Genomic DNA, 57,671 nt, shown 5'->3' on the forward strand with positions numbered 1-57,671 from the left:
CGTCAGCAAAGAAAGCAAGCTTTCTTTCTGTTACCGCTCGACTTGCATGTGTTAGGCCTGCCGCCAGCGTTCAATCTGAGCCATGATCAAACTCTTCAATTAAAGTTTTTTTGAAACATTCGAAAATGTTTCGGCTCAATGAATTCTGATTACATTATGCAGACTCGGAAGAATCTACATCCTGTTTGTTACATATTGCTATGAACACTCATCGTTACATTGATAATAATTTTGATTGCCACCTAAGTGACAATTTCGATTAACTCAACACCTGTGAGTGTCCACACAGATTTACTTGTTTGATTGTTAAAGAGCGTTGACCGTGTTGGTCAGGGATGCGTATTCTACGCTTTCCCTCGTTGGCGTCAAGTGTTTTTTCAAACTTCTTTTTGCCGTTAATTTGAAGCGGTTAAAACTGTTTCAAATCAACCTGACTCAGTGTTTCGCTATTGCGCTCTGCCGTGTCAGTGGATGCGCATTATAGGCAAATCAGATTTTCGCGCAAGGGCTTTTTTGCAGTTTTATTGCAAACCCAGTTCAACTGAACAATAGTTAGCCATTATGAAGTGTTTTTCTACTAAAATGCACCGTTTACTGGTTTAGAGAGGGATTTGACGTTTATCAAGTTCGCTTCAGATAGTGACTCTGTTGCTGTTGATTTCCATTTATAGCAGCAATAAGCATCAACAATATCTACTTAGCTATTGGTTTTATCGGCTATTTAGCCTATTTTATTTTTATTAGGGAAAATTACGCTTCACCATCTAGGAAAATCTATGTTCAATTTACGTCTATTTGCTTTATTACTTTGTTTGAGTGTTAGTCATGTTAGTTTTGCTACCGTTATTTATACTTGGGTAGATAAAGATGGTGTGTCTCATTACAGCCAACAACCCCCTGAAGATGTAGATTCTAAAAAAGTATACAGCGAAGACATCGAGCCTGCTCAAGTGGGTTATGTTCCCGTATTACCTAATACACCGACTTCAAATCAAGCTTCATCACAATCTGATTTGGCTCAAAAAGCAGCTCTTATTAAAGAAAAGGATGCCGAGCAAGCTGCCTCAATCTGTGAAAGTGCTAAGCATAGTTTGAATGTGTTAAATAGTTATCAAAATTTGCATCGCACTAATAAAGAGACTGGAGAGGAAATAGTCGTCACAGAAGAAGAACGTTTAGAGCAGATAGAAAAGAGTGAAGAACGCATTAAGCTATTTTGTCAGTAAGATTTCGCTGTGTAATTTAGATCATAATAGAAAAGGAGCCTCGGCTCCTTTTTGATATCTACTAATTACTCATTAAAAACTAACAATCTAACTCACTGTCATTATTCAAACACTAACCAGCATTACCAACAGTGTACATAGATTTGAATTCTCCATTGCTGCATGTTTCAGTACCTGATCGCCAGCCATCTTCAAATGGGTCAATGCCTTGTAGTGTTTTATCCTTCATTGATTCCAGTGATTCATTAGATGTGTTTTGCGCGATAGCGCTTGTACAGCCCCTGTTATAACCAAAATGATAAAGACTATTGTATTCAACATTGCCGACACCAATAACTTCTGTGTCATCGCTTCGTTCTGGTGAGCTACTGCAACCTGTTGCTGCAATCGAAACTAATGCGATACCTAACAAGACGGTTCTTTTCATGTTATATCCTTTTGATTTGAATTGAGGTGACTTTACCTAGTGCGCCTTTAATTAAATTAGTTCAATAATTAGCCACCATCAAGTTATGTCAACCTCGTATTTAATGCTCATTCACTTATTTACTGAGCAAAAAATACAAAAGGAACCATTCAGGTTCCTTTTTAAGTTTCATTTGCTGTTTGATTATTGCTTAAATGTCAGCAAGCCATCTTCAACATCAATTAAAATCGGTTTACCCGGAAGTAACTCCCCTTTTAATAAATAATGTGCCAATGGGTTTTCGATTTCCTGTTGTAAAGCCCTTTTAAGAGGACGAGCGCCATAGGTCGGATCAAAGCCAGCTTCAGCAATCAGTGCCAATGCGTTTTTAGAAATAGACATAGTGAAGTCTTTTTCTGCTAAACGATGCTTAAGGTTTTCTAACTGAATTTCAGCAATGTGAGCAATATGCTCTGCAGCCAAAGGATGGAACACGACGGTTTCATCTATTCGATTTAAAAATTCTGGCCTAAAGCTTTGGGTTACCACATTCATCACAGACGATTTCATTTGCGCATAATCTTGAGATGCAAAACCATCCTGAATAATGTCAGAGCCTAAATTCGAGGTCATAATGATCACGGTATTTCTAAAATCTACCGTGCGACCTTGACCGTCAGTTAAGCGGCCATCATCTAATACCTGAAGTAAAATATTAAACACATCAGGATGTGCTTTCTCCACTTCATCTAATAAAATGACCGAATAAGGTTTACGGCGAACGGCTTCAGTTAAATAGCCGCCTTCTTCATAACCTACGTAGCCAGGAGGCGCACCGACTAAACGAGATACTGTATGTTTTTCCATAAACTCTGACATATCGATGCGAACCATTGCAGACTCTGTATCAAATAAGAACGTCGCCAGCGATTTACACAACTCTGTTTTCCCCACACCAGTCGGACCTAAAAACAGGAAAGAACCAATAGGACGATTGGGATCTGCAAGTCCTGCTCGGCTTCTTCTTATCGCATTCGATACAGCTTCTACTGCTTCGTTTTGGCCAATAACTCTTTGATGCAATGCCTCTTCCATTTGCAATAATTTATCACGCTCACCTTCAAGCATTTTCGACACAGGTATACCTGTGGCTTTTGATAACACTTCGGCAATTTCGGCATCGGTGACTTTATTACGTAATAAGGTCATATCTTGCATCTCAGCTTGTGACGCTAAATCGAGTTGTTTCTCTAATTCAGGGATACGGCCATATTGTAGCTCTGACATGCGGGTTAAATCACCTGCACGCTTCGCTACTTCCATATCCATTCGAGACTGCTCTAAATCAGCTTTAATATGCTGAGTGCCCGCAAGGGCGGCTTTTTCTGTATGCCATATTTCATTTAGTTCACCGGCTTTCTCTTCAACTTGCTTAAGTTCTACCTGCAAGTGAGATAAACGTTTACGGCTCGCTTCATCTTCTTCTTTAATTAACGCTTGTTCTTCTAGTTTTAATTGAATAGCTCGACGATCCAGCCTGTCCAATGCTTCCGGTTTCGAGTCTATTTGCATCCGGATGCTTGAAGCGGCCTCATCAATAAGATCAATCGCTTTATCTGGCAGCTTTCTATCTGAGATATATCGATGCGACATACTTGCTGCAGCAACAATAGCAGGATCGGTAATCTCAACATGATGATGCAATTCATAACGCTCTTTTAAGCCTCGTAAAATAGCAATCGTGTCTTCTACATTTGGCTCTTCTACAAGCACTTTTTGGAAACGGCGTTCTAACGCTGCATCTTTTTCGATGTACTGACGATATTCATCTAATGTTGTCGCGCCAACACAATGTAAATCGCCACGGGCTAAAGCTGGCTTGAGCATGTTACCTGCATCCATCGCCCCTTCACCTTTACCTGCACCTACCATAGTGTGCAGTTCATCGATGAATAAGATGACTTGGCCTTCTTCTTGCGCCAATTCGTTTAATACAGCTTTTAATCTTTCTTCGAATTCACCACGGTATTTTGCGCCAGCGATCAATGCGCCCATATCCAGAGATAACACGCGCTTATTTTTAATGCCTTCTGGTACTTCGCCGTTAACGATGCGCTGAGCTAAACCTTCAACGATAGCGGTTTTACCCACACCAGGTTCCCCAATTAATACCGGGTTATTTTTACTACGGCGTTGCAATACTTGAATCGTTCTGCGAATCTCTTCATCACGGCCAATCACAGGATCGAGTTTGCCTTGCTCTGCACGCTCAGTGAGATCGACTGTAAATTTATTTAATGCTTGGCGCTGATCTTCAGCGTTGGGGTCATCTACTTTCTGGCCACCACGTATTTGTTCAATAGTCGTTTCCAGTAATGCCTTTGTGGCGCCAGCATCTTTTAGGCACTTACTTAAGGCATCATTACCTTCAAGAGCTGCCATAACAAAAAGCTCTGACGAGATATATTTGTCTTTGCGTTTTTGCGCTAGCTTGTCACACAAGTTCAGTAGTCGAATTAGGCCTTGGGATAATTGAATATCACCGCCTGTACCTTCCACTTGCGGCAGTCGCTCTAACTCCTGACTCAAAGATGAACGTAAACCGCTGACATTGATACCAGCTTGAGTGAGTAAAGGGTGAATTGAGCCTGAATCTTGATTTAATAACGCCATCATCAAATGAATAGGTTCAATAAACTGATGATCGCGCCCTAATGCCAATGATTGGGCATCTGAAATGGCGATTTGAAACTTATTGGTCATACGATCGAGTCTCATACGGCCTCCTACACAATTTAATAAAAACGGAATGTTTTGATAATTAAAATATGGGGATGTTTATCGATAATTCAATATAGACACTGAAATTCAATTAAATATGGGTAGATTAATTGATTCAGATCAAATCGACAAAACAGATTAAGACTTTAACCAGATAAGCGAAGCCATTCGACCTGTTTTTTGATCGCGGCGATACGAAAAGTAATCGTGACTTGAAAAAGTACAGACATCAGCGCTAAAGACTTGGTTGACCCCAAGTAATGTTAAGCGATGTTTTGCCAAGGAAGCTAAATCAGCGAGGTATTTATTCGAATCATTTTGGAGATTATTAGCCACAGACTTAAAAAACTGCGACGAGTCAGGATGTTGCTCTACAAACTGATGTTTTACTTCGGCGCCAACTTCAAACGCTTCAGGGCCAATAGCTGGACCAAGAAAAGCCATAATATCTGTGGTTTCGCAATTAAATTTATTAACTGCAACTTCAATCACGCCATCACATAAGCCACGCCAGCCTGCATGTACTGCAGCAATTTCAGTACCCTGTTTATTACACAGTAGTACAGGTAAACAATCAGCGGTCATGATTGCTAGAGAAATATGCGCTGAAGATGAATAACTGCCATCAGCTTTAGGCGGGAGTTTGTTTGCTAAAGATGCGACTGATAAATTTGAGCAGTCAATGATTTCAGTGCCATGAACCTGTTCGAGCCATAACAATGGAGAAGCAATCAATAACTGTTGTTGAATTAAAGCGCGGTTGGCCAATACATCTGAAGCAAGATCACCGACATGTAAGCCTAAATTAAGGCTGTCGAAGGGAGGCTTACTAACACCGCCATGACGATGGGTCATGGCGATGCCGACATTTTCAGGAATTGGCCAACTGGCTTTATACACGATTTAACCTTTAATCAATAAATTTACAGGTACTCGATCGGGTTTTCTTCAGTATCTTTACGCATTGCTTTAGCCAGCATCTGCATATCTTCTGGAATAGGCGCCTGCCACGACATGATTTCATGTGTGAAAGGGTGCGCTAACTCTAAACGTACTGCATGCAAAGCCTGACGATTGAAGTTTTTCAAGATATCAAAAAACTCAGTGCTGGCTTTCTTAGGCGGACGAGGACGACCACCGTAAACTGGATCGCCGACAAGTACATGGCCAATGTAGTCCATATGCACACGAATTTGGTGAGTACGACCTGTTTCAAGGCGTAGTCTTAAACGAGTATGTGCTCTGAATTTTTCAGCAACGCGGTAATGCGTCACTGAAGGACGGCCGCCCATGATCACTGCCATTTGTGTACGACGAGTTTCATGACGCTCAATCGGCTCATCAACAGTGCCACCAGCAGTCATAGTACCAATCACAATCGCTTCATATTCACGAACGATGTCACGGGCTTGCAAAGCTGTTACCAAATGGGTTTGCGCTTCAACCGTTTTAGCCACAACCATTAAACCAGTCGTGTCTTTATCTAAACGATGGACAATACCCGCACGTGGTACGTGCTCAATGTCAGGGCAATGATGTAATAACGCATTTAATAATGTGCCGTCAGCATTACCAGCACCAGGGTGAACCACCAGGCCAGCTTGCTTATTTACAACAATAATATGCTCATCTTCATAAACGATATTAAGCTCAATATTCTGTGCTTTATCTTTTACTTCTTCCTCAAGCGTTGCTTCTACCGCAATTAACTGCGACTCTAGTACCTTCTCACGAGGTATATCGACAACAACGCCATCGACAGAAACTGCACCAGATAGGATCCATTCTTTGATGCGTGTACGGGAATAATCAGGGAACAATTCAGCCAAAGCTTGGTCTAATCGAAGACCTGTTTGGATTGCTGTGATCTCGCTTTTTAGGTTAATCTCTTGTGTCATAGGAACCGTACCCCTTTTTTGGGGTCCAAAGTGAATGTGCTATCTGTTACAATCGGATTGTTTTCTATTTTACAGTGAAATGGAAAAATTCTTAACAACAACTTATAAAAGAATTGAATTTACATATGTCTAAATTTGCCAAAGGCGCCGCCCTAGTATTGTTTTCATTAGCTTTATCGGCTTGTAGTACCTCAAAAGGTTTTGAAGATGAAGACCTAAATGCTAGGTCTCCAGAAGGACTTTATGCCCAAGCAAGGACCTCAATGGAACTTGGTAACTATTCTAAAGCGGTAAGAACCCTTGAAGCTTTAGACTCTCGCTACCCATTTGGACCGCACAAAACTCAAGTACAACTTGATATGATTTTTGCGTATTACAAGATGGATGACGTAGCATCAGGCATTGCCAATATCGATCGTTTCTTACGATTAAATCCGACGCACCCTGATATTGATTACGTCTATTATATGCGTGGTTTAACAAATATGCAGGCTGATAATTATCTTTTCCACGATATGATGAATATTGACCGTACCGATCGTGACCCTAAAAATGCGCAAGATGCATTTAAAGATTTTGATCGTTTAATCAAAAGTTACCCTGATAGTAAGTATTCTGCAGATGCACAACAACGCATGCAGTATCTAAAAAACCGCCTAGCGCAATACTCAATTAAAGTGGCTGAGTATTATATCAAAATGGAAGCTTGGAGTGCTGCAGCAGTTCGTGCTCAGTCCGTTATGGAGCAATTCCCAGGTACGCCAGCAACTGAACGTGCACTTGAAATTATGTCAGAAGCTTACGGTGAGTTAGGCCAAGATCAGCTAAAACAAAATGTATTGACTGTTATTGCTGCTAACTTTCCTGATAGCGAACAACTCAAATAAGTCTGATTACAGGCTGTCATTGATTATTGATTATTGATTATTGATTATTGACTAAATAGCTAAACAAAAGCCCGTGGTGATTATCGCGGGCTTTTTAATGTCTAATGTTCAAATGTTAACTTTTTACTGATTATTGTGTTTCGCGATGCTGATACACAAAACCACCATAAAGGTATTTGGTTGCTTCTGCGCCGAGTACCGCTACTTTGTCACCATCCTGTAATTTTCCCGAATGAATTAAGTTCGATAAACTCACCCAAATAGCCGCTGAGCCAAGATTACCAAACTGTTTAGCATCATTGATAACTCTATCTGGCGTGATCCCTAAAGCTTCAGCCATTAGCGCATCAATATGCCCATTCGCTTGGTGAGGTAAAATATAGGCAAAATCATCTAATTGGTAGCCACGGCTTTGCAGTGCTTGCCAGCCAAGTTCAAATAGCTGACTTCCCTGCTCTCTAACCGCATGGATATTATGATGAAAACACGCCATGCGCTTTTCGCCTACATCGTTAGAGCCACTATCCAAGTAAAACCCTGGTTGTCTTTGATGGCCAATCTGCCCCAGATAAATATCAGATATTGTCGATTTTCCATCTATAGCGGGTGCTAGCACAACCGCTGCAGCGCCGTCGCCCATTTGCACATAATTCACCAGTTGCTCAGTATCAATAAATGATTTATCCATATCAAAATATACCGAGCCTGTTTCAACGCCCACTATCGCAACAGGCTTTTGGTTTACCGCACAAAAAGCCGACGCAATTTGTAAACTATTGGCAAAACCAGTACAAGCTTGTCTTAACTCCAAATATGGTCCGTGATAAGCCATAACATCTGCAAGCCAAGCCGCATTAGGCGGTACTTGGGTATGAGGAGTACAAGTATGAGTTAATAAGTAATCTAGCTCATCAGCATTCATATTGGCGTTTTGTAATGCTCGCTTTAATACTTGCTCGCTTAATTCAATGCTGGTTGGTGAAGCGGAGCTCGTCGCTGTAGTTAAGTCTCGTACTAAATGGCGACCTTCAATACCGAGTCGTTTAACGATACTTTTAGCTTTTCGGGCATTTAATCGGCCAGATTGCTGAGATAAACACGCCAATAAGGTTTCATTATCAATATTGCTGCCAGGTAACCGATGAGCAATTGAGTGTACGGATAAGTCGTGTTGGGCAAATTTTACTGCCATTTTTCCTCCAGTTTCTGTTGCAGAGAATCTAAACAAATTCCCATGTGTTCAAAAGCACTGCCTTGGCTAGTTAATAACTGAAATAAGTTCTGGGTAATAAACGCTTGTTGCTGATGAAAATCAGCATGGCTCGCACCTAACTCAATGGCATGATGACGACTGATATAGACATGTTTTGCCTCATCTTTTTTAATTAAGCCGCATAACTGACTAAAAGGATGGTTTATACCTAGGTGGCTTTGCTCGAAAGCTTGCATGATTTGGGTGACACAAGTATCCAATATCGCAATACGAACAAAGTGCTGACTATAATCATTAACACGGCTAAGACTGCTATAGAACCGTTTAGCGAGGCGCTGCACTTTTCTTACAGAATCTATTTCAGGTAACTGCTCTGCAACACTTTGCAGTGCAATGTCATGTCGACACTCGTCAGATTCCACCTCCATCAATGACAATACCAATTGATGTGAGTTTGCACCTGTAACTTGATTGACTGAGTTAGCACTCAGTCTCGCAATTTCCTGATTAAACACCAGCTGAGCAGACTGCTCTCCGCAGAGTAATAGCGGCAATAAGTTTGCCATAGATTCCGTTTGTGCATCATTAAACGGGATGACTGACTGGCCTAATTGCTCGGTCCAAATCTGTAAACGATGCGCATTATTTCCCTGCTGCATTCGAGGCGCAGCTCGTTTACCAAAACAACGTTTAAGGCTAATGTTTTCGCTCTTACCCATACTTCTCATACCCGCATAACTCATGCTAAGTAGCGCCTCCATTGATGGTAAATAACCGGTAATACTAAAACGTCAAATAGCCAAGCTAAGACAATGACCAGACAAGACAATAGACTCAGCTGGGCTATAGGGGAAAAATCTGAAGCCAAACCAATACCAAAACCCAATACCAAAGTTAAACTAGTAAAACTAATCACTGGAATAATGGCAGCATATCTAGGCCAGAATGATTCAAACGAAGCGGCCTTATTAGGCTGCGGCAGTTTTAATAACAGATGTAAGGTGTCATCTACAATAATCCCTAACATGATCCCCAATACAACAGCGCTACCAATACTGATATAGCCCCCCATTAGCTGCCAAGCAGCAAACACCCAAAGTAATGGTAAAAAGTTAACGACTAATCCGATTGCTGCAAACATCATACTGCGCTTAATAATCCCTAAGATCATACTGAGGAGCACAAGTGCAATGGCAAATGACCACAACATATTTTTGGCATTATCAATGGATAAGTGAGCAAATAGCAGACTGCTACCTAACGCGTGGCTTACTCCAATATCAGTTTGATTATCAATGAGCCACATTGATACACGCTGTTCAAAATCGATCATTTGCCTCGCCGTTAATGGCGCAAGATAAAGACTCACTAAACTTGATTGATAATCTGTGGAGATTTCTGCTTCAAGGCCAATTTGCTCCACTGAGTTTTGATTGATTACGCGCTGAAACTGGCTTTGGTTTAGACCTGCACTTTTTACCCAATCACCAATATGGCTGACTCTTTTTACTTCAGGTTGTTGCTTTAAAAAACGTGCAAACTGATATAAAAAAGCTAAATACTGTTTATCGTAAATTGCCTGTTCTTTAGTACTGATCTCGTAATGAATCAGATTTACACCATCAAAGTATTGCTGCATTTTCTGCTTTGATTGACTGAAAGGATTATCACTGGGGAAATAACTAAATGGGTCATCATTCAGCTCAAGCTTAGAAGCGCTTATCAGTGACAATATAGATATCACCGTGACTATAATTAACATTAACTTAGGGACTTTAGTGCTATTTTTCGCGATGGCTTCAACCGTTAACAATGCACTGTTAAATGGCTCGTTAACTGATTTATTTTGGGCTTTGCTGACAATAATAACCAAGACACTGTGACAAAGCAGATAATGACACACAACGGCAACCGACACTAAAACACCAAAACTTTGAATAGGTGGAGATGGACTAAAGCTTAATAAGGCAAACCCCAACATGGTTGTCAGCGTCGCATAAAACAAGGGTTGTTTATTGTGCTCAAAACTAAATTTAACAGGCTCTGCGATACCCTGTTTAATTCCCTGCTGCCACGCTAAATATAGGTGCGCAGAATACGCTAATGACAAGGTAATAATGATCACAGGAATAAAAGCACTAATCGCTGCAATAGTGAGATTTAACCACCCCGCAAGCCCAAGCGTGATGAATAAAGTGATGATGCAGTTTATTGCGATTGCCAATAACCAAACTCGTGTTCGAATAAATAACAACGCCATTAGTGCAATAATCAACAGCAAGCTAGGTGCAAACCAAGTTAAATCATGACGTAACACTTTAGCGTACTGCCAATTCAATGCTTGCTCTCCACTAAGGTATGTTTTCACTGAGTCACTGCTTTCAATCCTCTCACTGCTCCAAAAAACATTCGCCTTAGCTAATAAATTATCTATGGTTTTTTCTCGCCATAAAGTTGCATTAGGGTAATTATTTTTTTCTCGTTCACTGAATTGAATGCTCAACACAATGGCTGTGCCAGTTTCATTTATAACCAGTGGTAGCCTAGGATGTTTCTTGTAAGCGAGTAATTGAGAATACTGAAGTGAAGTATCAGCCTTATTTTGATGAGCGTTAGCACCAGTGTTTAAGTCAGCAATAAATGACCCATAACCACCAACACTTATAATCGTGCTATCAGCTTGTAACTGATTGATAAAATTAATTAGCTCAGACTCTTGTTCTACTTGGCGCCAATCTTGTTGGCTCTCTAATAACAAAAGCAAACTATTGCGCTGTGCAAACCTTTGCTGCATTTTCTGCAGCGCAATAAACTGAGCATCATCATGAGAAAAATAGTCATTAAAGTTCACATCAAGGTTTATTCTAAGCATGCCTAATATGCTGACTAAAATCAGGATAAATACAGCCAGTCCTACCCATAATGGATATTTAAGCGTTCGATTGATCATTGATATTTGCCAGCTCAATAGCGAGTACCCAATGTGAATATGCGAGGTTATTTATAGTATTCAATCAATAAGACCTCTTTACGGTGATTTTCTATTCAATCAGACGTAAAAATTATCCTTTGTATTATATATATTCAATTTATTGCTGTTTGAAATGGGTCCGTTCATCGTTCAAACATTAGCTGAACATTTGAGCCTTTTGCGGAATTCTTGGTCAAACAAGCTTAAATATTCACTTAAGCACAAAAAAAAGTTGACTCTAGACCGCAAAAAACGTTTAATTGCGTCCGTCGCCCGAATAGCTCAGTCGGTAGAGCAGAGGATTGAAAATCCTCGTGTCCCTGGTTCGATTCCGGGTTCGGGCACCATATTTAGATTTGGTGGCTAACGCGACTAAATAACAAAAAAGCCTCGCATTGCGAGGCTTTTTTGTATCTGCGATTTAACGCCCTAACTCAGCGCAGGGTTAGCCAGCGCTGCCTGAGCTGTAGAAAGGATGTTTAAGCAGGCTCGATATAATCCACCAACATCTGCACCGTCTGATTACCTCTAAACTCATTCACATCCAGCTTATAGGCGACTCTTGCATGTTTAATCGTGGCATCTGGCCATATTGCTAAATCGACATTAAAAGCAATGGCATCCATCATCACAGAACCACAGTCTGTTTCGAGCACCAATTTAAGATGTTTCTCTCCAACAATTCTTTGCTGAATAACACTAAAGTAACCGTCAAATAATGGCTCTTCAAATGACTGACCCCAAGGGCCTGACTCACGTAATAAGAAAGCCGTCTCAAGATTCATAAGTTCTGTTGGCAATTCACCATCCGATAAGACTTCACCAGTTAATTGTTCTGGCTTTAGCATCTCTCTCACGGCTTTATCATAAGCGGCTTCAAATTCGGAAAACGCATCTGCTCGCAGGGATAACCCAGCAGCCATTGCATGGCCACCAAATTTAATGATCATCCCAGGGTGACGACTATTTATCAGCTCGAGTAAGTCGCGCATGTGTAAGCCTTTAATTGAACGCGCAGAGCCTTTTATTTCACCCTCGCCAGCATCAGCAAACGCAATCACAGGTCGGTGATATTTGTCCTTGATCCTTGAAGCTAAAATACCAATCACCCCTTGATGCCAATCATCTTGAAAAATCGCTAATCCCCAAGGCAATTTCGATTCATCTAAGGTCAATTTTTGTAAGCTTTTAAGTGCTTCTTGCTGCATTCCGGCTTCTAATTCACGGCGCTCGCCGTTTAAGCCATCAAGTTCATCAGCCATTCTGCGAGCTAGCATCATGTCTTCACATAATAAGGTTTCGACACCTAGAGCCATTTCATCAAGACGACCTGCAGCATTTAGTCTTGGGCCCACTGCAAAACCAAAATCTGAGGCGACTATTCGTTGTGGGCTGCGTTTAGCCACTTCTAACAAAGCTGTAATTCCCACTCGGCAGCGACCCGACTTTACGCGTTGCAGCCCCGCCTGAACTAAGATGCGGTTATTACTATCTAGGGACACAACATCAGCGACTGTACCCAGCGCCACAATATCGAGTAAGCTGCCTAGGTTAGGCTCAGAAATTTGATGGGTTTGATACCAGTCACGCGATCTCAGCTCAGTTCTTAATGCTGACATTAAGTAAAATGCGACTCCAACACCTGCAATCGATTTGCTGGCGAACTGACACCCATGTTGATTTGGATTCACAATCGCATCAGCATCAGGCAAACTTTTCCCAGGTAGGTGATGATCAGTCACCACCACTTGCATGCCCAGCTGTTTAGCAGCAGCAACGCCGTCAATTGATGAAATACCATTATCAACAGTAATAAGTAATTCTGCGCCTTTTGACTGGGCAACCGCGACAATTTCAGGACTTAATCCATAGCCATAATCAAAACGATTAGGAATTAAGTAATCAATCTTAGTTGCGCCCATCATACGCAGTGCTAATAAACATACACTCGTTGATGTCGCGCCATCAGCATCAAAGTCTCCCACGATTAATATCGATTTTTGCGCTGCTATGGCATCAGCGATAATGACTGCAGCTTCAGATAAGCCCATCATAGTTTCAGGTCTAAGTAGCTTAGATAAACTTAGCTCACAACCCGTTAAATCAACATTACGGCGAGCATAAAGCTGTTTTAATAAAGGATGGATAGTTGCAGGTAAATGACTGTCATCTACTTCAGCACGGCGGACAATTTTGTGAGCCACAAATAAACCTTATTTTTACTATAAAAATCGACAATTAAAGATTACAAAAAAGGCGAGCCAATGGCTCACCTTTTATTTAAAACAACCCAAATTAAAGGTTAGTTTTAATTGTGTTCAATAATGCAGAAGGTGGTTGGTAACCTGGCACTAAAATACCATTTTCTAACACGATTGCTGGCGTACCATTAATACCAAATGCCTGACCTAAACGATATTGTTCTTCAATGTTCGCATCGCAGCTTGCAGCTTTTACATTACCGCCAGTCTTAGCTTCGGTCATTGCTTTTAGTGGATCTGTTGCACACCAAACCGCTTTCATTTCTTCAGCATTTGCTGACGGAATACCAGCTCTTGGATACGCTAAATAACGAACCGTAATGCCTAAATCGTTATAGCCATCCATTTCTTGGTGCAATTTACGGCAGTAACCACAATCCACATCAGTAAAAATAGTCACCACATGCTTTTCGTTCTTGGCTTTGTACACCAACATGTCGTCTTCAAATGGTTTTAGCATATCAATACGTGGGCCAGCTAATGCAGCTTCAGTTAAGTTTTGCATGCCATTTTTAAGGTCATACATGTTGCCATGAATCAGCTTAGTGCCATCCGGAGAAACATATAAAACACCACGATCGGTAAATGCTTGATACAGACCATCAATAGGTGATGATTGAATTTTCAAAACATTAACGCCAAGTACGTCTGACACTTGTTGTTTCAATTCAGTTTCATTGGGAATATCTGTTGCAGAAGCTGCCTGTAGCAGTGGGGCAACAGCTAGCGTTATCGCGAAAGAAAATGCTTTGGTTAACTTCATTAATAAATCCTATTGGGTAAAACTGAATGTCTCAGCTAATACATAGACCTGATATTGTCGGCAAAAGTTACAGCGAATATATGACTAAAGCAACCTTAAGTCCTTTATTGGTGACAACTGCCACCATATTTAACGTAACAAATCTTTATCGCGTGTTGTTGAACACTAGCCTCTGGGATGATGCTGACTATGTAATTGCTGCAATCGAGCTTTAGCCACATGAGTATATATCTGGGTCGTCGATAAATCGCTGTGGCCTAATAGTAACTGCACCACACGCAGATCTGCGCCATGATTCAGCAGATGAGTCGCAAATGCATGGCGTAAAGTATGGGGCGATAAATGACTATTGATTCCGGCGCGAATAGCATAGAGTTTTATCCGATGCCAAAACGTTTGCCGAGTCATCATTTGGCCACGTTTTGATGGAAACAATACATCACTTTGTTTATTGTTCAGCAATTCTGCTCGTGCTGCTAATAAGTATTGCTCGACCTCGGTCACCGCTAACTCACCTAATGGCACTAAGCGTTCTTTACCGCCCTTACCCACGATTCTCACTAGTCCTTGGCGTAAACTGATTTGCTCAAGGGTTAGACTCACAAGTTCTGTCACTCGCAGTCCTGTTGCATAAAGTAATTCCAGCATCGCTTTGTCACGGCATTCAACGGCATCTTCTACATTGGGCTCATCCAGTAACGCATCGATTTGGCTTTCACTTAGCGCATCAGGTAACTGACGCGCAAGCTTTGGCGACTCAATTAAGCTCGTTGGATCCACATCAATGCTCTGTTTTACAATTAAGTAACCATAAAAACGTCTTAGACTACTAAGCAATCTTGCAGTGCTGGTTTTAGCAAAATTTTTCTCAACGCGATAAGCCAAATAGTCGCGGATGCTTGCTTGGTCCACATCAATTAAACAATGGCTTTGACTCAATACAAAACGCTCAAAGTGACGCAAATCTGTGCGATAAGATGCCAAGGTGTTATCGCTTAAGCCCTTTGTGGACCATAAGTCATCCAAAAAGGCGTCGATAATAGGGTCCGCTTGATATTTGTCTGTCACTGTTTTTCCTAAAAAAATGGCGTTATTTCAATTGAAATAACGCCATTAGTGTAACTAAAATTAACTTGTTTTGACAAAGATTGCCAAGCAATGACTTTTGGTTAGCTCGCAGCTACCGCTTGATCTTTAGCTGGGACAAATAAACATGCCACGATTGCAATACCAACAGGTAATAACCAAGCCATGCCTTCACTATGAAGTGGCATAAAGCTTAAGAAATTAATCTCGAATCCAGCGGCTTTAAGACCATCAAAAATACCGAAGAACAACGCAACCGATAGCACTAGACGGTGTGAAAACTCTGGACGAGCAAAACGCTCAGTCAAGAAAGTAATCGCCACAAGTGCAATCGCCACAGGGTATATCGTCATCAATACAGGAATACTGATATTAATGAGCTGGGTTAAGCCAACGTTTGCAACGGTTGCACACACTAAGCTGAAAAAGATAACGAATGCTTTATATGAAATCTTTGGTAGCAACTCATTAAAATACTCAGAACATGCTGTGATTAAACCAACTGCTGTTGTTAAACAAGCAATGCTCACAACTGCAGCTAATAGTACCGTCCCCATAGTTCCGAACTCATGGGTCACATAGTTTGTGAGGATTTGACCGCCATTTTCAGCACCAGCGGCTATATCACCAGCCGTTGCGCCTAAATAGAATAGTGAAATATAAACAAAAGCTAGACCTGAAGCGGCGATAATCGCAGCACGAACAAGGTATCGAGTTTGCGCTTTAGATTCAGTAATACCTTTCTTACGAAGAATATCAATAATTAGCATACCGAAGATCACAGACGCTAATGTATCCATCGTGTTGTAACCTTCTAAAATACCTTTAGAAAGCGGACTATCAATATAATCACCAGTCGCAGCACCGATCGCAGCACTCGGAGTAACAATCACTGAAACAGCTAAACCAACCAACAAGAAAATAAGAATAGGGGTTAATACTTTACCAACGCTATCGAGCAATTTACCTGGGTATAGCGACAACACCATCGCCAAAGCAAAAAAGCCGATAGTGTAAAACAACTGTGCTTGATTCAGCGCCAGCGCACCGATTTGAATCACAGCTTCTGCGTTATCTAAAAATGGGCGAGCGCCGATTTCAAACGCCACTAACCCTGTACGAGGTGCGGCGAAAGCTGGGCCAATAATGATATAAATAGAAACCGCTAATGCAGTGGCAGCAAATGCTGGGAGCATTGCCATAACCTTACCGTTTGCCTTAGCAACCGCGATAAGACCAGCAAGAGGTAAACCCACTGCAGTAACAAGGAAGCCTAACATTGCCAGCGTCATATTCTCGCCAGCTAACATACCTGCAAAAGGCGGGAAAATAAGGTTACCTGCACCTAAGAAAAATGCGAAAGTCATAAAGCCTAAGCCTAATGTATCGCCAATACTCATATTACTGTTTTGCACACAATGCCCCATCTTGTTGTTTTGTTTTTTAACAAACTTAAGTGATTCAGTGCTAATTAGCTACTGCTAATCAAAACCCACCTGTAAGAATGTAAACTTAAAATTACACTTTATTTTATTAAAAACTACTCACAAATGGTTATTAAAAAGCCATATTCTCGTTTTTAGAACACTCATTTGTGAGTCGTATTTCTTTTTCTACCATTTAACTGCGTTTAGCGCCTTTAAACGGGTAGGAACTAATATCAAATAGCGTATAGATAAACAAGCGCAAAACCAGCACAAAGTAAAATTAAACCTCATCTGAAAACAAGCTTAAAACCCATAAAACATTCTCGCTACAGTGCAACCACATAGCACAATCTCAGCAACATCAATGTAACGCTATTTAGGTGGGGTTATAAACTAAAAGCAGGTACCATAAACCTCTGTGTACAACACAGCCTAAAGACCAAGTTGCACTTAACCCTGAAACAGAATTAGACCCAATGCCATTTACCTTTAAGCAATTTCACATTGATGATAGCCACTGCGGAATGCCCGTCAGTACCGACGGCGTAATATTAGGCGCATGGGCAAAACTATCAACGGATAACACCAAAGGTCCATATCGAGTGTTAGATGTTGGAGCAGGAAGTGGCTTACTGTCTTTAATGCTCGCCCAGCGGTTACGTAATCCAAGTGCTGAAATAATTGCAGTAGAACTCGATGAAGGTGCGGCGCAAGATTGCCAAAGCAACTTTAATCAGAGCCCATGGGCTTCACAGTTAACCGTTCAACACACGAGTATTCAGCGATATAGTCAAGAATTGCTCAAAGCAAATCTTCCTCTTTTTGAAACCATTATTTGTAACCCGCCCTATTTTGAAAATGGCCCACAGTCAGATGCCAAACAACGCGCAACGGCAAGGCATACAGATACACTGAACTTTGAAACCTTGCTCACACAGGTTCAATTGCTGCTTGCAGAACATGGGACAGCAAGCTTTATCATTCCAGTGCAAAGTGAAACAGGTTTTTTAGCTGCACTCGCCTGTTCTCAACTTGAAATATCAGACAAAACTCATATCAGCACTGTTGAAACTAAAGCGCCGAGTCGATTGCTATTGGCAATTAAGCATCAAGCCTGCTTAATTGAATCAACAGCCTCATCTGAAACAAAAGAACAATCTCAGGATCAATCTCAACCTCGAGCTCAAACTCGGGCTCAACCTCAATCTCAATCTCAATCTCGACATCAGGCACAAACTCAGGCTCGACCTCAATATGAGCCAATAACATCAAACTTAGTCATTGCTGACGGTAAAGGTCAATATACTCAGGCAATGATCCAGCTTTGCCGTGACTTTTATTTGAAACTTTAAGGTTTAATCTGCTTTTGGCTGATTAGTCTCTCGCTGAGATTAACAACTTAGGTTATAATGTCTGGCTATCAATCAGTGAGACCCAAAGCGCATGCTATTTGAAGATTTTGACCTAGATCCACGCCTATTAGACTCTCTAAAGGCTATGGGACATTTAAGCCCGACGACCGTTCAACAACAAACATTGCCAATGGCGATGGAACAACGGGATATTTTAGCTAAAGCGCCTACAGGTACAGGTAAAACTGCAAGCTTCTTATTGCCAGCTTTACAACACTTGATTGACTTCCCGCGCCGCTTTAACGGTCAAGCCAGAATATTGATTCTGACGCCGACCCGCGAACTTGCCAGCCAAATCCACCGTTACGCTTGCCATTTAGCCACCGATCTCGAATTAGATGTTGGTATTATTACTGGTGGCGTTCCTTACGGACCGCAGGAAGAACAACTTGAAGAAAACATCGACCTTTTAATCGCCACTCCAGGGCGTTTAATGGAATACCTCGATAAAGGTCAATTTGAAGCAACTGAAGTTGAAATATTGATTATTGATGAAGCAGATCGCATGTTAGACATGGGATTCTCGTCAGTGGTAGAAACCATTGCCATCGAAGCTCAAGGTCGTAAACAAAACATGCTGTTTTCTGCCACTTTAGAAGGCAGCGGTGTTGCTCGTTTTGCTCACGTACTATTAGAAGACCCTGTCACCATTGACGTTGAGTCTCCTCGTAGCGAAAAAGCCAAAATCCACCAATGGGCGCATTTAGCCGATAACAATGTGCATAAATTTGCTTTGTTATGTAACTTGCTTCAGCAAGAAGAAGTTAAGCGCACTATTGTGTTCGTTAAAACACGTGAAGTCGTCGCCAGCCTCGAAGGCTTGCTATTAAAAGCAGGTATTCCTTGCGCATTCTTACGTGGTGATATGGAGCAAAAGAAACGCTTCCAAGCATTAAGTAAGTTCAGTAAAGGTGAAGTCAACATTTTACTTGCCACTGACGTTGCTGCACGTGGTATTGATATTGATGGGATCACTCACGTTATCAACTACGATATGCCTCGTTCTGCTGATGCCTATGTTCACCGTATTGGCCGAACAGCTCGTGCCGGAGCCAAAGGTACTGCTATCTCATTAGTTGAAGCTCATGATATGCGTATCGTTAGCAAAATTGAACGCTATATTGAGCAGCCATTGAAGCGTCGTTATATCGATGGGTTAAGACCAACGCACAAAGAAGCAAAAGTCCCAGGTAAGAAGAAAGACAAGAATAAGATTGCAGCGAAAAAATCGAAGAAGAACAAAAAGAAAAAATAAACCTGCGATGCAAAGCTGAAATAAGCAAATTTTTATCAAAGCCCTGAATTGTTTACTCAATTCAGGGCTTTTTTGTGGTCATAAATCAATTTGGTAGCGTATTGCTCTGTTTAATCGTGAAATAAATTTTCTGAAACATTTAATTCACAACTAACGCTTTTGCTTCAATTCGTTGTCTGTTAATTTAGAGTCTATATTGCTCTAAGTCTTTAATATTTTAATAAGAAAACTAAGTTTTTAGCAGAGTAGTCCTTTAGAGCCAACAATGTCGTTTTAGTATGGATACGTTTATCAATGAAAAGAATATTAAGAATCCTCTCTCCGCTGTTTATTCTAGTGGTATTTATCGGCCTCGCTGCCGTTTTGCTGAGTACTCAACAAGCTCCTGAACAAAAAGAAGAACAAGTTAAAACACCTATCATTGATATCTTGACCGTTGAACAGCAAACAGTATCGTTAAATTTGCCATCATATGGTGTTGTCAGTCCTAAATATAAAACTCAATTAGTCACTGAAGTACAAGGACGACTGGTGAGTTTAGACCCAAGCTTTGTTGCAGGCGGAATTGTTCAGCAAGGGCAAGCTCTCGCTCAAATAGAGCCTTCTGACTATCAAGCTGATTTCATTCAAGCAGAAGCGACGTTGGCGCAAGCTAACGCAGCACTAAATGAAGAGATTGCCCGCGGTGAAGTGGCAAAAATTGAATTCAAAGACTTTGATAATGGCTTACCGCCTGAGTTAGGTTTACGTATCCCGCAGTTAAAGAAAGAACAAGCCAACGTTAAATATGCCAAAGCCGCTTTAGCTAGAGCGCAGCGCAACTTAGAGCGCACCGTTATTCGCGCCCCTTTTGATGGCATCATCAAAGCTCGCAATGTTGATTTAGGTCAGTATGTTTCATTAGGTACCAATTTAGGTGAGCTTTACGATATTAGTATTGCTGAAGTGCGCCTACCGTTAACCAACAACGACCTAGCTTATTTAGAGTCTGTCGATAACCCTGATACTTCGGTGATATTAAGTGCTTCACTCGCAGGTAAATCATTTACATGGAATGGCAACATTGTCCGCAGTGAAAATGTTATAGATGAACAAAACCGCATGGTCTACTTGGTTGCTGAAGTAAAAGATCCATACCTACGTAATCAACGCAGTGAAGATGAGCTACCACTTAAATATGGCAGTTTTGTCACTGCAATCATTAAAGGCCGCACGGTCGACGGTATTGTTAAATTACCACGCTACGTGGTTCGTCAAGACCAAGTCGCCATTGTCAAAGACGATAACACCATTGAAATCCGTAAAGTGAATATTGTTCGTACAGACATTGAGAATGTGTTTATCAAAGACAGCTTAGCAACGGGCGAGCGCGTTTCGATTACTGATATTAGTAACTTGGTTTCAGGTCAAAAAGTGAAGTTACTCGGTGAAGAGTCTGAAGAAGTTGAAATAGAGTCGGAAGATCCCGAAGCAATATCATTGGCAGGTGAGCAATAATGGATACCAATAAAGGAATTATTGCTTGGTTTGCTCGCAACAATGTTGCCGCAAATCTGCTGATGTTTGCCTTGTTAATTGGTGGACTATTTAGCTCATTGCTGATTAACAAAGAAGTGTTCCCAACATTTGAACTCAACTTGCTCAATATTTCAGTCGCTTACCCTGGCGCTGCACCGCAAGAGATTGAGGAAGGGATTAACATAAAAATCGAAGAAGCCATTCAAGATATCAACGGCATTAAGAAGGTCACTTCTGTCGCCAGTGATAGTGTCGGCTCTGTGACGATTGAAGTTGAAGACGGCTATGAAGTGCAGCAAGTTTTGGATGAAGCTAAACTACGAATAGATGCTATTTCAACTTTCCCCGATAACATTGAAAAGCCCAATATTTATCAAATAAAACCTGAGAATAATGTTATTTGGGTGTCGGTGTATGGCGATATTAGCCTGCACGAAATGAAGGAAATGGCTAAGAGCATTCGTGATGACATTACAGATTTACCTGCAGTAACACGCGCACAAGTTACTGGAGTGCGCGATTATGAAATCGGTATCGAGCTATCGGAAGATAAACTGCGAGAATACGATCTCACCTTCTCTCAAGTCGCTCAAGCGGTGCAAAACTCATCTATAGATTTACCTGGTGGCTCAATTCGAGCTCAAGATGGTGATATTTTACTGCGCACCAAAGGCCAAGCATATACAGGTGAAGACTTCTCTAAAATCGTAGTCACGACACGCCCTGATGGTAGCCGAATAATGCTACCTGAAGTCGCGACGATTAAAGACGACTTTGAAGAACGTTTAGAATACACCCGCTTTAATGGCAAACCCGCAGCCATTATCGAAATTACCAGTATTGACGATCAAAATGCATTAGCAATATCTGAACAAGTTAAAAGCTATATAGCAGAAAGAAAGACCACCTTACCGGCCAATATTGAACTCGATACTTGGGGGGATTTAACCCACTACCTTGAAGGTCGTTTAAACATGATGTTGTCGAACATGTTTTACGGTGCTTTATTGGTGTTTATTATTCTGGCGCTGTTTTTAGATCTTAAGTTAGCATTTTGGGTCATGGTCGGCTTACCAGTGTGTTTTCTTGGCACCATCTTATTGATGCCATTAGAGCCATTTAATCTATCAATTAATATGCTGACCTTATTCGCCTTTATTCTGGTGTTGGGGATCGTCGTCGATGATGCCATTGTCATCGGCGAAAGTGCCTACAGTGAAATTGAAAAACACGGTCAATCTCTCGATAACGTCGTCAAAGGCGTGCAAAAGGTTGCTATGCCCGCCACTTTCGGGGTACTCACAACCATTGCGGCATTCATTCCAATGATCATGGTATCTGGGCCGATGGGAGTGATTTGGAAATCAATTGGCATGGTGGTGATTTTAGCTTTGGCCTTTTCGCTTATTGAATCAAAGCTTATTTTACCTGCGCATTTAGCGCACATGAAAGTGAAGAAAAAGCGCCCGCCAACCAATGTATTTTCAAAGTACAAAGTAAAACTGAACGAAAAACTACAGTACTTTATTCACAATAATTACCGCCAATTTTTAGGTAAGTGTATTACCCATCGATACAATGTCGTCGCAGCCTTTGTTGGAGTATTGATCTTATCTTTGGCATTGGTAGGAAGCGGTAAAGTACGTTGGGTGTTTTTCCCAGATATTCCGTCAGACTTTATTCAAGTACAACTTGAAATGGAAGAAGGTAGCTCTGAACTTAACACCCTTGATGTCGTGCAAAAAGTAGAAGAAGCCTTATATGCAATGAACGACAAATTTGCTCAAGAGTCAGGTTCAGATGTGGTTAAACACAGTTTCATTAATATGAGTTCGAGAAGCTCAGCATTTATCTTTGCTGAATTATCAAAAGGCGAAGACCGTGAGATTGATGGCGTGACAATCGCGGCTGAATGGCGAGCACAATTACCTGAGTTGCTATCGGTTAAAAAACTCAATATTGCTGCCAGTACAAATGATGCCGGAGGCGATATTTCCTTCAGATTAACTTCAAGCAATTTAGCGCAGTTGTCTGAGGCGTCAAAAGAATTAAAAGGTAAATTAGCCACCTATGAAGGTGTCTATGATATCTCTGATAACTTTTCATCTGGCAGCCAAGAAATTCGTCTAAATATTCGTCCTGAAGCTGAAGCCCAGGGGCTCACTCTGTCTGATTTAGCTCGCCAAGTTCGTTATGGGTTTTATGGCTATGAAGCCCAGCGAATTTTGCGTAATAAAGAAGAAGTGAAAGTCATGGTGCGCTATCCGCTTGAGCAGCGTCGCACCATTGGTCACCTTGAGAACATGCTTATTCGCACGCCCCAGGGCGTTGCAGTGCCTTTCTCAACAGTGGCAGATATTGAACTAGGTGAGTCGTTTGCGTCTATTACCCGTGTTGATGGTCGCAGGGCGATTACGATTACCGCTAACGTCAATAAAAATGCGGTTGAGCCGTCAAAAGTTGTCAGTGAAATTCAAGAGGATTTCTTACCTGAACTCACCAGTCAATATACAGAAGTCAATGCTTCTCTTGATGGCGGTAGTCAAGATGAGCAAGACGCCATGTTAGGTTTAGTGCAAGGTTTCTTCTTTGCGATGTTTACCATTTATGCACTTATGGCAATTCCGCTTAAATCATACACTCAGCCGATGATTATCATGTCGGTTATCCCATTTGGGATGATTGGCGCATTGTTTGGCCATTATCTACTTGGGATATCCATGAGTGTATTGAGCTTGTGTGGCATTGTCGCATTAGCAGGGGTTGTGGTTAATGACTCATTGATTCTAGTCGACTTTGTTAATCGAGCCCGCAAAGAAGGTTACTCAGTTTTAGACTCAGCCATTGACTCTGGTTGCTATCGTTTTAGGGCCATTATCTTAACCTCAATGACCACCTTTGTCGGCTTAGTGCCCATCTTGCTCGAGAAAAGCTTACAAGCAAAAATTGTCATCCCGATGGCCACATCACTGGCATTTGGTATTTTATTCTCAACCGTAGTGACGTTGATTTTAGTACCTGTGTTGTACATCATTTTAGAAGATGTCAAAAGCGTACTTCGCCGATTATTCATTTGGTGGTGGCAACCTAAAAAGGACGATGATGAAGCCTACAATTAACCTAATGCTTGAAACTAATTCTAGGCTTTAAATACTAGTTTTAGGCTTTAAACACTAGCTCTAGGCTTAAACACAGTAAAGTAATTCATTAAAAGGGAGCGAAAGCTCCCTTTTTATTCCTTAAAGCTCCCCTCTTTAATTTCTCCAACGGCATGAGTTGTCTCACCTTAGCGAATTGAAAGGCTATTATAGTTAAGCTTTATTTATGCGAGCCGCAAAACAGTAATCAAGTTGAGTTAAGGCTAAAATGAGCGTTTTACAGTCAGGCTTAACATGGCAAAATTATGACAGAAACACTCAACTCCGAAATAATCAACGCCAAAAATCACAAACAAGAATTAATAGAATCTACTGAGCCCTATAATTCAAGTGAACCCCATGATTCAACCTTGGTTTACGATATTCGTCAAAGCCGCTACCTGAATATTACCGGCCGCTGTACCTTAAGGTGTCAATTCTGTCCTAAACACAATGGTTCCAAGCAGGTTCACCAATATGAACTGTCTTTAGACAAACAAGTGAAGCCAGCTGATATTATCCCGCTTTTAGGTAAGGTAACTGACTTTGATGAATATGTATTTTGTGGATATGGCGAGCCAACGCTTAATTTAGAAACCCTGATAACGGTTGCGACATACATCAAGTCTGAAGGCGGTAAAACTCGTCTTAATTCTGATGGACTGGGCAATCTATTTCATCGAAGAAACATCCTTCCAGAACTCTCAGCTTGTATTGATAGTTTATCTATTTCACTTAATGCGGACACCGAAGCGCTTTATATCCAACACTGTAAACCTAAACTCAAAGGCGCTTATGACGCACTGCTAGCCTTCATTGAGCTTGCACCACAATATATTCCTCAAGTTCAAATCTCAGCCATTAATGGGCTCGATCAGGTCGATATTGCGCGATGCCGAGAAATAGTCGAACAAAGAGGCTGTGAGTTTAAGCAAAGAGAACTGGATATTGTGGGTTAATCTAGCGCTTTTTTGGTAATAAAATCGTTAAAAAAGCTTTACTGAGGTCAACCTAGTAAAGCTTTCGTGATAACATCAGCCTATCGGGACAGTTAATATAAGTAAGTGAATGTTTAAAAGACAAACCAATAAAAACGTCTCAAAATTTCTGCTCATTTCAGCGCAAGATATCCATTGGAGTCGTCAACAGGTCTTGGCCTTAGCAAGTCAATTGTCTGTGATGATCATCAGCGTCATTATTTTTACCACCCTATTACTCAGCTTGGGCGAACGTCGCTTACAAGAGGATTGGGCCGATAAACGTTACAGTGAATTGCAAACTGTAGGTACACTGGCGTCAGATAAAGTTAACTTCCTTAAGTTTCGTACCCAAGCCTTTGCTAATGGCGAGTTGATGAACCAGTATTTAACAACGCCAGCAGAACTTCAAAAAGAACGCTTACTCGAAAATTGGTCTGGGTTACTGACTCATATTCCAGAACTATTGGGACTCACCTTATTTGATCCTCAGGGTAATATCCGTATTGCCACCACCCCAGCCTTTGATAACATCTCGCTTCCTGAAGTCGTGTTAAGTAAAGATAAAATCATGGGCGGTAATGATATTTATTCTTCTCAGATTCAATTTGTGCCTATCAATGGCAAACTGGTTCCTTTTGTTTTTCAGTTAGCTTGGATTGAAAACCCCGATCAAAGTATTCGTGGATATTTAGTCACTTACAATTCCATTACCGAAGTACTGCAATCGATTAAACCCGCGTTCTTCAATCACGATACACCGCTATTGTTACTCGGCGAAGACGGTAAATTATACGCAGGTGATGAACAAAACAGTCCACTCAAGAAAATGCCCAATGCCTTAGGTGGCAGTTTGCAACAAAGTTATCCGTCTATTTGGCAACAAATGGCCAATACCAATTTTGGTCAGTATCACAATGATGTCGGTACATTTGTGTTTCTTAAAATTGAGCTTGCTGCCCATCACCCTATCATTAGGGAATATTATTTATTGTCATATATTCGCCACGAAGATATTGCAGCAAGGTTTGAGCGGTGGCGTTATATCCTAATGAGTTTCGGCGTCATTATTGCGGCATTAGCCAGTGCATTACTGTTTACTCGTCACCGTTTTCAACTTGAGAAAAACGCCAACACGAACAGCATTACCCTGTCCAGCAGTCTGTTCAATAGCCATCAAAGCTGTTTATTGGTGAATAACAGCGGAAGAGTCATTAAAGCCAATAAACAAGCCGCTGAAACCTTGTCTTTAGACATCGACGAGCTACTAGAAAGAAGATTACAGCGAATACTGCAACTAGAAGACCACACTTATCAAGCATTAGTACAAGCAATGAATGGCAATAAACCTTGGTCTGAAGTCATCAGCTTTAACGATCAAAATTGCACCATTTACGTTTATGCTCAACCAGGTACAACTCACTTAAAAAGTGAACACTATTGGGTGATTACCTTTGAGAATGTCACCGAATTAAGCACAGTAAAACAGCAAGCCTATAGCTATCAGTTATTGTCAGAAAGTGATGTCGCGACAGCATTGACCGATGCAAATGGTGAGCTTATTAAGTTTAACCATAAATTCAAAAAACTGTTAGATGTCGAAGAAGCGAGTAAAGCTAATATTGTTGATTTATTAGGCGAAGAAATAACTCAACAATGGACCGACATTACCAGCCGCTTAAGTTTACAAGGAAAGTGGAAAGGCCAAATCATAGCCAACACAGGCACACGATTTGCTAATAGTTTAAAAGCCAGTATTCAAGCAGAACATTCACTTGATGGTGATATAGAGTACTTAGTGATTACCTTACAGGTATTAAAACAGCAGACATTATCTAAGCAACTCCCATCACAGCAATCGCCATTAAGTTCGATGATATTGCCATTAGCCGAATTAGAAATACATTTTAGTACGTTAACAGAGCCTAATCGCGAGCAAACCTGTTTAATGATTATGGATATTAACCCTGAAGGATTAATTAGCCATATCAGCGATATTGATCATCTTGAAAAACGTCAAAAAGACATTGAGATTCAGTTGCTGATTGATTTGCCTACAGGTTATCAAGTTGCCCGTTGGCGTTTAGGGTCATTAGTGATTTTATTGCCGTTGAGTGATTCAATTCAAGCGCACAAATATGCAATGAGTACGATGGATAGGTTAGAGCAAAGCGACTTAAATGAAGGGATTAATATCGGCATTGCTGGTTACCCTGAACAGCAAAGTTTTGAAGACTATTTAGCCAACGCTGAAGTTGCATTGAAACGCGCTAAGCAAACGGGTGATCAAAACATCTGCCAAGCTTTTACTCGCAAGGCTTAAATTTATTCGCAACACATAAAGTACAGAGCGGATATTTTGCTTATCAATCTGCCAGAACCTGAACTATATATTAGGAAGGAACTGTATATTAGGGCTGAACGAAAATTGCAGCCCTTGTGTTTCATTATGGTATCGCCTAAAGCTGTTTAATTGAAATAGCCAAAAGCTGCTTAATTGATATGACCTAAAGTGGTTTAAGTATATTGAAAGCTTAAGTTAACCTGATAAAAAACAGCTAACACAGCGACTTAATCACCCATCTCTAATAAGTTTGCTGGTAACTTACTACGAGTAATTTCAATAATGTTAGAACGGCTCATAACGACCTTGTAACGGGCATATTCTAACGGCCCTTTACCATCTTTTAACACCGCGACCAAATTGACTTGATAACGGCGCTCTACCGATTCATTACTGACTTTTCCGTCCAGTTCTTTATAGATCTTGGCTTTGCCGCGCTCTAGGTGTCTTGCAAATGGCACTAAGCTAAAGTTAACTTGCTCTTGAATTTGCGAGTAGCCTGCTTCAAATTCTTTATTAGTGACTTTGGTGGCAATACGGTAATGCAACACCTCTGCATCAACCTTGTTTTGGCTATGCCGCTGCTTCATAATTTCAGCGACTTCTGCAGGAATATCCTGCGGGCGAGTGAAATCGAGCCAAACCAACTGTTTAGCAACCACCGTTTTAGTCGAGGTATCTCGAAGAATACGACTCCAACGTGGACGCCCACGTTGAATAAAGCGCCATAGGGCATTGCGCACATCTTCTTTAAAAATTTCCCTAAAACCATAAATAATCGCTAGGGTAACGATTAAACTCATGGTTAAGCCGCTAAATACGCCCTGTGCTTTAATAATCAACGTTGAGACGACCAACATAACCAAGGTTGTGGCTAACCCTGTCACGAACTTCTTTAGCCCTACTCCGAGGGTTTTTAGCTCTTCTTTAAGTACTACACCTTGTTGGATCAAGCGGCGCAGTAACAACATCTTATTTGAAATGCGGTTTGCATCTTGCTTTGTACCTGCCGAATTGTACTTTTTTTCCTCTTCACGGTAATGATTTTCAGCACGACACAAGTTAACTATCTGCTCTTTGATATCACTGTAATCAGCATTTCGAGGCCGATAAGCTAGTGTTTTAAGTAATTGCTGTTCACAAAACCAAGACAGATAGTTATCAGCATTAGCAAAATAAGATTGCCACTTTTCTTCGCTGGGTTCATTACGACGAAATTTCTTTAATAATTGTGTAACCGATGTGCCAAGCTCTGCTAATGCAGGATAAAACTCTGCGGCCTCGGTAATTTGCCTTAATTCCTTTGCATCAGTTTCAATAGCAACGGCAAATTGATAAGCGAATAAATTAAGGTAGAAGCGGAACTCTTCTTTAGTGCGTTTATTAATACTCACAAAACGGTTTTGCACTAAAGGTAAATGCAGGCCCTTAGAATAATAGGAACGACGCCCGACAATGGCGCTATGATAATACTCTTCTTCATCTAAGGTTTTATCGCCAATGCCCATTTCTGTTGGCAAATAAAAATATAAATCGAGTGCACGCTGATGCCCAACCTCCATCTGATGGCTGAACTTAATTGATAATGCTTCTTCTTGTTTTACTTTGATTTTTGCCACTGAGGAGAACTCAATAACGGAGAATATAGTTACTATAACGAATTTAGCGAAAAATGAGAAAGGGGGATATTAACAACTCATGCTTTATTCGTGCAATTGGCAAGCCCAAAGGGTGCTAAAAGGAGTAAACTTTACCAAAATAAAGCCGTTGTCTGCGTCCATCTCTAGCACTTGAACGTTAACACTCACTTGGTTACCAACAGCAAGGTTCTCTTTTGATTCATTGAATTCATTGGCTAAATAACTCTGAAATGATGAATTATCAGATATAAACTTAGCATCTGTTATATCTAAATCTAGCTGATACAATAACTTACCAATCTCAAGCTCTCTTAGCTGACCTTTTAAAGATAAATGTTCACGTGATGATTCAGGTTGCTCGCTAAAATAGTCTAAATAAATTTTCTCATCATTGAATGTCAATGAGAGATGTATCGAGATTTGAGGGGTGTTAATCACAATATTATCATTGGCTGTCATTGCGTGAATTTTTGTACTGCAATCAAATGCCGACACTTGACGCGAATCAGCAAAAGACTCCAGTATTAAAATACTAATACAAAACAGAACTGTACTCGACAGAATAAAAACAGCGCGCCCAAGCTTAGTCATTAGAAATTGTGCTAGACGATTAGCCACAAATATTCACCTCTTTTAACCAATCTTGGTTCACAACAGTCATTTGTGGATCTTCTTTTATCACTCTAATATTTTCAAAATGTAACCCATCCTGATCACGTTTTTTCAAAACAACGCTAATTGTTCTATTATCGCGAGCAATCGACACTAAAAGTGAATCCCAATCCATCACATCACACTTTGATAATTCGCTTAACGCATTTTCAGAACGAGATATAAAATCGCCATGATAGTCCTCACTCCCTTCAGACTCGTAAGCATAAAGCTTAGCTAAGCTACCACCAGGAGTTATAAATTCAGCGCTAAAATCTGGCACTCTAAAGCCCGAGTCTTTTAGATTTGAGTGGACAAAATAAGATGCAATAATTGTCATAAGAATAACGAGAATGTAATGTGCTTTTGAAATAACTTTAGTGGGGGAATCTAGCAAGCTGGTACGATTTACTACCACATTGCTATATAAAATGGCCCCTTGATCTGCAATTAATTCAATTAGGCCACGATGAGCTTCACCAAAGTAATCTTGGAAGTTTTCTACAAGTTGTTCCATTTCCGTAAGAGATAAACTGTGTAAATAGCCATCATGCTCTTCTGGAAATGACAGTGATTCTATAGGTACAACATGGCCACGATGCTTTGCAAGTATGCTTAACACCTTGTACTCATTATAATTGAGTTGCCATTTAGTAGCATTAGATTGATTAATAAGCTCTTTTTGCTCATCATCAAACCAACAACACCCGATTTGCATTCCTATATAATCTCTTTAGTCAATATCACCAATTATTATACGCTAGCCAAAAAAGATAGTTTGTGATCAAAACAGACGATAGATAGCCTAGATTTAATTTCGTGAACTAGCCCTCGTAATTTCGTAAGAGTTCATTGTCAGAAACAGCAAAACGGATACAAATGTTAACCATTTTAACAAAATAATAATATTTACCAGAGACTTATAAGATTAAAAAGCACTCAAACAACCACCCCTATCTAAGCAGAGATCATAAGGCAAGCCTCCATTTATGTTTATACAAAGTAAACCTAGCCCTCAAATGTAACATTCATAACGCTAATAACATTAGAGCGGTACACGCTTGGTAAAAGTAAAACCGTTTCAAAAAATAGCGACAAAAAAGCCGAGTTATCCTCGGCTTTTATAGGTTCACACAAATGTTTACCGGTGATATCCCGAATACATTAGAATGCGTATAACAGTGTCATGTTTGTTTCAGTATCAGTGCTTTTGAAACCTTCTAAAGGCTCACTGTTGTAACGAACAATCACAGCAAACTTCATCGCTAACGCACCGATAATGTTAGCTGTTAACGCAGACTCAGAACGTCCCTCTAAATAATCACCGTAATCAGCTACGAAGAGTTGAGTAAACTTAGAGCTTTCTGTTATTTCATAAGAAAAGTTAAGTGCACCATGGGCAACTACACTATCTTCAGTGTCATAGCCCAATGCTAAAGACTGTTCATCATCTAGCTTTTTATAAATGTAACCAGGACCAATTTCAGCACTTAAAAATGTTCTACCCGTATCGATAAATTTATGACCATAACCGGCTGAACCAATTGCTTTATAATCAAAACCAGTAAAAGGATCGGCTTCGTAGTTTGCTGTGATATACATGTAGTTCTTTTCATCAAACTTATAATCACCTTGGATACCAGCATAGTAACGTTTTGCCGTATTCTCACCTGAGTCTTCTTTATATAAGCCTTCTAGTAAGTAAGCATTTTCCCAGTTACCCAGCTCTTGTTTAAGGCCAAGACGGGCTTTAAAAGAAGAAGTATCAGTGTTACCCGTTGTTAACGTTGCACCTAACTCAGCTTCACCAGCAAACGTCGCATCACCTTCAACAAAATCAGCACCAGCATGGGCCGCAAATGGCATGGCAAGTGTTACAGCTGCAGCAAGTAGCAGTTTTTTCATGTCATCAAATCCTTTATTTACAATTAATTCAAGTTCACCCCAGAAATCGAACCGAATTCTAACACTTTGGTATCAAAAATGAAAAAACTACTGTGCATTTAATATTTAAACTCCAAATGGCGGTTTTTAAGCAGATAACAAGCTCTTACTTTGCCAGCGGCCACTCCGCCAGCGCCATAACATGGTTAATCCCCTCACCCATTCGTCTATCGCCAAGGCCATCCAAATGCCGACCAAGCCTAAGTCGAGGTAAATACCAAAGAAGTAAGCACCAGGCACAGCTATACACCACATAGATATAAGGCCAGCAAAAAAGGGGAAGCGTGCATCACCGCTAGCTCTCAGAGCATTAATTACCACTAAGTTGAAGGTTCTCCCTGGCTCCATCAATAAAGTCAGAAGAAATAATTGCCCAACCATAGCGAGAATATCTTGATCATCTGTGAAAAAGGCCACTAGCCTTTCCCCTATTAAGGCGGCAAGAATTGCAACAATCGTCGTTAGAACCAGTCCAATTTTGAGTGCTCGATACATTTGTGTCTCAGCAGCTTGGTATTGCTTGGCACCAATCATATGGCCAATCATAATTTCATTGCCAATACCGATAGATAAACCGAACAAAAGAATGAACATACAGACTTGAAAATAAAGCGCTTGCGCTGCAAGGGCTTTATCACCCATCAAACCAACAAAGGCTGTCACCACCATAAATTGCAGCATCCAAGAGATATTTTCCCCTGCCGCAGGTAAGCCAATATGGAATACTTTGGCAAGCAAATGCTTTTTAGGCTTAATAATTTCAGTTATTTTAAGCGGAATTTGGGTGTACTTAACAAATAAATATGCCATCAAAGACATGCCGACGAGTCGACCCACTACGGTACTAATAGCAACCCCAGCGACGCCCATTTGAGGTATACCGAACCAGCCGTATAGCAATAATAAGTTGCCTAAGAAAGTAATCACATTCATTAATAAAGTGACCCACATGGCTTGCTGAGTAAATCCATGGGCACGCATCCCAGCAGCTAAGCACATTGCCATCGCTTCAGGGATCAAACAGATACCAACGATTTGCAAATATAACTTAGCATCGGGAATTAACTCTACCGGTAAGTTCATCAGGTGCAGTATTAGCCCCGCGCCAAAAAATACTCCAAGCGCTGCTGCAACCCCAACCATTAAATTAAACCCAATAGAGGAATAAACAACATCGCGGGCTGTTGATCGATTTTTAGCCCCCAAATATTGGGTAATGACCACACTCGCGCCAATACTGACAAAACTAAATAAGGTAATGGATAACTCAAAAACCATATTACCAACAGATAACGCTGCCACCCCTTGATAGGAAACACGGCTAATCATTAACGTATTTAACGCTGCGGTTAAAAAATGTAGCGCAAAATCGAAAAATAATGGCCAAGTCAACGCGAATAATGAGAGTGGTTTGTCTGATTTTACGTGCATGTTAGTACTTCAGTAATGGTTAAAGGTGAGCATATTCCATGACAAGGTTAACGACTCAAAATGACAGTTAATATGTCTCTAATTAAGCTGAGTCAGTTTTATTCCATTTTTAAGGGCGGGGATAATGCGTTATAAACGCCTTTGATACAAGTTGTTTCATCAAAATTTGGCCATAAAAAAACCAGCGTTGACCGCTGGTTTTTTGAAGCTTTATTAATCAATTAGTTAACTGATAAGTGTTGTTACTTTCACATATAACTAAAGACTCATGTAACTAAATACTCATATAACTAAAGACTCTTGTAAAAGTCAGCCATTAGTTAATTTGAGGATTAAGTTCACCTGACTGATACGCTTTATACATTGCTTGTAGTGACTTAGGCTTGATCTTAGAGCCCATGCCAGCACAACCAAATGCTTCGTAACGTGTTGTACAGATATCAGCCATTGCTTCCATAGATGCTTTTAAGAATTTACGTGGATCAAATTCTGATGGATTTTCAGCAAGGAATTTACGTACTGCACCCGTTGAGGCTAAACGTAGATCAGTATCGATATTTACTTTACGCACACCGTGCTTAATACCTTCAACGATTTCTTCTAACGGCACACCGTAAGTTTCAGGGATCGCGCCGCCGTACTGGTTAATCACTTCTAACCACTCTTGCGGTACAGAAGAAGAACCGTGCATAACTAAGTGAGTATTAGGAATACGAGCGTGGATTTCTTTAATACGGTCAATACGCAACACATCACCAGTAGGACGTTGGCTGAACTTGTAAGCACCATGGCTGGTACCAATTGCAATAGCCAATGCATCAACATGAGTATCAGCAACAAAACGTGCAGCTTCTTCTGGCGTAGTTAACATTTGATCCATTGTTAGGATACCTGCAGCGCCAATGCCATCTTCTTCGCCAGCTTCACCGGTTTCGAGGCTACCTAAACAACCAATTTCACCTTCAACAGACACACCACAAGCATGAGCGAAAGCAACAGTACGACGCGTTACATCCACGTTGTAATCATACGATGCAGGTGTCTTACCATCAGCCATCAAAGAACCGTCCATCATCACTGAAGACATACCTAATTGGATAGAACGCTGACAAATATCAGGATCGGTACCATGGTCTTGGTGAATACATACTGGAATATCTGGATATTGCTCAAGAGCAGCAGCCATCAAGTACTTAAGAAACTGAGGACGAGCGTACTTACGTGCGCCAGCTGATGCCTGAACAATCACAGGGCTGTCAGTTGCTTCAGCAGCTTGCATAATTGCACGCATTTGCTCAAGGTTGTTTACGTTGAATGCTGGAACACCGTAATCGTGTTCTGCAGCATGGTCTAACATTTGACGTAGAGATATTAAGGCCATTTTTTACTCCAAAAGTAGGGTGATGTCTCACCTAGGTCGCTATCGCTTTGGATTGATTTTTATACCCTATGACACTTCAAAGCCAGGTTAACTATCCGTAAATAGCCAACGTTTCAATAAAGAACACGGGCGGTTTTTTTCTAATAATTATATTTTTCTTACTGCAATCTTTCCGTTTTAGCCCGTCAGCCTTAGTGCCAACTCTTTGGTTAGCATCTAAGTGACGAAATGGCTAAAACGTTTTTTATACTTGCTTGTTAAGCACCACGCTGTTCAAGCATGGTTACTGCAGGTAATTCTTTTCCTTCAAGGAACTCAAGGAAAGCGCCACCACCTGTAGAGATATAAGAGACTTTATCAGCAATATCATATTTATCTACTGCTGCTAACGTATCGCCACCACCTGCAATAGAGAATGCACTCGAATCGGCAATCGCCTGCGCGATACGTTTAGTACCTTCGCCAAATTGGTCAAATTCGAATACGCCAACTGGGCCATTCCACACAACAGTGCCTGCTGCTTCAATAATTTTAGCTAATGCTTCTGCGCTATCAGGGCCGATATCAAAAATCATATCAGTATCAGATACATCACTAACAGATTTTAATGTAGCTTCAGCTGTTGGGCTAAATTCACTCGCTACAACAACATCAGTCGGTACAGGGATATCGCCGCCACGGCTTTGTGCGTTTGCAACTAAACGTTTAGCTTCATCCACTAAATCAGCTTCAAATAATGACTTACCCACTTGGTGGCCAGCTGCCGCGACGAATGTGTTCGCAATTCCGCCACCGACAACTAACTGATCAACCTTAGTTGATAAGCTTTCAAGAACGGTCAATTTTGTTGATACTTTTGAACCACCTACAATAGCAACCATTGGACGGGCTGGATTATCTAATGCTTTACCCAGAGCAGATAACTCGCCCGCTAGAAGTGGGCCAGCACAAGCTACTGATGCATGAAGTCCAACGCCATGAGTCGATGCTTGCGCACGATGCGCTGTACCAAATGCATCCATTACGTAGACATCACATAATGCCGCTAGTTTTTTAGCTAAAGCTTCATCGTTTTTCTTTTCGCCGACGTTAAAACGTACGTTTTCGAATACTACGACTTCACCAACTTTAGCTTCAACACCATCAAGGTAATCTGACGCTAAACTTACAGGGCAATCAAGTGCTTCATTTAAGTAGTTCACCACTGGCTGCATAGAAAACTCAGGGTTAAACTCGCCTTCAGTTGGACGACCTAAATGTGACATCACCATCACAGCTGCACCTTTTTCAAGCGCTAGCTTAATTGTTGGTAAAGCAGCACGTAAACGAGCATCACTCGTTACAACACCATCACTGACAGGTACGTTTAGATCTTCACGAATAAGCACACGCTTATTGGTTAAATCTAACTCACTCATATTGATAATAGCCATTAGACTTTCCTTATAATTTAAAAACAAAACTGCTTTTGCTACTGAGCGCTTTACCCGCAGAGATAAAGCGCTCAATAACAATAAAATTAGTTATCTGTTTGCTTAGCTAATATCATTGCTAAGCTGGTGTCGAGCATTCGATTTGCAAAACCCCATTCGTTATCACACCAAAGTAATAACTTGACCAAGTGGCCGTCGCTCACCCGCGTTTGAGTGCCATCAACAATACTGGAGCGCGGGTCGTGGTTAAAATCACACGACACCAATGGCGCATCGGTATAGCCTAGCACCGCATTAAATAATCCGCTGGCTGCATGCTCTAAAACATGGTTTATCTTGGCAATATCTACTCGCTCATTCAATGTCACCGATAAATCAATTGCGGTGACATTAATAGTGGGCACTCGCACTGAAATCGCTTCAAACTTGTCTTTCATGTGCGGCAAAATTCTTTCAATGCCGCGAGCAAGTTTTGTATCTACTGGGATGATGGATTGACCAGCTGCACGTGTTCTGCGTAAATCGTCATGATACGCATCAATAACTTGTTGATCATTCATCGATGAATGGATAGTCGTTATTGCGCCGCTTTTCACCCCGAAGTGATTATCTAGCACATCAATGACAGGCACAATACAGTTGGTGGTACATGACGCATTTGAAACAACTGTATGGTCTGCTTTGAGTAAATCATCATTGACACCAAATACAATAGTGGCATCAACATCAGCAGAAGAAGGGTGACTAATCAGGACTTGTTTGGCACCGGCTTTTATATGCGCTTCGCATTCTGCTCGATCGCCTAAACTACCACTGCATTCATAAACGATATCAATATCGAGATCTGACCAAGGCAGTAAATTCGCGTCAGGCTGATGGAACAATTGAATCACATCATCGCCGATGACGAGCTGTTCATCTTTTAACTTAACCGTATTTTGAAAACGGCCATGAGTCGTATCATATTGAGTGAGGTGACTGATTGCGGCAGGTTTGGCAAGTTCATTAATTGCCACGATCTGGATTTCTTGACGTTTACCCGACTCGTATAGTGCACGGAGGATAGAACGACCTATACGGCCATAACCATTGATAGCGACTCGGATCATTGAGGGTTAAGCTTCCTCTTAACAGTACTCAGTAAAAAGCAGATAATAAAACGGCCTGCAAGTGATTGCAGGCCGCATTATACAGACTTAAAGGGTAAAAGTTTACCCTTATTATTTAACTGTATATTGGTTAAACCAGAGCATTCACTGTGTTAACCACGTTTTCAACGGTAAAGCCGAAGTGCTTCAATAAATCACCGCCAGGTGCAGACTCACCAAACGTAGACATACCGACTACAGCGCCGTTAAAACCAACATATTTGTGCCAGTAATCAACATGCGCAGCTTCAATAGCAACACGTTTCAGTACGCCAGCAGGTAATACTGATTCTTTATAAGCTGCATCTTGCTTATCAAATACGTTAGTAGATGGCATAGAAACAACGCGAACTTTTTGACCTTTTTCAGTCAATGCTGCAGCAGAATCAAGTGCTAGCTGCACTTCACTACCTGTAGCAATTAGAATCACTTCAGCAGTACCTTCACAATCAGACAGTACATAACCACCTTTAGCAACATTAGCTAATTGCTCAGCTGTACGTGCTTGTGCCTTAAGGCCTTGGCGACTAAAGATAAGTGAAGTTGGCGCTTTACGGTTTTCAATAGCAGACTTCCAAGATACAGCAGTTTCCGCTGCATCACATGGGCGCCATACAGTCATGTTTGGCGTCATACGTAAGTTAGCAAGTTGTTCTACTGGTTGGTGAGTTGGTCCATCTTCACCTTGACCAATTGAATCATGGGTATAAACGAACACGTTTTGAATGCCCATTAATGCTGACATACGTACTGCATTGCGAGCGTATTCCATAAACATCATGAACGTCGCGCCGTAGTTAATGAAACCACCATGCAAAGAAGCACCATTCATAATGCCGCTCATACCGAACTCACGTACACCGTAGTAGATGTAGTTGCCAGCAGGATCGTCTTGAATACCTTTTGAACCAGACCAAAGAGTCAGGTTTGAACCCGCTAAGTCAGCAGAGCCACCTAACAGTTCAGGTAACATTTCGCCGAAGAAACCGATGGCGTTTTGTGAAGCTTTGCGACTTGCAATGCCTTCTGCTTTATCTTGGCATTCTTGAATAAATGCGTTGGCTTTTTCTTCAAATTCTGCAGGAAGCTCGCCTGTGATAACACGACGTTTGTATTCAGCTGCTAGCTCAGGGAAAGCGGCAGTATAAGCTGCAAATTTCTCGTTCCAACTTGCTTCGTTTGAAGCGCCAGAATCTTTTGCATCCCAACCTTCATAAACAGTTTCAGGGATTTCAAATGCACCGTGATCCCAACCAAGGAATTCACGTGCTGCAGCGATTTCAGCATCACCCAGTGGTGCGCCGTGACAATCATGACTACCTGACTTATTTGGCGAACCAAAACCAATGGTCGTTTTACAACAAATCATTGTTGGCTTATCAGTAACAGACTTCGCTTCTTCAATAGCAGCGCGGATTGCATCACTATCGTGTCCATCTACGTCTGCGATAACGTGCCAGCCGTATGATTCAAAACGTTTAGGCGTGTCATCGGTGAACCAGCCTTCAACATGACCATCAATAGAAATACCATTGTCATCCCAGAAAGCCACAAGCTTACCAAGACCTAAAGTACCTGCTAATGAACATGCTTCATGAGAAATACCTTCCATCAAACAGCCATCACCTAAGAAACAGTAAGTGAAGTGGTCAACGATATCGTGACCAGGTTGATTAAACTGAGCAGCCAAGGTTTTTTCAGCAATCGCCATACCGACAGCGTTACTGATACCAGCGCCTAATGGGCCCGTTGTAGTTTCAACACCTGGCGTATAACCATATTCAGGATGACCAGGGGTTTTAGAATGAAGCTGACGGAAGTTCTTCAATTCTTCAATAGGTAATGCATAACCTGTTAAATGCAGTAAAGAGTAGATAAGCATTGAACCATGGCCATTTGATAATACAAAACGGTCACGATCAACCCATTCTGGGTTGTTTGGGTTGTGCTTAAGGAAGTCATTCCATAGCACTTCAGCGATGTCAGCCATCCCCATTGGTGCACCTGGGTGGCCAGAATTGGCTTTTTGAACAGCATCCATGGTTAATGCACGGATTGCGTTAGCGAGTTCTTTACGAGATGACATGCTCTCTCCTGCTTGTTGATGATGAGGTCTAGCGGGCAATTGTGGGGACATATTTTCCCCTACTCAGCGATGGGACGCAAATTATTATTAGATATAAGTCGCAATTTTTTGCATCTGACTACCAAGCCCCAGCTAAATAAGATATTAAACGGCTTAAATTTATACCATGTTAGCGCTAACATTTATATAACTTTTTACACCCATCCTCAACATTCCATAAAGAATGCCTGATCCAAAATCACCGTTATGCGTACTAAACGATGTGAATATTTATTGCCAATAAACGTATTAAAACAGTCAAAATTAATAATACTCAACTAAAATAATTGTTCTATTACCGCCCATTTAAACCTTAAGGTTGGAGCTAAAAAGTTAAATAACTGCATAAATTTCATAAGATTAATTTATTGATATCTAAAACAGTCAAAAATGGATTTTTATAAATATTTGAATGATTGCACAATTATTAACTTATATTAGTTCTAAGGGGTGTTATCCAATCCGATTTGAATTATTATAGACGTCTAGATGTAGATGCTTCTACACGTTCAAATTCCAAAAGACGAGATTTACCAACTATGGCAAACCACTTGTTCACCTCTGAGTCAGTCTCAGAAGGTCATCCAGATAAAATCGCCGATCAGATTTCTGATGCGGTATTAGACGCAATTTTAGAGCAAGACCCTAAAGCACGCGTTGCTTGTGAAACTTACGTTAAAACCGGTATGGTTTTAGTCGGCGGTGAAGTCACAACTTCTGCTTGGGTTGATATCGAAGAAATCACACGTAAAACAGTACGTGAAATTGGTTACACCCATTCAGACATGGGTTTTGATGCTGATTCTTGTGCGATTTTAAATGCCATTGGTAAACAGTCTCCAGACATTAACCAAGGTGTTGACCGTAGCGATCCAGCTGAACAAGGCGCGGGTGACCAAGGTCTTATGTTTGGTTACGCGAGTAACGAAACCGACGTATTAATGCCTGCACCGATTACTTACGCACACAAATTAGTGAAGCGTCAGTCTGAAGTGCGTAAAGATGGTACTTTACCTTGGTTACGTCCTGATGCAAAAAGCCAAGTCACTTTTGCTTATGAAAATGGCAAAATCAAAGGCATCGATGCTATCGTGCTTTCGACTCAACATCGTGAAGATGTGACCCAAGAAGACTTGATTGAAGGCGTGATGGAAACCATCATTAAGCCTGTTTTACCATCTCAGTGGTTAAACAAAGACACTAAATACTTCATCAACCCAACTGGTCGTTTCGTTATTGGCGGACCGGTAGGTGATTGTGGTTTAACAGGCCGTAAAATCATCGTAGATACCTACGGCGGTATGGCTCGTCACGGTGGTGGTGCTTTCTCTGGTAAAGACCCATCAAAAGTTGACCGTAGTGCTGCATATGCTGCGCGTTACGTTGCTAAAAATATCGTAGCTGCAGGTCTTGCCGACCGCTGTGAAATCCAAGTGTCTTATGCAATTGGTGTTGCAGAGCCAACATCTATCAGCATTGAAACATTTGGTACTGGTAAAGTATCTGAAGATGTATTGATTAAGCTTGTACGTCAGCATTTTGAGCTACGTCCATACGGCTTAACAGCAATGCTAGACCTTGCACGTCCTATCTACCAAGGAACAGCTGCATACGGTCACTTCGGTCGTGAAGAGTTCCCTTGGGAAGCAACTGATAAAGCTGAAATCTTGCGCGCTGATGCAGGTCTATAAGTTTTAAACTTATTGACTGCTGATGCCAAGTAAATTGTTTACGCTAAGTTAAGCAATAAAAAAACCGTCAATTGACGGTTTTTTTGTGCCTTTAATTTATCTCACTTGATATCTAGAGTTAAAAATAACTATGTACAGTGCAAGATAGATAACTATTGGCAGTACAAGATATATGTACACTACAGGCTAGGTGAAAGTACGATAGAAAAGATAAATGATAATCGCGCCCACAGTTAACACCGACGGATAAAAGGTCAAACTAAAGCCGATAGATCTTGCCCCCGCCCCTTTATCATAACCGCGCATAAACAATATTCGGCCGATAAAAAATAATATCGAAATTAATCCAATTAACGACATATAGTCAGCGGGCATAATGAAAGCCCATAAGAAATACACACTCATCACAATACAAAATTGTTCTAAGGTATTTTGCAGAACACTTTGCAAGCGCCTAACTCGCTCTGATTGCTCATAATAACTGCTACCATCAATATCTTTCGCACTGAAAAATCGATGCTTAGCAACACGCCCCACTGCAATGATTAAACTTAACGTTGGTAAAATCATCCCATAGGCATAAATAACCAACCTTTCAATTAATGATTGTGGCTCACTATATTCAAAAGGGTTTGCTAGTGCGCCATAAATCACTACAGCAAAAGACACAAGCATCCCTATCACAATACCTTGAGTGACATCACGTTGCTTACTGGTAAGTTTATTGGTAATTGAACTTGAAATTGGCATTATCTCTCCCTGTCATTAATGCTCAACTGCTAAAAAATGACCTCTATGATCCTTCATTAATATGGTCATATACCGATATTCGCACTCCAACAGGAGTATCACTAATTCAAAATTTATCGATTTAGCTGCACTTTGTCTCTTGTTAAACTATAGTCATTACCCGCCATTCTGCCGATGGCATCCAACATTTCACTGTCGATTTTAAAGTCAGTAACAGCATCATCGCGCACGTGAATAGCAACCACATCACCTAGCACTAAATGGCCTGACATGGGATCCTGCCCTAAATCTACAATTTGATTTAGTCTACATTCAAAACTGACAATCGCTTGCTTCACTCTATGCGGAGCGACTATCGATGAAGCCTGTTTCTCAACACTTGCATATTCAAACTCATCTTCAGTTGCGGGGATTTGATGGCAGGTTTGATTCATCACCGCTAAATCTGAATAGCTGACACTATTGATCACAAATTCTTGCTGTTCACGAATATTGACTAAAGTGTCTTTCTCAGCCCCTTTATCTGTGCTCATAGGGTTAAAACACAAGACTGGTGGATTAGCACTTGCTACAGTAAAAAATGAAAAAGGTGCTAAATTATTGACCCCTGATTTTGATACTGTTGAAACCCAAGCAATAGGTCTTGGGCTAACACCACCAATAAGCAATTTATAAACTTGTTGCGGTGTTAATGATTCTGGCAAAAATTCCATTTATGTCTCAAGTTGTTCTAAACATCAACTTAGCTAATTGAGCTCGGGTAAACTGATGAAAATCATATGCTAAATAAGTTACTTACTAAGCTATCACCCTATAATTGTTCAAACAAGCCCAAATCTTCCCACTCAAAATAAAACAAGTCATTAACATAATTTATCAGCAAAACTGAGCATATTATGCTCAACATTTAACGCGCAGAAGGTAGTGATGTTATTGAACGAGGGCTAGATCATTGAAATTTAGCTATTCATATCAGCTAAACTGATGATTTGTTATGATGGCGAAACACAAAACTCAGATTACTTATAAAAATTGACAGGATCATTGTGCCCATGCCTGAGTGGTTTTCCCCTCCAGCGTTTCTGCTCACTCATAAGCAGAAGCCTAAACACAACCTTGAAAAAAGCCATGAACAAAATCATGAACAAACCCCAATACAAGACAATAACCAGATTTTACTCGCCCAAATGCAGTGGTCTGAAATAAAACTTTTTTATCGCCAACATTTAAGTTACTCAAAACCCAGTATTAACGATCGCATCGCACTCATAAGAAATCGCAGTACAAAAGGTGCTTATCGCAAACTGCAAAATAATAGCGTAATAGATGCTGGCTTGAGTGGAACTCTAAGTGATGTTCTAAGTGATGCTCTAAGTGATGATTTGAGTGATGATTTAAGTGATGATTTGAGTGATGATTTGAGTGATGATTTATCTAAATTGAATCAAGGCATAAACATAGAGGTTGAAGCCAAAGATTCATTGGGATCACTGGGTGAAATTGAAGCCAGCATTCGAATTAAACCTATCGGCAAGTGTCAATTGGTCACTGGATTAGTCGTCGCACAAATTGCACGAGGACAAGGGTTTGCTCATCAATTACTGGAATATATAAAACCTGAATTATTACTCGAACAAGCTTATGTTTTTGCGATTCCCGAACTTGAATCATTTTATCAAGCTTATGGTTTTATCGTTTGCCACAAACCTGATAATGATATCCAACAATTATTTCTTAAGTACCAACAGCCAGATAGACCCTTAATTCTGATGAAGCTTGTTTCAAAATAAGGCGTTCAATTAGCATTTGAACTTAACGACCTGATTAACAATGATCGAAGTGTGAAGTTTCAACACACATAAATGAAATCTGCTGCAGACTAAGAATAGGCACATTAACCGGCTTGCCTGAAGATAAATCAATAGGTTCAGCATCTGTTGCTATCAGTTTTATGGCCTCTTCATAACCATTTGTGCGGCCGCATACAATATTACCAAACTCAGTTTCAACAATATAATATGGCTTCAAGTTGAGTGGTGACTTGCCCTCAGCGCTTGAACTGCTTTTGTCCTCCACTTGTGAAATGAAGAGTTGAGGGTTAAGTTCAATTTCAAAGGCTGAATAATGCTTTTCCAAAGCCGCCAAAACACCAACCACAATTTTTAGGTTTTCAAACGCTGCCAACCTTAAATGCAGATAAGGTTGAAATACTTGTTCAAAGGTTATCGATTCAGAATGTGCCATAACGGGATTACTCAATTTAAAAGATTAATAAAAGATTAGAGTGATTAGGGCTAGTTTTTCATCACTAACAAATAGTAATCACGTTGTTGAAAGCTGAAGTAATCCACGACTTCCATTGGCGATTTCTTAGTGTGCGCGGCAAAGGAGAGCGCATTTTCTTCAGCAATAAATGTCACCATAAAGCTGTATTTGGCTGAAACTTTACGTTTAAGTTGTTGCACTAATTGCTCAAAGATACCCTGACCACGATAATTGGGATGTATCCATATTGGTCCATACTGGCAGCTATTGTTTGAGCTTAGTCGACTAAAGCCCACTTCAATATCATTCATTTTGCGTAGTACGTGGGCATAAATTCCCCAAGCTTGAAACCATGACCATGGACCCGCAATAACGTAACCAATAATAGCTGTGACAACATTTTCATTTTCTGTTGTTTCAGCCAACATAATCCAGCCTTTTTTAATCAACTCACTTATTTGTGTTTTAGAAAAACACTGACCAGACATCACTTCTGCAGAAGAAGATAATTCATCATTCATATACTGCTTTTCAAGCTGAGCAATAGCATTAGCATCAGCTTCATTTGCTAATCGATATTTGATATTCATTTAGAAGCGTTATCACCATTTTGTTTTTGCGCCCAATCAAATACTAACGCAACAGGGTAAGGTGCCATGATTAATAAGCCAACGCCAATTAAACTGGCAACAAGCAACATGCCGCTGACTTCGTTGGCGAAGTCAGTAAAAAGGTACAAGCTCGCACCTATGCCAACAGACAATAACCCAAGCATATGCATCATCTTAAAAATCTTACTCATTAGCGCAACTCTTATTAAGAAATAAACTGAAAGATAAATTGATTTGAATACCTAAAACAGCAACTTTTATACGTTAAAAGATTAAATCTTGTTGAAAGTGAAAAATAACCGCAAAACACAGTATATACTATGGATATTAATACGTATTAGCATCCTTATTGGAATCAATCCATCATGATAAAACCCATTTTCACTGCTTGTTTGGTTATTTTCGGCCTTAGTGCTTGTCAAAGCAACAGTCATCAAGCTGAAGAAATCAATATAGTAGGTAACTGGCATGTGGAGTCAGCATTATCTGAAGCCGTAATCAATCACAGTCCTGCTGAAATCATTTTCGCCGCTGACGGCAAACTATCAGGTAATAATAGCTGCAATCAGTTTTTTGGTGAGTATGAACAAGAAGAAAACCAATTAACACTTTTACCCGCAGGTTCAAGCATGATGGCATGCGTTGATGTACTGATGAAGCAAGAACAGCGCGTGATGAAAGCGATGCCACTAGTCACTAACATCACAATATCGAAATCAGGCAAATTATTATTAAAGTCTGATGCGGGTGCTAACTTATTAGTGTTAAGCAAGAAAGAAGATTAAATCTCATGAAAAAAAAGAGTCGTTTCATCAATTAATCAATGATGAAACGACTCTTTTTTGTTTCTCGAAACGAATAAAACCAGTCAATAGAGCGCTAACTCGTTCGAATATTATCTTCTACTTTCTGCTTCATATCGACCTCAGCGTGTTGAGCAATAATCGCTGATTGCTCCATATCTGCATTGTAATGCTCTACATCAATCTCATCTTCAGAGCGGGCAATAATCGTTGTTGCAACTAAATCACCAGATACGTTAACCACTGTTCGCGCCATATCTAACACACGGTCAATACCGGCAATAATCGCTACACCTTCTAGCGGTAAACCAACTGTGGTTAATACTAATGTTAACATCACAAGACCCGCACCAGGTACGCCAGCGGTACCTATCGACGCAAGCGTTGCGGTTAATATAATGGTGATGTAATCAACCCAAGTTAAATCAATACCAAATGCTTGAGCGACGAACAATGCCGTTACACCTTGATAAAGTGCGGTGCCATCCATGTTGATTGTCGTACCAAGCGGTAATACGAAACTTGAAATCTTCTTGTTAATCCCTAAGTTTTCGCTAGCACATTTCATACTTGCAGGTAATGTGCCCGCAGAGCTTGAAGTGGTAAATGCCACCGCCATTGCATTGCCGATGCCTTTGAAAAATTGAATCGGATTCAGTTTACCGAATGCACTTAACACTAGGCTGTAGAAACCTAAGATATGCAAAGCACAACCAACATAAACGGCAATAATCACTTTAATTAATGGCAGTAACATATCAAGGCCATACTCACCAGCAACCCATGCCATCAAGCCAAAGACGCCATAAGGAGCAAGCTTCATGACAAGATCAGTTAGCTTGAACATGGCCTCAGCTAAACTTTCAAATACTCGAATAGCGGGCTTACCGTGATCGCCTATCAATACCAGTGAAATACCCAAAGCAACTGCAAATACAATCACCTGTAAAATCTGACCACTTGCCAGCGCAGCTACAGGGTTAGTGGGTACGATATTAATCAAGGTGTCCATTAAGGTGGGCACTTCTTTCACTTCATTAATGATCTCACTAGTTTGTAAACCAAGTCCGGCTCCCGGCTGCATGATATTGCCAACCAATAAGCCAATGCTGATAGCAATAGAGGTTGTACCTAAATAAAATGCAAAGGATTTAAAACCAATTCGCCCCATCTTGGCGGTATCTTGCATCGAGGTAACCCCGACAATTAACGAACAAAATACTAGCGGCACAATGAGCATTTTAATGGTGTTAACAAATAAAGTACCAATCGGCTTAAGATAGCTTGCATCTTCGCCTAAGCTGACCCCAGCAATAATACCTAACACCATCCCGATAAGAATTTGTAACCATAACGGAACTGACATCCAGCGAGACCAAACTCGACTTGGCAGTGACGGAGCATGTTTTGACATGATGTAAACCTTGCAGATTGAGTAAGTGAGTTGTAATAAATTCGCGCCGAACGGCATATTGAGTTGATTTATGGCAATAATCAGCAGAATCGGCGCGGCATACTAGCACGACAATTACAATCAGATGGGTGATCTATATCATCTTACGCATCGCTAAAGTTTAATAAATAGCATTAAGCCTCGAAAATACACTCAACTCGCTCTTTTCCTACTTTTATAGGATAAAGCGCCGCAGGTGGGCGCTCTCTTTCAATCAAGTAACTCCAATAGTCATCATCAAAGCCAGCAAAAAGATTATTTTGCTCCCCACGCGCTTTTAATATTAGCCACCACCACACAATGGCCCATAACCCAAAAGTCATTAAGGTCAATGTAAAGTGCAGCACATGGTTAATTACCGGCTGTGAATTAGGAGTAGCTGCAAGATATGAAGCCTGCAATTGCTCGTTAATGGCGTAACTAATACGATTAGGATGCGCAAAGTAGCGGTATACTCTGAATTGATATTTTGATTTATTCATAGCATTCTCTCAAACCATACAAGATGAGTATTAAGCATAGCAGCTTAGACTTTAGTCGAATAAAAATGTCGTAAAAATATGCAACTCTTTCGCATCAAGGAGCCACAATGAAAATAAGAAAAGGCCAACTATCAGATTTAGCAGCATTAGTTGAATTTAACCAAGCCATGGCAATGGAGACAGAAAACTTGTCATTAGACAATGCACTGCTTACCAAGGGCGTTGACACTATGCTTAACAGCCCTGAAAAGGGTTTCTATTTAGTGGCCGAAATAGAGGGAGAAATTGCAGGTTCTTTAATGGTGACACTTGAGTGGAGTGACTGGCGCGCAACTAATTACTGTTGGATTCAGAGTGTTTATATTCGTCCACAAAATCGTCGCCAAGGGATCTATGCCAAGCTTTATCAAACTGTAAAAACCAAGGCTGCTGAAATGGGTGGCGCAGCAAGTTTCAGATTATATGTGGAGCACGATAATCTAGCTGCGCAGAAAACCTATGAATCATTAGGTATGGAGCAAAGCCACTACCTGATGTACGAAGAGCTTGCTGAAGGCTCAAAGGCATAACGTACAGCGAATAGAAATAACGCAATGAAGTGGACAATCTCGTAAACAAAAAAGGCTTTCATTTGAAAGCCTTTTTATTATTTAGAACACTAAACGAAGCAGATAAAACGGCACACATTTACGCACACAAATTAACCACTTTAATCGCTAAGCCGCCTTGGCTGGTTTCACGATATTTAACATGCATATCTTTACCAGTTTCATACATGGTAGCAATCACCTTGTCTAAGCTCACTCTCGGTTCTGAATTACGACGAAGCGCCATACGCGATGAGTTTATCGCTTTAACAGATGCAATAGCATTACGTTCAATACAAGGTACTTGAACTTGGCCTGCAACCGGATCGCAAGTTAGCCCCAAGTTATGCTCCATACCAATTTCGGCAGCCATACACACTTGTGCAGGTGAGCCGCCCATCAGTTCAGCTAAACCAGCTGCAGCCATTGAACATGCAACGCCCACTTCGCCTTGACAACCAACTTCAGCGCCAGAAATCGATGCATTGCGTTTATAAAGCGAGCCTACTGCAGCAGCGGCTAAAAAGTAACGGCTGCATTCTTTGGGTCCAACTTTTTGGATAAACTTGTTGTAGTAAGCCAGTACCGCAGGAATGATCCCAGCAGCACCATTGGTCGGTGAGGTCACAACCCTGCCACCAGCCGCATTTTCTTCACTGACCGCTAATGCAAATAAATTAACCCAGTCGATGATTTCCATCGGGTCATTGCTCACTTTTTCACTGCGAAGTAACTCTCGATGTAATGCAGGAGCGCGACGTGATACTTTCAAAGGTCCAGCTAAAACGCCTTCAGTATTACAGCCCTTTTCAATGGCATCTTGCATGGTTTTCCACACTAAACTAAAGCCTGAATACATGTTTTCTTCGCTGCGAAAACATAATTCATTTTGCTTCATCAAGCCGCTGATGCTTAATCCAGACTGCTGACAATGAGCAACAAGCTCATCAGCAAAGTTAAAGTGAAACGGCACTTCAACACCATTAGAATGACTTTGGTTAAAGTCTTTTTCTTCAACAATAAAGCCGCCACCAATAGAATAGTAGGTGTTGCTATAAACACACTTATCACCACTCCATGCATGTAGCTTCATGCCATTTTCATGCAATGGCAAAGTATCAGGGTGGAATATTAATGCATCATGTGGAAAATCAACGTGGTGAATGGCATCACCAATAATGATTTCTTGGGTTTTCTCTACCTGTGCAATAAAAGGTTCAATGCTTTCAATTTCTACCGTTTCAGGTTCATTACCAGCAAGTCCCATAATAATAGCAATATCAGTATGATGACCTTTACCAGTTAAAGACAATGAGCCGTAAACATCAACGGTAAACTTAGTGATTTGTGTTAGTTGACCTTGCTCGATTAAATCATTAATAAAACAATTCGCCGCTTTCATCGGCCCAACGGTATGAGAACTAGAAGGACCAATACCAATCTTAAAGATTTCAAATGCACTAAACATAAATAAACCTCAATGCTCTACTGGCAAAGCAGCACAGCTTAAAACAAGAAAAAGAGGAGCACAGATTGCACTCCTCGAATAACCACTCACAAGTAAAATGAACGGCTTAATACAGTTGATTAAAAGCGATTAGCTCATTAAACCAAATAGAATTGCCGTCATTGCTAACAGACCTGCAATCACAACAAATACGTTGCTGATACGACCACGATACGCTTTCAAAGCAGGCACTTTATGCACAGCATACATTGGCATTAGGTAAAGAATTGCCGCAATAATTGGACCACCTAACGCTTCAATCATGCCTAGAATGCTAGGGTTAATTACCGCAACAATCCAAATGCTGAAGAACATGAAGCCTAAGATGAATTTATTCAATTTTGCATCAGATACTTCTTTATTACTGCTACGTAATTGCTTAGTGATCATACCTTTTAAGCCTTCAGTCGCACCTAAGTAATGACCAAAGAAAGAAGAGATAATCGCAATGAATGCAATGATAGGACCGAAGTAGCTAACAAAGCCGCTTGAATGAACATTGGCTAAGTAAGACAAAATAGCTAAGTTTTCACTTTTTGCTTCAGCAAGTTGTTCAGGGCTCAAAGACAATACACAAGAGAATACGAAGAGCATGACGAAACCAACAAGCATCATTGACGTGTTACGTAAAATCACGTCGGCTTTTTTGGCTGCATTGTCACCATGTTCACGTTTAAGTGACACTGAGAACTGTGAAATAGCAGGTGAATGGTTAAATGCAAACACCAGTACTGGAATAGTTAACCACACAGTACCAAGGAATTCACCAGCAGAAGGCACAACTTGTAATGCATCTAATTTCCAATCAGGGATCAGGTAGAAAGACATAAATGCAAGAATAGCCACAAGCGGATAAACTAAGAACTGGGTCACTTTCAACATGAATTTTTCACCCGCAACCATTACTGACATCATGCCAATAATCAGTACTGCAGATAAAATAATGCGTGGAGGTGAAGCAAAACCAAGCTGGTTTACGATGAAGCTATCTACCGTGTTAGTGATACCAACACCATAAATAAGCACAATAGGGAAAATAGCAAAGAAATACAGGACAGTAATGGCTTTACCTGCACTGACACCAAAATGCTCTTCAACCACTTGAGTGATATCACTACCAGGGTTTTTAGAAGAACAAACGAAGCGAGATAAACCACGATGAGCGAGGTAAGTCATAGGGCCGATGATGATTGCCATTAACACTAATGGCCAAAACCCACCCATACCAGCATTTATCGGTAAAAATAAAATACCTGCACCAACAGCGGTACCAAACAAACTAAGCATCCAAGTAGTGTCTTGGCGTGACCAGCCTTTTACTGGGGTTTGCTCTTCTTGAGCTGCAACTGCAACATCCTGCGCATTGATTGAATCTCTTTGCATAAAAATGACCTTAAATGAGGTAACTAATTTCACGGCGAAGAATATAGAATTCTAAATAGCGAAATATGATCTAGGTCATTTTTTAGCTCGACTTCCAAAAAATAATAAGCATTTTGCGAGCAAGATAGTCAACTGGTACGATCAGATAGCAAAGTCATTAACAATGCTTAATATAAACATTAACAAAAGCACTAATAAAGCAACACCTAAAATAGCTGTAACTCTTGTTTTATGTACACTACAGCCAAATTAAGTGATTTTTTATAAGTAGGATAATACAGTTGAAATAAATATTATTGAGAATGTATATCCTTAAAAGGTTAACCCGTTCTAAGCGCTAAAATGGCACTTAACTCAATCGGCTTATCATAGAGGGTAAAATCCGGATTCTTCTTATCGATGGCGTAAATTGACATGCGATCGGCAAGCTCATTACCTTCAATACCGATATGCGCTGCCACGTGAGCAATAGACATGTTATCTTTTATGCGATCATATAATTCATGGGCTTGTTGGATCACCTCCAAATTAGCAATATCTCCAGCGACTTTGCGTTTCCAACCTTTTGACTTCCAGCCGTAAGCCCAGTTGGTAATACAGTTAATTGAATACTGTGAGTCACTCATCACCTTAACGCTTTGTTGTGCATTAATGCTTTTCTCAGCGACTAACAACGCTTGATATAAAGCATTTAGCTCTGCGCTGTTGTTGGTGCCGTTGGCATTATATAGCCCATACCATAACTCGCTGATTTGGCCTTGACGATAAACCGCCATACCAGAACCTGCTTTACCTGGGTTTGGCTCACAGCCGCCATCGGTAAATACGATGGTATCGTGAGTACTTAGATCGACCTGTTTAGTTTTGATCGATTCCACAGCATTACTTTTTACAGGCTTGTTATTACTAGCCGAGCCCGCTTTTGCTGTTGCTTTACCCATACTGCTAGCCGGTGATGCCGCAAATGCCGCTTTCGCCTGTGCCTCTGTAGGAAAGGACTTGTATTTCGCTTGGGGGAATTTATCTACCTGCTTTTTAGTGTAATCCCAACTGGTAAACACGCCCGTTTCTCGGCCTGCCCATACCACATAAAACTTCTTTGCCATGATGACTCTCTATATAAATCAGGTAATATGCTTAATGTGCCCAGTGTATCTTATGGCGCTATTAAAAATAACTCACCAAACAAAAAACTATGTCTGAACCTACTCATCTAGAAATTGAAACCACTATGAAGCAACTCATTATTTCCGTCGGCTCGAAAAACCCAGTTAAAGTTAACGCGGCTAAAGTGGCTTTTAGTCAATATTTTCCAGATCACAACATCATATGTCAGGGTATACATGCGCCATCTTTAGTCGCAGATCAACCCATGACTGAGGCAGATACAAAACTAGGCGCAATAAACCGAGCCCAATATTGTCAGGCGCAACAGCAAGATGCAGATTTTTATATTGCCATGGAAGGTGGTGTAGATAATTTTGATCACGGACCTGCCACATTTGCCTATATGGCCATTTTGCATAAGCAGCAGTTGTCTGTTGGCCGAAGTGCTTTGTTGCCACTACCACTTAAAGTGTACCAGGCACTCGAACAAGGTGAAGAGTTGGGACACGTCATGGATAGGTTGTTTAATACCAACAACATTAAACAAAAAGGCGGCGCCATTGGCTTACTCACACAAGGACTGGCCACCCGTGAGAGTATCTATACTCAAGCCATTATTCTGGCCATGGCACCTTTTATCAATGCTGATATATTCAGCAATTAACGCTTTGCCCTCATTCGTCACTTTTTTTTATTGGCAAACATTGCTAACGTCAAACTAACTGCATTCCATAGGAGATATAAATGGAATATCAACGCATTCCGCATTCTAGCCTTGATGTTAGCAAGATATGTTTAGGCACCATGACGTGGGGAGAACAAAACTCCCAAAGTGACGCTTTTGAACAAATGGATTACGCCATTAATCGCGGCGTTAACTTTATTGATACTGCTGAAATGTATCCCGTGCCTCCTAATGCTGACAAACAGGGTGAAACTGAGCGCATCATTGGGCATTATCTTTCACAGCGTGATAACCGTGACAATTTAGTCATCGCCACTAAAGTGTCAGCGGCAGGGCCTAAAAGTGACTTTATTCGCCCTAACATGGCACTAGATTGGGTTAATATTCATCAGGCTGTCGATGCCTCACTCGCACGCCTGCAAGTCGACACTATCGATTTATATCAATTGCACTGGCCTGACAGACACTGTAATTTTTTCGGTGAGTTTTTATATGACCACTTAGATGATGAGCAGCAAACCCCTATTTTAGAAACTCTTGAAGCATTAGCTGAAGTTATTCGTCAAGGAAAAGTGCGCTACATAGGTGTATCCAATGAAACCCCGTGGGGATTAATGCAATACCTACGTTTAGCTGAAAAACATGGCTTACCGCGTATTGTCAGTGTGCAAAACCCTTACAACTTGCTTAATCGTAGCTTTGAATTAGGTATGTCTGAAATCAGTCATCGTGAAGAACTGCCATTACTAGCCTACTCTCCACTCGCATTTGGTGCCTTAACAGGTAAATATGAAAATAACCAATGGCCAGAACAAGCAAGGTTAACCGTCTTTAAACGCTTTGCGAGATATAACGCGACGCCAATGGCACTCGAGGCAACCCAAGCTTACGTCGACTTAGCTCGTGAATTTCATTTAAGCCCAACACAAATGTCATTGGCTTTCGTCAATTCAAGACGGTTTGTGGCTTCAAATATTATTGGCGCAACCAACCTTGAGCAACTTAAAGAAAACATAGATAGCCTTGATGTCAGTCTGACACCTGAATTGCTAGCAAGAATAAACCAGCTATCGAACCTTTATCGTATGCCCTGTCCATAAGCTAAAAGCCAGTTAAAGCTATTGTATACTTGCATTAAGCGTCACTTTCTATGAAGATCGTGACGCTTTTCTTTTTTTGGGTTAATGCCCTGTGTGATATTTCATTAATAATGAGCCTGCAATGACAATAGCGTTTGAACATGATGCGATAAGAGCCCAATTTCCTACATTAGCCCAGCAATTGGACGAAAGCCCTCTGTGCTATTTAGATACCGCAGCTACCAGTCAAAAGCCACAATCAGTCATCGATGCTATCAATCACTACTATCAATTCGATAATGCCAATGTTCATCGCGCTGCTCATCAGTTATCCGCCCGTGCGACGAAGCATTATGAAACCGTACGCGAACAAGTAAAAAGTTTTATCAATAGCGCTAAAGCTGAAGAGATCATTTTTACTCACGGCACCACTGAGTCAATCAACATGGTTGCTTATGGTATAAGTCAGCAAATTAGCGCAAATGATATTATTTTGGTGGATAGCGCTGCGCATCACGCCAATATTGTGCCTTGGCAAGAACTCGCTAAACGCACAGGCGCGACAATAAAGCCCATTCCACTGAATGACAATTTATCAATAGATCATTGCGCTTTTGAGCAACTATTAACCCTCTCGCCTAAGCTTGTCGCATTAAGTCATGTCACTAATGCCTTAGGCACTGTCAACGATGTAGCAACCTTAGTACAAAAAGCAAAATCAGCAGGTGCCATAACATTGGTTGACGGCGCACAAGCCATTGCTCATTTTGATATAGATGTACAACAAATTGATTGCGATTTTTATGTATTCTCAGGTCATAAAATGTATGGCCCAACGGGCGTAGGCATCCTCTATGGCCGTTTCGCTCAACTTGATCAATTAGTGCCTATGCTGACCGGCGGCGAGATGATCAAAACAGTTAGCTTTACGGGTACAACATTTGGCAGTTTGCCTAATAAACTTGAAGCAGGAACACCTGCAATATCAGCAGTCATCGGTTTAGGTGCTGCAATCAGTTTTATCAATAGCCTACCTAAAGCGCAAGTCAGACAACATGAGCAATCTCTGCTGGAGTATTTACAACAGCAACTAACACAATTAGGTGACATCACCTTATATGGCGCAAATGCTAATAATACTGGTGCTGTTGCATTTAATCTTGCTAATGAACACCATCAAGATGTGGGTATCTTGCTAGACCAGCAAGGTATTGCAGTTCGATGCGGGCATCACTGTGCGATGCCATTAATGGAGCTTTTGGCCATAAAAGGTTGCTGTCGAGCATCCATAGGGGTTTACAACAGTAAACAGGATATTGACCAATTCATTGCTGCACTCGTCAATGTCAAAGCATTACTCTTATAATCAAGTAATAGATAGCATTTATGTCATCAAGTAATTAATTGTGTTTGCAGCAATAAGACACCAATAATACCCATGAGTAAACGATCCATTTAAGAGGCTTTCCTTGAATACAAATAGCACATCTGACACCGCAATCTTACAACCTGCAGCAAGCGCTTTTTTACCATTAGATGAGAAAGTCTCACTGGCGGTTATTGCGATTGAAAATGCTAAGAATTGGCAAGATAAATATCGCCAGATCATGTTGGTAGGTAAAGTACTTGCACCATTAGCTGAAGCCTATAAAGTAGAAGCGGCTCAGGTGAAAGGTTGTGAAAGCCAAGCCTGGTTGTATCACCATCAGCTTGAGTCAGCACACTTTTTTTGTGCCGACAGCGATTCACGTATAGTTAAGGGTCTTATTGCTATACTGCTAAGTGCAACCCATGGGAAGACCACCAGCGAAATTGCTAATTTCGACTTAGAACAGTATTTCACGCAATTAGGATTAAGTGGTCAACTCAGTCCATCTCGTACCAATGGGTTAACCGCACTAGCCAATGCTATTAAGCAATTTGCCGCAACATAATCAAGTTAACCATGATTACAAGCGTCTAAAAAGGAAACCACATGACAATAAGCGCTTGTAACCAAAGCCGCCGAACACTATTAAAGGGCATAGCAGCAGCCTCTTTACTATGCCCGCTTTACAGCTCATCTGTACTTGCGCAATCCAAAAAACGACTTTATATCGATGGGCTCAGTTTCTTACCCGAAAACCTTGATGATGTCCGCGCCTCAAAACTCGATGCCTACATTTGCGATATTTCAGATATTGAAGCCATTACCCAAGCAGATGGTACCACCAACTATAAGCGCAGTTATAAAGCTTGTATCGCCAGTATTAAAAAGGCAGAAAAAATCGTTAATGATAACCCGACGATTTTAATGCAGGGCTTAAGTGGTCGCGATATCGCCATTGCCCGAGAAGAGCAGCGCACTGCAGTTTACTTTCAAATTCAAGGCGCTGATTGCGTTGAAGATGATAGCTTTGACGGTAATGAAGTCGAAAACAGCGAGCATTGGCAGCATTTAAATGAATTCCATCAGCACGGGTTACGTGTTCTACAACTCACCCACCATTATGGCAACCGCTTTGCTGGCGGCGCGCTCGATAATGATGGTACTCAAGGATTAAATAAACCGCTGACAACAGATGGCCAGCAATTAATTAGTGCGCTAAACCAACGTAATATTTTGATTGATGTGAGTCATTCAAGCCCTCAAACAGCACTTGATACCGCAAAAGCCAGCACCATGCCTATTGTGCAAAGCCATGGCGCTGTACGCTCTATTGTGAATAACGCTCGCTGTTCGCCCGATGAAGTCATTCGAGCGATTGCCGATACAGGTGGTGTGTTTGGGGTATTCATGATGAGTTTTTGGCTCACAAATGAGCCTGTACCCACTCTTGATGATTACATTCGTCAACTTGATAGAGTCGCCAGAATTGGTGGCGTAAACGCTGTAGCCATCGCCAATGATTACCCTCTACGAGGTCAAGAGAACTTATTAGCATTAGATAATAACAATGCAGAAGGCGTTAAACAGTATCACGCTTGGTGGCAAAGTTTAGCTGAAAAGAATGTCTTGGGCTTTGAAAGTCTACCGCAACATGTGGTTATTCCTGAACTCAACAATATCGATAGAATGAGCCGTATTGATGATGCGTTAGCAAAAGCGCGCTATAAATCGAGCGATCGAGACCGCTTCTTAGGTGGCAACTGGCAAAGAGTGTTAAATCAAGTCTTGGTATAAGTCTAATTTCGGTTTTCATTTACTTTTAAAAATAAAAGTTTAGAACAATAAGAATCGCTCGTTATTTAGCAAATACCTTATGCAATAATCAAGTTAACAAACACAAAAAAGGAAGGCATTTGCCTTCCTTTTTTATCTATTTTTTACTTTGATATAGCTAAAGCGAGTTAGTCTTGCTTAAAGTCGCTTTCATCAAAAAAAGCGTGTTTATATTTAAGCCTCTAAAAGCGCGTTAACTCGTTGACCATAATCTGCGTCTGCTTGAGTAAAGTGCGCAACCATTTTCTGTTGTACATCTGCAGTCACTTGACTCAACGTTCCAGCAATAGTTTCAACTAAACGTTGCTTCTCTTCTTCACTGAAAATACGGTACAGGTTACCCGCTTGCGTATAATCATCTTGGTCGTAACGGCTATATCTGTCAGCTTCGCCATCAAGTCTTAACGGTGGCTCTGCAAATTGACTCGTATCTTTAAGACCACCATCTACCGTATTAGGGCCATAGTTTGCGCTTGAATCAGCACCGGTTTGCGAGCCATTGTAAGGACATTGAGTCCCAGCCATTGCACCAGCACGTTGATGATGATTGGCTTTAGCTGCGTGCGGACAGTTCACAGGTAACTGATTGTAGTTAGTCCCGATACGGTAACGCTGAGCATCTGCATACGAGAACAAACGTGCTTGAAGCATTTTATCTGGCGATGCGCCCACACCTGGTACAAAGTTACTTGGTGCTAGGGCAACTTGCTCAACTTCAGCAAAATAGTTTTCTGGCATACGGTTTAACTCA

48 protein-coding genes, 1 tRNA gene and 1 rRNA gene (1 of these 50 running past the window's edge) are annotated in these 57,671 nt (G+C 40.9%); 18 read left to right on the plus strand and 32 right to left on the minus strand.

Annotated elements, in window-relative coordinates; translation table 11 throughout:
- Window positions 1–102, minus strand: a 16S ribosomal RNA gene (locus L2737_RS14670); the annotation flags it as partial.
- 674 nt (window positions 103–776) lie between these two features.
- Here L2737_RS14670 and L2737_RS14675 point away from each other — a divergent pair.
- Window positions 777–1,226, plus strand: a complete 450-nt coding sequence (locus L2737_RS14675; protein WP_248956206.1) for a DUF4124 domain-containing protein — start codon at window positions 777–779, stop codon at window positions 1,224–1,226.
- 112 nt (window positions 1,227–1,338) lie between these two features.
- Here the strand turns inward: L2737_RS14675 and L2737_RS14680 are convergent, their stop codons facing one another.
- From L2737_RS14680 to rluD, 4 genes are all read right to left on the minus strand, one after another.
- Complete coding sequence (locus L2737_RS14680; protein WP_248956207.1) at window positions 1,339–1,653, minus strand: hypothetical protein; 315 nt, start codon at window positions 1,651–1,653, stop codon at window positions 1,339–1,341.
- Between the two features lie 183 nt (window positions 1,654–1,836).
- Window positions 1,837–4,410 carry an ATP-dependent chaperone ClpB gene (gene clpB, locus L2737_RS14685; RefSeq protein WP_248956208.1) on the minus strand — a complete coding sequence of 858 codons (2,574 nt, stop codon included), beginning with the start codon at window positions 4,408–4,410 and terminating at the stop codon, window positions 1,837–1,839.
- Between the two features lie 141 nt (window positions 4,411–4,551).
- Window positions 4,552–5,313: a peptidoglycan editing factor PgeF gene (pgeF, locus tag L2737_RS14690; protein WP_248956209.1), complete on the minus strand. Its 762-nt coding sequence runs from the start codon at window positions 5,311–5,313 to the stop codon at window positions 4,552–4,554.
- Window positions 5,314–5,336: 23 nt separating this feature from the next.
- The gene (rluD, locus tag L2737_RS14695; RefSeq protein ID WP_248956210.1) at window positions 5,337–6,311 is read right to left on the minus strand and encodes a 23S rRNA pseudouridine(1911/1915/1917) synthase RluD; all 975 of its coding nucleotides are present in this window, start codon (window positions 6,309–6,311) and stop codon (window positions 5,337–5,339) included.
- A gap of 125 nt (window positions 6,312–6,436) precedes the next feature.
- Between rluD and L2737_RS14700 the strand changes: the two genes are divergently transcribed.
- Window positions 6,437–7,198 carry an outer membrane protein assembly factor BamD gene (locus tag L2737_RS14700; RefSeq protein WP_102527793.1) on the plus strand — a complete coding sequence of 254 codons (762 nt, stop codon included), beginning with the start codon at window positions 6,437–6,439 and terminating at the stop codon, window positions 7,196–7,198.
- 130 nt (window positions 7,199–7,328) lie between these two features.
- On the opposite strand, the gene L2737_RS14705 is transcribed toward L2737_RS14700, so the two are convergent.
- Genes L2737_RS14705 through L2737_RS14715 form a run of 3 tightly spaced genes read right to left on the minus strand, consistent with a single transcriptional unit; the run spans window position 7,329 to window position 11,361 of the window.
- Window positions 7,329–8,390 (minus strand): 3-oxoacyl-ACP synthase III family protein, encoded by a 1,062-nt coding sequence (locus tag L2737_RS14705; RefSeq protein ID WP_248956211.1) that lies wholly within the window; start codon window positions 8,388–8,390, stop codon window positions 7,329–7,331.
- Window positions 8,381–9,154: a hypothetical protein gene (locus tag L2737_RS14710; protein WP_248956212.1), complete on the minus strand. Its 774-nt coding sequence runs from the start codon at window positions 9,152–9,154 to the stop codon at window positions 8,381–8,383. The genes L2737_RS14705 and L2737_RS14710 overlap by 10 nt, the downstream gene beginning before the upstream one ends.
- A complete protein-coding gene (locus L2737_RS14715; RefSeq protein ID WP_248956213.1) occupies window positions 9,151–11,361 on the minus strand; it encodes an efflux RND transporter permease subunit in 2,211 nt (736 codons plus the stop codon). Before L2737_RS14715 ends, L2737_RS14710 begins: the two co-directional genes overlap by 4 nt.
- 292 nt (window positions 11,362–11,653) lie before the next feature.
- Between L2737_RS14715 and L2737_RS14720 the strand changes: the two genes are divergently transcribed.
- A tRNA-Phe gene (locus tag L2737_RS14720) sits at window positions 11,654–11,729 on the plus strand.
- 132 nt (window positions 11,730–11,861) lie between these two features.
- On the opposite strand, the gene recJ is transcribed toward L2737_RS14720, so the two are convergent.
- The 4 genes from recJ to brnQ all read right to left on the minus strand — a co-directional run bounded on the left by recJ (window position 11,862) and on the right by brnQ (window position 16,919).
- On the minus strand, window positions 11,862–13,586 hold the full coding sequence (recJ, locus tag L2737_RS14725) for a single-stranded-DNA-specific exonuclease RecJ (RefSeq protein ID WP_229368567.1): 1,725 nt from the start codon (window positions 13,584–13,586) through the stop codon (window positions 11,862–11,864).
- Window positions 13,587–13,677: 91 nt separating this feature from the next.
- Entirely contained in the window at window positions 13,678–14,406 is a 729-nt protein-coding gene (gene dsbC / locus L2737_RS14730) for a bifunctional protein-disulfide isomerase/oxidoreductase DsbC (RefSeq protein ID WP_102527798.1), read from the minus strand.
- Between the two features lie 165 nt (window positions 14,407–14,571).
- Window positions 14,572–15,474 carry a site-specific tyrosine recombinase XerD gene (xerD, locus tag L2737_RS14735; protein WP_229368566.1) on the minus strand — a complete coding sequence of 301 codons (903 nt, stop codon included), beginning with the start codon at window positions 15,472–15,474 and terminating at the stop codon, window positions 14,572–14,574.
- Window positions 15,475–15,575: 101 nt separating this feature from the next.
- Window positions 15,576–16,919 carry a branched-chain amino acid transport system II carrier protein gene (gene brnQ, locus L2737_RS14740; RefSeq protein WP_248956214.1) on the minus strand — a complete coding sequence of 448 codons (1,344 nt, stop codon included), beginning with the start codon at window positions 16,917–16,919 and terminating at the stop codon, window positions 15,576–15,578.
- 476 nt (window positions 16,920–17,395) lie between these two features.
- On the opposite strand from brnQ, the gene L2737_RS14745 reads away from it, so the two are divergent.
- The 6 genes from L2737_RS14745 (at window position 17,396) to L2737_RS14770 (ending at window position 27,541) form a co-directional block, all read left to right on the plus strand.
- Window positions 17,396–18,271, plus strand: a complete 876-nt coding sequence (locus L2737_RS14745) for a tRNA1(Val) (adenine(37)-N6)-methyltransferase (RefSeq protein ID WP_248956215.1) — start codon at window positions 17,396–17,398, stop codon at window positions 18,269–18,271.
- Between the two features lie 91 nt (window positions 18,272–18,362).
- Window positions 18,363–19,586, plus strand: a complete 1,224-nt coding sequence (gene srmB / locus L2737_RS14750; RefSeq protein WP_102527802.1) for an ATP-dependent RNA helicase SrmB — start codon at window positions 18,363–18,365, stop codon at window positions 19,584–19,586.
- Window positions 19,587–19,880: 294 nt separating this feature from the next.
- Window positions 19,881–21,083: an efflux RND transporter periplasmic adaptor subunit gene (locus L2737_RS14755; protein ID WP_248956216.1), complete on the plus strand. Its 1,203-nt coding sequence runs from the start codon at window positions 19,881–19,883 to the stop codon at window positions 21,081–21,083.
- Complete coding sequence (locus L2737_RS14760) at window positions 21,083–24,223, plus strand: efflux RND transporter permease subunit (RefSeq protein WP_248956217.1); 3,141 nt, start codon at window positions 21,083–21,085, stop codon at window positions 24,221–24,223. The genes L2737_RS14755 and L2737_RS14760 overlap by 1 nt, the downstream gene beginning before the upstream one ends.
- Before the next feature lie 284 nt (window positions 24,224–24,507).
- Window positions 24,508–25,200: a TatD family nuclease-associated radical SAM protein gene (locus L2737_RS14765; RefSeq protein ID WP_248956218.1), complete on the plus strand. Its 693-nt coding sequence runs from the start codon at window positions 24,508–24,510 to the stop codon at window positions 25,198–25,200.
- 109 nt (window positions 25,201–25,309) lie between these two features.
- Complete coding sequence (locus L2737_RS14770; protein WP_248956219.1) at window positions 25,310–27,541, plus strand: PAS domain-containing protein; 2,232 nt, start codon at window positions 25,310–25,312, stop codon at window positions 27,539–27,541.
- Between the two features lie 248 nt (window positions 27,542–27,789).
- Here L2737_RS14770 and L2737_RS14775 read toward each other — a convergent pair whose 3' ends face one another.
- The 9 genes from L2737_RS14775 to tkt all read right to left on the minus strand — a co-directional run bounded on the left by L2737_RS14775 (window position 27,790) and on the right by tkt (window position 39,276).
- On the minus strand, window positions 27,790–29,181 hold the full coding sequence (locus L2737_RS14775) for a hypothetical protein (protein WP_102527807.1): 1,392 nt from the start codon (window positions 29,179–29,181) through the stop codon (window positions 27,790–27,792).
- An 84-nt stretch (window positions 29,182–29,265) separates the two neighbouring features.
- Window positions 29,266–29,820: a hypothetical protein gene (locus tag L2737_RS14780; RefSeq protein ID WP_248956220.1), complete on the minus strand. Its 555-nt coding sequence runs from the start codon at window positions 29,818–29,820 to the stop codon at window positions 29,266–29,268.
- Complete coding sequence (locus tag L2737_RS14785; protein ID WP_248956221.1) at window positions 29,813–30,571, minus strand: hypothetical protein; 759 nt, start codon at window positions 30,569–30,571, stop codon at window positions 29,813–29,815. The genes L2737_RS14780 and L2737_RS14785 overlap by 8 nt, the downstream gene beginning before the upstream one ends.
- Before the next feature lie 446 nt (window positions 30,572–31,017).
- Window positions 31,018–31,758: a DUF481 domain-containing protein gene (locus L2737_RS14790; RefSeq protein WP_102527810.1), complete on the minus strand. Its 741-nt coding sequence runs from the start codon at window positions 31,756–31,758 to the stop codon at window positions 31,018–31,020.
- Between the two features lie 126 nt (window positions 31,759–31,884).
- Entirely contained in the window at window positions 31,885–33,228 is a 1,344-nt protein-coding gene (locus L2737_RS14795; RefSeq protein ID WP_248956222.1) for an MATE family efflux transporter, read from the minus strand.
- A 316-nt stretch (window positions 33,229–33,544) separates the two neighbouring features.
- A complete protein-coding gene (fba, locus tag L2737_RS14800; protein ID WP_102527812.1) occupies window positions 33,545–34,609 on the minus strand; it encodes a class II fructose-bisphosphate aldolase in 1,065 nt (354 codons plus the stop codon).
- A 257-nt stretch (window positions 34,610–34,866) separates the two neighbouring features.
- Window positions 34,867–36,042 carry a phosphoglycerate kinase gene (locus L2737_RS14805; protein WP_102527813.1) on the minus strand — a complete coding sequence of 392 codons (1,176 nt, stop codon included), beginning with the start codon at window positions 36,040–36,042 and terminating at the stop codon, window positions 34,867–34,869.
- Window positions 36,043–36,128: 86 nt separating this feature from the next.
- Window positions 36,129–37,151, minus strand: coding sequence for an erythrose-4-phosphate dehydrogenase (gene epd, locus L2737_RS14810; RefSeq protein ID WP_102527814.1), 1,023 nt, complete (start codon window positions 37,149–37,151; stop codon window positions 36,129–36,131).
- Window positions 37,152–37,281: 130 nt separating this feature from the next.
- Window positions 37,282–39,276 (minus strand): transketolase, encoded by a 1,995-nt coding sequence (gene tkt, locus L2737_RS14815; RefSeq protein WP_248956309.1) that lies wholly within the window; start codon window positions 39,274–39,276, stop codon window positions 37,282–37,284.
- 578 nt (window positions 39,277–39,854) lie between these two features.
- Between tkt and metK the strand changes: the two genes are divergently transcribed.
- The gene (gene metK, locus L2737_RS14820; RefSeq protein ID WP_102527816.1) at window positions 39,855–41,006 is read left to right on the plus strand and encodes a methionine adenosyltransferase; all 1,152 of its coding nucleotides are present in this window, start codon (window positions 39,855–39,857) and stop codon (window positions 41,004–41,006) included.
- A 186-nt stretch (window positions 41,007–41,192) separates the two neighbouring features.
- Here the strand turns inward: metK and L2737_RS14825 are convergent, their stop codons facing one another.
- Both L2737_RS14825 and L2737_RS14830 read right to left on the minus strand, forming a co-directional pair.
- Window positions 41,193–41,756: an MAPEG family protein gene (locus tag L2737_RS14825; RefSeq protein WP_248956223.1), complete on the minus strand. Its 564-nt coding sequence runs from the start codon at window positions 41,754–41,756 to the stop codon at window positions 41,193–41,195.
- A 113-nt stretch (window positions 41,757–41,869) separates the two neighbouring features.
- The gene (locus L2737_RS14830) at window positions 41,870–42,469 is read right to left on the minus strand and encodes a flavin reductase family protein (RefSeq protein WP_248956224.1); all 600 of its coding nucleotides are present in this window, start codon (window positions 42,467–42,469) and stop codon (window positions 41,870–41,872) included.
- A 339-nt stretch (window positions 42,470–42,808) separates the two neighbouring features.
- On the opposite strand from L2737_RS14830, the gene L2737_RS14835 reads away from it, so the two are divergent.
- Window positions 42,809–43,546, plus strand: a complete 738-nt coding sequence (locus L2737_RS14835; RefSeq protein ID WP_248956225.1) for a GNAT family N-acetyltransferase — start codon at window positions 42,809–42,811, stop codon at window positions 43,544–43,546.
- Between the two features lie 34 nt (window positions 43,547–43,580).
- On the opposite strand, the gene L2737_RS14840 is transcribed toward L2737_RS14835, so the two are convergent.
- Genes L2737_RS14840 through L2737_RS14850 form a run of 3 tightly spaced genes read right to left on the minus strand, consistent with a single transcriptional unit; the run spans window position 43,581 to window position 44,823 of the window.
- Window positions 43,581–44,000, minus strand: a complete 420-nt coding sequence (locus L2737_RS14840; RefSeq protein ID WP_248956226.1) for a hypothetical protein — start codon at window positions 43,998–44,000, stop codon at window positions 43,581–43,583.
- Between the two features lie 50 nt (window positions 44,001–44,050).
- Window positions 44,051–44,611 carry a GNAT family N-acetyltransferase gene (locus L2737_RS14845; RefSeq protein ID WP_248956227.1) on the minus strand — a complete coding sequence of 187 codons (561 nt, stop codon included), beginning with the start codon at window positions 44,609–44,611 and terminating at the stop codon, window positions 44,051–44,053.
- Window positions 44,608–44,823, minus strand: a complete 216-nt coding sequence (locus L2737_RS14850) for a hypothetical protein (protein WP_102527822.1) — start codon at window positions 44,821–44,823, stop codon at window positions 44,608–44,610. Before L2737_RS14850 ends, L2737_RS14845 begins: the two co-directional genes overlap by 4 nt.
- A 174-nt stretch (window positions 44,824–44,997) precedes the next feature.
- On the opposite strand from L2737_RS14850, the gene L2737_RS14855 reads away from it, so the two are divergent.
- Window positions 44,998–45,417 (plus strand): META domain-containing protein, encoded by a 420-nt coding sequence (locus L2737_RS14855; RefSeq protein ID WP_229368550.1) that lies wholly within the window; start codon window positions 44,998–45,000, stop codon window positions 45,415–45,417.
- Window positions 45,418–45,511: 94 nt separating this feature from the next.
- Here the strand turns inward: L2737_RS14855 and L2737_RS14860 are convergent, their stop codons facing one another.
- Both L2737_RS14860 and L2737_RS14865 read right to left on the minus strand, forming a co-directional pair.
- Window positions 45,512–46,849, minus strand: coding sequence for a dicarboxylate/amino acid:cation symporter (locus L2737_RS14860; protein ID WP_102527824.1), 1,338 nt, complete (start codon window positions 46,847–46,849; stop codon window positions 45,512–45,514).
- Between the two features lie 173 nt (window positions 46,850–47,022).
- Complete coding sequence (locus tag L2737_RS14865; RefSeq protein ID WP_248956228.1) at window positions 47,023–47,370, minus strand: hypothetical protein; 348 nt, start codon at window positions 47,368–47,370, stop codon at window positions 47,023–47,025.
- Window positions 47,371–47,477: 107 nt separating this feature from the next.
- Between L2737_RS14865 and L2737_RS14870 the strand changes: the two genes are divergently transcribed.
- Complete coding sequence (locus L2737_RS14870; RefSeq protein WP_248956229.1) at window positions 47,478–47,939, plus strand: GNAT family N-acetyltransferase; 462 nt, start codon at window positions 47,478–47,480, stop codon at window positions 47,937–47,939.
- 118 nt (window positions 47,940–48,057) lie between these two features.
- Here the strand turns inward: L2737_RS14870 and L2737_RS14875 are convergent, their stop codons facing one another.
- From L2737_RS14875 to L2737_RS14885, 3 genes are all read right to left on the minus strand, one after another.
- Window positions 48,058–49,425, minus strand: a complete 1,368-nt coding sequence (locus L2737_RS14875) for an L-serine ammonia-lyase (protein ID WP_102527826.1) — start codon at window positions 49,423–49,425, stop codon at window positions 48,058–48,060.
- A gap of 129 nt (window positions 49,426–49,554) precedes the next feature.
- The gene (locus tag L2737_RS14880) at window positions 49,555–50,847 is read right to left on the minus strand and encodes a serine/threonine transporter (RefSeq protein ID WP_248956230.1); all 1,293 of its coding nucleotides are present in this window, start codon (window positions 50,845–50,847) and stop codon (window positions 49,555–49,557) included.
- A 320-nt stretch (window positions 50,848–51,167) separates the two neighbouring features.
- Window positions 51,168–51,953 carry a ribonuclease H family protein gene (locus L2737_RS14885; protein ID WP_248956231.1) on the minus strand — a complete coding sequence of 262 codons (786 nt, stop codon included), beginning with the start codon at window positions 51,951–51,953 and terminating at the stop codon, window positions 51,168–51,170.
- Window positions 51,954–52,078: 125 nt separating this feature from the next.
- Here L2737_RS14885 and yjjX point away from each other — a divergent pair, with 125 nt between their 5' ends.
- The 5 genes from yjjX (at window position 52,079) to L2737_RS14910 (ending at window position 56,881) form a co-directional block, all read left to right on the plus strand.
- A complete protein-coding gene (yjjX, locus tag L2737_RS14890) occupies window positions 52,079–52,618 on the plus strand; it encodes an inosine/xanthosine triphosphatase (protein ID WP_102527842.1) in 540 nt (179 codons plus the stop codon).
- An 80-nt stretch (window positions 52,619–52,698) separates the two neighbouring features.
- Window positions 52,699–53,739, plus strand: coding sequence for an NADP(H)-dependent aldo-keto reductase (locus tag L2737_RS14895; RefSeq protein ID WP_248956232.1), 1,041 nt, complete (start codon window positions 52,699–52,701; stop codon window positions 53,737–53,739).
- A 121-nt stretch (window positions 53,740–53,860) separates the two neighbouring features.
- A complete protein-coding gene (locus L2737_RS14900; protein ID WP_248956233.1) occupies window positions 53,861–55,084 on the plus strand; it encodes a cysteine desulfurase in 1,224 nt (407 codons plus the stop codon).
- Between the two features lie 103 nt (window positions 55,085–55,187).
- A complete protein-coding gene (locus L2737_RS14905; protein ID WP_371996625.1) occupies window positions 55,188–55,652 on the plus strand; it encodes a SufE family protein in 465 nt (154 codons plus the stop codon).
- Between the two features lie 41 nt (window positions 55,653–55,693).
- Entirely contained in the window at window positions 55,694–56,881 is a 1,188-nt protein-coding gene (locus L2737_RS14910; protein WP_248956234.1) for a membrane dipeptidase, read from the plus strand.
- A 213-nt stretch (window positions 56,882–57,094) separates the two neighbouring features.
- Here L2737_RS14910 and katB read toward each other — a convergent pair whose 3' ends face one another.
- On the minus strand, window positions 57,095–57,671 hold the final stretch of the coding sequence (gene katB / locus L2737_RS14915) for a catalase KatB (RefSeq protein ID WP_248956235.1). Its footprint extends 884 nt past the window's final position; the window shows 577 of its 1,461 coding nt (coding positions 885–1,461); the start codon falls outside the window, past its right edge; the stop codon is at window positions 57,095–57,097.

The organism is Shewanella electrodiphila (assembly GCF_023283985.1).
Classification (GTDB): Bacteria; Pseudomonadota; Gammaproteobacteria; order Enterobacterales; family Shewanellaceae; genus Shewanella; species Shewanella electrodiphila.

Excerpts from the sequence above, each read along its gene's own strand:
- yjjX (WP_102527842.1), top strand. The coding sequence starts at position 52,079 with ATGAAGCAACTCATTATTTCCGTCGGCTCGAAAAACCCAGTTAAAGTT.
- epd (WP_102527814.1), bottom strand. The coding sequence starts at position 37,151 with ATGATCCGAGTCGCTATCAATGGTTATGGCCGTATAGGTCGTTCTATC.
- L2737_RS14715 (WP_248956213.1), bottom strand. The coding sequence starts at position 11,361 with ATGATCAATCGAACGCTTAAATATCCATTATGGGTAGGACTGGCTGTA.
- tkt (WP_248956309.1), bottom strand. The coding sequence starts at position 39,276 with ATGTCATCTCGTAAAGAACTCGCTAACGCAATCCGTGCATTAACCATG.
- metK (WP_102527816.1), top strand. The coding sequence starts at position 39,855 with ATGGCAAACCACTTGTTCACCTCTGAGTCAGTCTCAGAAGGTCATCCA.
- L2737_RS14895 (WP_248956232.1), top strand. The coding sequence starts at position 52,699 with ATGGAATATCAACGCATTCCGCATTCTAGCCTTGATGTTAGCAAGATA.
- L2737_RS14755 (WP_248956216.1), top strand. The coding sequence starts at position 19,881 with ATGAAAAGAATATTAAGAATCCTCTCTCCGCTGTTTATTCTAGTGGTA.
- L2737_RS14680 (WP_248956207.1), bottom strand. The coding sequence starts at position 1,653 with ATGAAAAGAACCGTCTTGTTAGGTATCGCATTAGTTTCGATTGCAGCA.
- L2737_RS14870 (WP_248956229.1), top strand. The coding sequence starts at position 47,478 with ATGAAAATAAGAAAAGGCCAACTATCAGATTTAGCAGCATTAGTTGAA.
- L2737_RS14825 (WP_248956223.1), bottom strand. The coding sequence starts at position 41,756 with ATGCCAATTTCAAGTTCAATTACCAATAAACTTACCAGTAAGCAACGT.
- L2737_RS14795 (WP_248956222.1), bottom strand. The coding sequence starts at position 33,228 with ATGCACGTAAAATCAGACAAACCACTCTCATTATTCGCGTTGACTTGG.
- L2737_RS14865 (WP_248956228.1), bottom strand. The coding sequence starts at position 47,370 with ATGAATAAATCAAAATATCAATTCAGAGTATACCGCTACTTTGCGCAT.
- dsbC (WP_102527798.1), bottom strand. The coding sequence starts at position 14,406 with ATGAAGTTAACCAAAGCATTTTCTTTCGCGATAACGCTAGCTGTTGCC.
- L2737_RS14885 (WP_248956231.1), bottom strand. The coding sequence starts at position 51,953 with ATGGCAAAGAAGTTTTATGTGGTATGGGCAGGCCGAGAAACGGGCGTG.
- L2737_RS14880 (WP_248956230.1), bottom strand. The coding sequence starts at position 50,847 with ATGCAAAGAGATTCAATCAATGCGCAGGATGTTGCAGTTGCAGCTCAA.
- brnQ (WP_248956214.1), bottom strand. The coding sequence starts at position 16,919 with ATGGGGCATTGTGTGCAAAACAGTAATATGAGTATTGGCGATACATTA.
- L2737_RS14845 (WP_248956227.1), bottom strand. The coding sequence starts at position 44,611 with ATGAATATCAAATATCGATTAGCAAATGAAGCTGATGCTAATGCTATT.
- L2737_RS14770 (WP_248956219.1), top strand. The coding sequence starts at position 25,310 with ATGTTTAAAAGACAAACCAATAAAAACGTCTCAAAATTTCTGCTCATT.
- srmB (WP_102527802.1), top strand. The coding sequence starts at position 18,363 with ATGCTATTTGAAGATTTTGACCTAGATCCACGCCTATTAGACTCTCTA.
- L2737_RS14785 (WP_248956221.1), bottom strand. The coding sequence starts at position 30,571 with ATGCAAATCGGGTGTTGTTGGTTTGATGATGAGCAAAAAGAGCTTATT.
- L2737_RS14855 (WP_229368550.1), top strand. The coding sequence starts at position 44,998 with ATGATAAAACCCATTTTCACTGCTTGTTTGGTTATTTTCGGCCTTAGT.
- L2737_RS14745 (WP_248956215.1), top strand. The coding sequence starts at position 17,396 with ATGCCATTTACCTTTAAGCAATTTCACATTGATGATAGCCACTGCGGA.
- L2737_RS14830 (WP_248956224.1), bottom strand. The coding sequence starts at position 42,469 with ATGGAATTTTTGCCAGAATCATTAACACCGCAACAAGTTTATAAATTG.
- L2737_RS14675 (WP_248956206.1), top strand. The coding sequence starts at position 777 with ATGTTCAATTTACGTCTATTTGCTTTATTACTTTGTTTGAGTGTTAGT.
- L2737_RS14900 (WP_248956233.1), top strand. The coding sequence starts at position 53,861 with ATGACAATAGCGTTTGAACATGATGCGATAAGAGCCCAATTTCCTACA.
- L2737_RS14765 (WP_248956218.1), top strand. The coding sequence starts at position 24,508 with ATGACAGAAACACTCAACTCCGAAATAATCAACGCCAAAAATCACAAA.
- rluD (WP_248956210.1), bottom strand. The coding sequence starts at position 6,311 with ATGACACAAGAGATTAACCTAAAAAGCGAGATCACAGCAATCCAAACA.
- L2737_RS14850 (WP_102527822.1), bottom strand. The coding sequence starts at position 44,823 with ATGAGTAAGATTTTTAAGATGATGCATATGCTTGGGTTATTGTCTGTT.
- L2737_RS14700 (WP_102527793.1), top strand. The coding sequence starts at position 6,437 with ATGTCTAAATTTGCCAAAGGCGCCGCCCTAGTATTGTTTTCATTAGCT.
- L2737_RS14860 (WP_102527824.1), bottom strand. The coding sequence starts at position 46,849 with ATGTCAAAACATGCTCCGTCACTGCCAAGTCGAGTTTGGTCTCGCTGG.
- L2737_RS14705 (WP_248956211.1), bottom strand. The coding sequence starts at position 8,390 with ATGGCAGTAAAATTTGCCCAACACGACTTATCCGTACACTCAATTGCT.
- fba (WP_102527812.1), bottom strand. The coding sequence starts at position 34,609 with ATGGCCTTAATATCTCTACGTCAAATGTTAGACCATGCTGCAGAACAC.
- L2737_RS14710 (WP_248956212.1), bottom strand. The coding sequence starts at position 9,154 with ATGAGTTATGCGGGTATGAGAAGTATGGGTAAGAGCGAAAACATTAGC.
- L2737_RS14835 (WP_248956225.1), top strand. The coding sequence starts at position 42,809 with ATGCCTGAGTGGTTTTCCCCTCCAGCGTTTCTGCTCACTCATAAGCAG.
- L2737_RS14875 (WP_102527826.1), bottom strand. The coding sequence starts at position 49,425 with ATGTTTAGTGCATTTGAAATCTTTAAGATTGGTATTGGTCCTTCTAGT.
- clpB (WP_248956208.1), bottom strand. The coding sequence starts at position 4,410 with ATGAGACTCGATCGTATGACCAATAAGTTTCAAATCGCCATTTCAGAT.
- L2737_RS14760 (WP_248956217.1), top strand. The coding sequence starts at position 21,083 with ATGGATACCAATAAAGGAATTATTGCTTGGTTTGCTCGCAACAATGTT.
- L2737_RS14805 (WP_102527813.1), bottom strand. The coding sequence starts at position 36,042 with ATGGCTATTATCAATATGAGTGAGTTAGATTTAACCAATAAGCGTGTG.
- L2737_RS14790 (WP_102527810.1), bottom strand. The coding sequence starts at position 31,758 with ATGAAAAAACTGCTACTTGCTGCAGCTGTAACACTTGCCATGCCATTT.
- L2737_RS14910 (WP_248956234.1), top strand. The coding sequence starts at position 55,694 with ATGACAATAAGCGCTTGTAACCAAAGCCGCCGAACACTATTAAAGGGC.
- L2737_RS14840 (WP_248956226.1), bottom strand. The coding sequence starts at position 44,000 with ATGGCACATTCTGAATCGATAACCTTTGAACAAGTATTTCAACCTTAT.